Raw genomic sequence first — 56935 nt, forward strand, 5'->3', positions numbered from 1 at the left:
AGCGCGGCAAGCCGCCGGTCAGCGTGCTGCTGCTGGCCTGGCCGCCGAACCACGCCACGCCGGTGCACGACCATGCCGGTCCGTGGAGCCTGCAACTGACCCTGGTCGGCGCGCTGGAAGTGCAGTCCTACCGCCGCGACACCGACTCCGGCGAACTGGGCCTGCACGGCCGCAACTGGCTCGGCCCGGGCGACAGCGCCTGGTTCGAGGGCGACCGCGGGCTGGCGCACCGCTGCCGCAACCTGTCTCGGCACGACACGGCGCTGTCGCTGCACGTCTGCGGCGGCGAGCTGCCCGGATACTTCGCCCGGGAGCAGGCCGAGTCTGCCGGGCACCGGGTCGCGCCGCCACGACGCAGCGCCATCGCCGGTCGCCTGCCCGGCTGATCCACCCGCCACCACACGCACGGGGAGTTCCATGTTTCGACGGGTCGCCATCATCGGCGGCGGTGCCGCGGCCGCCACGCTGCTCAGCGAACTGCTGGAGCACACCTCGCCGCAGCCGCTGCAACTGGACTGGTTCACCGGCGGCGGCACGCCGGCGCGCGGGGTGGCCTACGGCACCGCTTCGGAACGCCACCTGCTGAACGTGCGCGCGGCCTCGATGAGCATGTTCGCCGGCAAGCCGCGCGGCTTCCTGGATTTCGTGCAGCGCGACGACCCCACCATCGCCGGCACCGATTTCCTGCCGCGCCGCCGCTACGGCGACTACCTGGAGGCGGAAGTGGCGCGCGCGCTGCAGCAGGGCAAGGCGCGCGGGCACCACGTCAACATCCTGCCATTCGCGGTCGACGCGCTGGTGCCCGAGTCGGGTGGCGTCACCGTGATCCACGGCGAGGAAAGCCACCCGGCCGACGCTGCCGTGCTGGCGCTGGGCGCGCTGCCGCCGCAGCCGCTGGCCGGGGTCGGCGCCGCAGCGCTCGCCAGCGGCCGTTACGTGGTCGACCCGTGGCGCCTGCTCGCCGACACCGGTGCACTGCAACCGCCGCCACGCAAGGTGGTGCTGATCGGGCTGGGGCTGACCGCGGTCGACGTGTTGCTGGAACTGTCCGCGCAATGGCCGCAAGCCGAGTTCGTCGCGATCTCCCGCCACGGCCGCTTTCCCGAGGCGCACCTGCACGCCGCCGCCGCGCCCGCCGACGACGGTGTCGCGCTGGTCGAGGCGATGCACGACGCACCGGAGATCCGCCGCTGGATGCGCCTGTTGCGCGAGGCAATCGCGCAGGAAGGCAGCGAATGGCGCGCCGTCGTCGACGGCCTGCGCCCGCACCTGCCTGGCCTGTGGGCCGAGCTGTCGCCGGAGCAGCGTGCGCGCTTCATGCGCCATGCGCGCTGGGCGTGGGAACGCGTGCGCCATCGCATGCCACCGCAGGTGTGCGAGACGATCGCCGCGCTGGAAAGCGATGGCCGGCTACAGCGCCGGTACGGTCGCGTGCAGGCGGTGGACGCTGCCGGCAATGCGCTGCAACTGAGCGTGAGCCACGCCGGCGCGACCCGTCTGCTGGATGCCGACCTGGTGATCCAGACCGTCGGCCTGGAGACCGACCTGCGCCGCTGCAACCACCGGCTGGTCAGCCAGCTGCTCACCAACGCGCACGTCATCGCCGATCCGCTCGGCCTCGGCGTGCAGGCCGACAGCGACGGCCGCCTGCGCCACGGCGAGCAGTACTGGCCGAACCTGTTCGCCATCGGCAGCCTGCTGCGCGGCACGCTGTGGGAATCCACCGCGATGCCGGAAATCCGCCAGCAGGCTCGCCACCTGGCCAACCAGCTGCTGGGCGACTGAGCGGCCCGCCGCGCCCGCGATGAACGCCAGCGCACTCACCGCCTGCATCGCCCTGCTGCACCTGCTGGGCCTGTTCGCGGCGATGCACGCGGTGATGCACGCGCGTACGCCGCAGGGTGCGATCGGCTGGACGCTCGGCCTGCTGTTGCTGCCGTACGTGACGCTGTTGCCGTACCTGTACCTCGGTTCCAGCCGCTTCCTCGGCTATCGTGCCGGACACCATGCGCCACTCGCGCACGCGCTGCCCGCGACCATGGACACCGCGCCGCCAGTCGACCCGGGCTGCGAACGCTACGCCGCGATCAGCGCGCTGCAGGGCCGGCCGTTCCGAGGCGGCCACCGACTGCGCCTGCTGATCGACGGCGATGCCGCCTTCGACGCCATGCTGGCGGCGATGGCCGCGGCCGAGCACAGCCTGCTGGTGCAGTTCTTCATCATCCACGACGATGCGCTGGGCCGGCGCCTGCAGCAGGTGCTGCTGGAACGTGCCGCGGCCGGCGTGCGCGTGTGCGTGCTGTTCGACGGCATCGGCAGCCACGCGCTGCCGCGGCGCTACGTCGAGACCCTGCGCGCGGGCGGCGTGGCGATCCACCGCTTCGCAACCCACCGCTGGCGCAACCGCTTCCAGCTGAACTTCCGCAACCACCGCAAGATCGTGGTGGTGGACGGCACGCGCGGCTTCGTCGGCGGGCTCAACGTGGGCGACGAGTACCTGGGCCTGAAACCGCCGCTGGCACCATGGCGCGATACCCAGCTGGAGCTGCGCGGGCCGGCGGTGGCCGACCTGCAGCGACTGTTCGCCGAGGACTGGCAATGGATCACCGGCGCGTCGCCGCCGCTGACACCAGCGCCACCCGCCGAGGGCGACACCAGCGCGCTGGTGGTGGCCAGCGGCCCGGCCGACCCGCAGGAAACCGGCTCGCTGTTTTTCGCCGCCGCGATCAACGCGGCGCGCCAGCGCGTGTGGCTGAGCACCCCGTACTTCGTGCCCGACCACGCGGTGCGCGCGGCGCTGCAGCTGGCGGTGCTGCGCGGCGTGGACGTGCGCGTGCTGATCCCGTCGCGGCCGGACCACCGCACCGTGTTCCTTGCCTCCACCCTGCACGCCTACACCGCGGTGCGCGCCGGCATCCGGGTATTCCGCTACCAGCCCGGCTTCCTTCACCAGAAGGCGCTGCTGATCGACCGCGACACCGCGGCGATCGGCAGCCTGAACCTGGACAGCCGCTCGTTCCGGCTCAACTTCGAAGTCGCCGCGCTGGCCGTCGACCCCGCCTTCGCCGCCGAGGTGGCGGCGATGCTGAGTGAGGACTTCAGCCGCGCCCGCGCCGTCGACGAACGCGAGTACCGCGAGGCGCCCTACCTGCGCCGGGTGGCAATGCACGTGGCACGCTTGTTCGACCCGCTGCTTTAGACGAGAGCGGAACGACGCTACCTGCGCCCGCCGAAGCGGCGGCGCCAATCACCACTGCACAACGCCCAACCCACGTAGATGCCGACGGCCACGCCGAGCAATTCGCACAACGCGCGCAGGCCGATGTGGTCCGGGTCGTGCACTTCGGCGAGCTTCACCTTGAGCAGCTGCAGCGACTGCAGCCGGCCATAGTTGAAATAGAACAGGTTCCAAAGGTCGCCGCTGGCGGTCAGCGCCGTCGCCAGCAGGAACGACCAGCCGATCTGCGGGCCCCAGCCCCAGCCGTTGCGCCGGCCCAGCCAGTGGAAAACGAAAAACAGCAGCAGCGCTGCCGTCGCGGCGATCAGGCCGGCCTGGAGCCCGCCGACGATCCCGTAACCCATCCATGACTGGTCGTACTGCATCGCGCGCCCCTGAACCGTGTTGCCACTACGGCGCACATTATGGGTCATGGCGGCGGATCACAGCGCGCACGCTAGACTTGGCGGGTCTTCGCCGCACTTCCATGCCATGAGCCAGCCTCTCTCACCCCATGCCGCGCTGATCGTGGTCGACGTGCAACCGGATTTCATGCCCGGCGGCACGCTGGCCTGCCACGAGGGTGACGCGATCGTACCGGGCATCGACGCGCTGCTGCGCTCACGCCGCTTCCGCCACGTGGCGGCGACCCAGGACTGGCACCCGCGCGGGCACGTCTCGTTCGCCAGCGCGCACCCCGGCCACGCGCCGTTCGAGCAGATCGCGCTGTACGACCAGCCGCAGACGCTGTGGCCGGAGCATTGCGTGCAAGACACGCCCGGCGCCGTGCTGCATCCAGGCATCGACTGGTCGGCGCTGGATGCGGTGATCCGCAAAGGCAGCGACCCCGCCGTGGATTCCTACAGCGGCTTCCGCGAAAACCACGGCCCGCACGGCGCGCGCCCCAGCACCGGGCTGGCCGGCTGGCTGCGCGAGCGCGGCGTGGACGAAGTGGTGGTATGCGGGCTGGCGCGCGACGTGTGCGTGCTGTGGACCGCGCAGGACGCGGTGGCGCTGGGCTTTCGCGCCAGCGTGCTGTGGGAACTCAGCCGTCCGGTCACGCCGGCCAGCGATGCGGCCACCCGTGCCGCGCTGCAGGCGCAGGACATCGGCATCGTCGGGCGCAGCGCGTTCGCCGGGTAACGTGAAGTCCCGGCTCCCTCCCCTGCGACGCAGGGGAGGGTTGGGGTGGGGTGCTCTTGATCTTTGCCGCCCGCGTGGCGCCCCTCACCTGAAGGACGCTCTGCGGTCGGCAACCTCCCGGAGGAGCCTGCGTCAGGCCTCGTTCTCGCCGCTGGCGCGCACCTGCGGCTCGCCGTCGTCGTCAATCTCCACCGTCAGCGTGATCGGCCGGCAGCACACCTGGCAGTCCTCGATGTACTGCTGGCTGGGGATCGAGGCGTCGACCAGGATTTCGATCGGTTCGCCGCAATACGGGCAGTCGATGGTGTGTGGCGTGAGCACGGGGGCGTCTCGACAGACGGGCGCACAAGTACAGCACAGCACCGGCGACGATGCGACGACGAGAACCTGCACAGGCTCTTACCCCTTGTGCGGCGACCAGGCCTGCGGCAGGCCGATCCAGAACAGCGCGTCGCGCTTGCAGCGCGAGGCCAGTTTCAACAGCTCGTTGTCCTTGCTGACCAGCCAGCGCGCACCCGACGCCTGCGCCAGTTCCAGGAATTTCTGGTCGTCCGGGTCGGCGCAGCGCGGCAGCGGCACATCGAGCGACGCGGTGGCCCGTTCGTCCGGCAGGCAGCGCACCAGTGCATCGAACGCGGCCTCGATCGCCGGCCGCGTGGCGTCGCTGACCGGCAGCTGCGGGTAGTGCAGCACGCGCAACCATTCCTCGCGGCAATCGGCACGCGTCACCGCTTCGATCGTGCCGCGCTGCATCGCCACGTGCAACGCGGCGGACTGCGCGTCGCGGAACAGGAAGATGTCCAGGCACACGTTGGTGTCCAGCACGATGCGCGGTGGCGAGGGGTCGACAGTCATCGCGCCATGATGCGTCAAGCGGGCCACGCGATACACTGCACACTTTCCGAGCGGAACCGTCGTCCATGGCCGAGCGCGAGTTCAACGATTACCTTGCCCGCTCCGGTGCCACGCTGGAAGGCTCGCGCTACGCCGCGTGGCTGGCGATCACCCCGCGCCGCCACGGCTTCCCGGTGTACTACGCGATCTGCGAAAACCGCAGCTTCCGCGACAAGGACATCGCCGAAGCTGCCGCCGCCAAGGCGCTGGCCGACATAACGGGGCTGGAAGCGGACGGCACACCGATCTTCCCCGAGGGCTACACCGGTTTCGACGACTAGGCCGCCAGCTCGCGCAAGCGTTCCACCGCCACCGGGATCGCCGCCGGCGCATCCACCGTGAGCATGCGCGGCTCGTCGGCAGCCAGGCCGTTCTCCAGTTCGTGCGCCCAGGTCACGTGGTACGGCAGGTGCACGCCCCAGCCGCCCAGGCGCAGCACCGGCTCGATGTCCGAGCGCAGCGAGTTGCCGACCATCGCGAACTGCGCCGGCTGCAGATCGAATTCGCCGAGCACGCGGCGGTAGGTGGCGGCGTTCTTTTCCGAGACGATCTCGATGCGGCGGAACAGGTCGGCCAGGCCGGACTCGACCACCTTCTTTTCCTGGTGGAACAGGTCGCCCTTGGTGATCAGCACCACCTCGTACCGCTGCGCCACCGCCTCGACCGCCTCGCGGATGCCGGGCAGCAGCTCCACCGGATGCTGCAGCACGGACTTGCCCAGCTCGACCAGGCGATGGATGTCGGCCGCCGTGATGCGGCCATCGCTGACCGCAATCGCGGTTTCCACCATCGACAGCGCCATGCCCTTGGCGCCGTAGCCGAACAGCTTGAGGTTGCGCTGTTCGGTGGCCAGCATGCTGTCATGCACGTGCTGGTCGCCCAAGTCGACGTAGCGCGCCATGATCGCGGCGAACGCCTCGCCGGCCTGGCGGTAGTAGCCCTCGCTGTGCCACAGCGTGTCATCGCCGTCGAAACCGATCAGTTGCAGCATGCTTGACTCCCTCCGGCTCGCCTTTCAGCGTGCCGCTCCAACCGCCGAGCCCGTCGCCGAGCCACCATCGCCAGTAATCGCCATCAGGCCGTAGGAAAACGGCATGCTGAAAGTCGTAGCCACTGGTCGGCCATCAATCCACTCCGGCTTCGCCTGCAGAGCCTGCATTGCCTCCCGCGCCGCCCGTTCAAAGACCGCCATCGAATGCCCGGGACCCCCAGCGAGTTTGCCTGAAACCTTGATGTCACTAACCCGCACATTCGTGACTGAACCGTCCGGCTGGGCGGTCGCCTCGATCCGCATGCTCGCCTCGGTACGTGCGCGCATCATGTCGGCCGGATATTTCAGCGCCTTCGTGAAGGCCAGGCTGGGGCCGTTGGATAAAGGGACGACACGTACGCCGTACTTGTCCGGTCCCTGCTGCAGAATTTCGAACTTGATCCGCTCGTAGGTACGCGCCGTGACCGCGACCCCGTCTTTCATTACCGGCTTGAACTGCCAATGTGCCACCGCCTGCTGGATCGAGCCGGCAAACATGGCAGGCAGATCATCCGGTGGCGTGGCCCGGGCAACATGGCCTTGCGTGTCGATATCCAGTGCCACATCGGCGCGATAGCTGCGCACCACCTGTTGCGCGGCAACCGCGTCGATGCAGAGCAGGAACAGAAGCATGCTTGCGATGGCAATTTTCACGGAGTCCCCCTGTCATGTGCCGCATCGGATCGGCGCTGGCAACCAGCAAGCACCCACCAGTCACGCTCAGCCGAAGTCGCTGCCCAGGCGCAGGTTGATGTGCAACGCGGTGGCCAGTTCGCGCATCGGCTCGTTGTCGCGGCTCAGCGTGATCCAGCCGGCGTACGAGTCGTCCTCGGTTTCCCACGTCCACAAGGTATAGCCGGATTCGGCCAGGCGATCGTAGGCGATGCCGAGCAGGCTGCCGGCATCGGCATCGTCGAAATAGTCGTCGTCGTCTGGATCGCCGGCCCAGTCGATCGACAGGTTCCAGCGCGCGCTGAGTTCGTCCAGCGCCTGCACCAGCGAGCGCAGGTCATCCTCGGCGACCATGAAGCCGGAGCGCCAGTCGATCACCCGCGCGACCAGCGCCACCGGTTCGGCGTCGCCGTCTTCGGCGAGCGCCTCGTGATATTCGCCGAACTGCTGCAGCGCGGTCTCCTCGTCGCCGGGGTTGATCAGCAGCAGCAGCTGCCACACCCGGGCTTCGACCGAGTCGTCCTCGTCGTCGACATCGCGGTCGTCGTCGAAATCGTCGTCGTCGCGCATGCTCACGCGCCCACCCGCTGCCGCACCCGGTCCATGTCGCGCACCGGGCGCACCTCGATCGCGCCGGTGCGCGCCCACGGGAAAGTCGCGGCGATGCGCAGTGCCTCGTCCATGTCGGCAGCCTCGATCAGGTTGAAGCCGCCCAGGTATTCCTTGGTCTCGGCGAACGGACCGTCGACCACGCTGCTGCGCTGGCCGCGCACGCGCAGGGTGCGCGCCGTGGCCGGGTGTTCCAGCTGCTGCGAGCCGAGCAGGCAGCCATCGGCCTGCAAGTCGTCGGCGTGATGGAGGCAGCCGCGCATCAGGTTGTCGAATTCGCCTTCCGGCAACGCCTCCAGCAAGGCGTCGTCGCAGTAGATCATCACGAGAAATTTCATGGCGTCCTCGGCGGGGAACGGTTCACGGAACCGTGGGGAAGCAGTGCGAACGTGGATAATGCCGCACATGACCACCGTGCACGATACCCCCGGCGCATTCTGCTGCCATCCGATCGCGTTCGTGCGCTCGCCGTATGCGCAGCGTATCGACGCGCCGCACCAGCCCACCGTGGTGGCCGGCACCGAGACGGGGGCGGCGGCCGAGGCGGTGATCGAGTTCGTGGCGGACTTCCCCGCGGCGGCCTGGCGCGACCTCGCCGGTTTCGAGCGGATCTGGCTGCTGTTCGCCTTCCACCGCAGCGAGGGCTGGAAGGCCGAGGTGCGCCCGCCGCGCGGCGGCGGCAAGCGCAGCGTGCTGGCGACGCGCTCGCCGCACCGACCGAATCCGATCGGGCTGTCGGCGGTGGAGCTGGTCGCGGTCGAAGACGGCGCGTTGCGCGTACGCGGGGTGGACCTGCTCGACGGCACGCCGATCCTCGACATCAAGCCGTACGTGCCGTACGCGGACGCGTTTCCCACCGCGCGCGCCGGCTGGATCGATGCGATCGACGCGACGCAGGGCCGGCACTCCGCGCCCGGGCCGCGCAAGCCGCGTTCGGCGCGGCCAGGCGGCACGGACGACGACGTCAACCCATCATGAGCAGCTACCGCAGCAGGTGCTGCCGCCGCTGACGTGGATCTGACGCGGCTCGGACACGCGAGCGGCCTCGTAACCCGCCTCGTGCAGGGCGGTGATGACCTGGCCGGAGGTCAGCTGTGCCGCCACGTCGATCTGTCCCGCGACGGGATCGCCGGTGACTTTCGCGGTGGCGTCATGGGCACGCAGGATGGCGGCGATGGCGCCGGTGTCACCGGCAAAATCCTTCACTTGGAACAGCATCGGTACGATCTCCAGGGTTGAGGGCGGCACATCCGCCGGGCGCGATGGTGACTGGCGACCCGCCCGGGCGCCCTGACCGGGATCAGGGCAATCCCGCTCGGTGAGACTCACGCTGGGCACACTGCCCCGGCCGCTGCGGACCTCCGCCGCCGGCGCCCGATGCACTGGCAGTGGATCGGTTCAACCCTTGGCCGCGTCCGGCACTCCCGCCGGCGCGGCTTTTTTTCGCCTCAGGGCTGCGCCGGCACGGGAGCCGTGACAGCTGCCGGCAGCCACGGCGACACGCGCGGGCGTTCCAGTCCGGCGAGCAGCGGCGGATCGCGCTGGTAGACGTCGGGGCGGAAGCCGACCCGGCCGTCCTCGCGCAGGTCCACTGTCCAGTACGCCAGCAGAAGTGTGACCGGCTCGCGCAGCATCACGGTCTGCGTCTTCAGCGTGTCGATCGCGCGGTCGATCCCGGCCCGGTCCCAGCGCGCCGGGTCGTCCAGCAGCAGTTCGGCCAGCTCGCGCGGGCGCTCGACCCGGATGCAGCCGGAGCTGTTCGCGCGCTGCTCGTTGGCGAACAGTTCCTGGTGCGGCGTGTCGTGCAGGTACACCGCGTAGTCGTTGGGGAAGCGGATCACCAGCCGCCCCAGCGAATTGCCCGGGCCGGCGTCCTGGCGCAGCACGATGCCGCGCGGGTGGGCCCAGTCCACGCTGGCCGGCGCCAGCTCGCGGCCCTGGCCGTCCAGCACGCGGATGCGGTTGGCGGCGAGGTAGCCCGGGTTCTTGCGCAGCTTCGGCAGGATGTCGTTCTTCAGGATGGTCGGCGGCACCGTCCAGGTCGGGTTGAGCGTGAGGTAGGTGATCTTCGACTTGAACACCGGCGTGCTGCGATAGGGCTTGCCCACCTGCACGCGCGAACGCCACACCGGTTTGCCATCCTTGTAGTAGGCCACCTGGTAGCCGGCGATGTCGACCACCACGAACCTGCCCTGCAACTCGTGCAGCAGCCAGCGCGCGCGCTCCAGGTTCACGCGCAACTGGTCGATCCGCGCCGCGACCGGCACGTTCAGCGCAGCCAGGGTGGCCTTGCCCAGATGGCCATCGGGCGCCAGGTATTGTTCTCGCTGGAACTGCTCCAGCGCGGCCTCCAGCGCCGGGTCGTACAGGTCGTCCACACCCTCGCCCACGGAATACCCGGCCAGACGCAGCCGCTGGCGCAGCGCCGGCACGCGCGGATCGCGGCTGCCCGGTTTCAGCGTGGGGCCGTCGGCCAGCGTCAGCCAGCCGCCCTGCGCCGCCACCTCGCGCAGCTTCGCCAGCGCCGTGCGTAACTGGCCGTACAACGGGTTCTGCGGCCGTGCCCGCGCGAACAGCTCGCCAAGCGTGCCTTGCGCCAGCGCGTCGTGCACCGCCTTGAGGCCCTGCGCCTGGTCGAGCTGGCGCGGGTCGTAGTTCCAGTGCGTGTCCAGCGTGGCCGGATCGACCTTGCCACGATACAGATGCAGCAGCGCGGCGAGGCAGGCATCGGTGGCCAGCAGGTCGAACTGTGCGCGCTGCTGCGGCGTGGCCCACGGATCGCTCAGCACGCTGCGCCGACGCTGCAACTCGCTCAGCGCATAGTCTTCCGGATCGAGGCCGTCGCCAGCCACGTCGCCCAGCGCGGAAAGCAGCTGGTCGAGATCGCCTGGGCGCGTCCATGCCGGTGCAAACCGGTTCTGCTCGTAGAACACCGCCACCGCGTCGCCGGGCGTCCGGGCGGCATCGGCATCGGCATGCACGCCGCGCCACTGTTCGACCCGCTCGCGAATCTGTTCGGCCACCGGGCTCAGCGGTTGCTCCAGCGCAGGCTGTTGTGCATGCACCGCCGTTCCCGACAGCAAGCCCAGCATGGCGATGCCCTGAATGACACGGAAAAATCTGGGCGGCACGAGACGATCCTGCGCAAGGGAGTCCCGCCTGTCATAGCACAGTCGCCTGCCCGTCGCGCCCGACGGGTTCTTAACAAGGGGCTGCTAGGATCGACGACCGCACCACCCGAGCCCGCCCCCGCCAAGCCGTTCCGATGAGCCGATTCCTGCGCCACGCTGCCACCCTGACATTGTTCCTCGCCGGCTGTTTCGTCGCGGCACACGCCACGGAACCGTCGCTGCAGGATGCGCTCAGCCGGCTCGCGCCGAACGCGAACCCCAAGGTGATCGGCCTGGCGCTCGCCGCCACCGAATGCGCCGCCGCGCAGGGCCAGCCGCCGTCCGACCGGCTGGCGGTGATCGACTATTCGAAACCCTCCACCGAGCCGCGGCTGTGGGTGTTCGACCTGGCCAGACGCAAGCTGCTGTACCACGAGCTGGTGGCGCACGGGCGCAACACCGGTGAGAACCTGGCGACGGCATTCTCGAACCGGCCGGAGAGCCTGCAGTCCAGCCTGGGCCTGTTCCGCACGCTGGGCACCTACGCCGGCCACAACGGTTACTCGCTGCGCATGGAAGGCCTCGAACCGGGCACCAACGACCATGCGCTGGCGCGCGCACTGGTGATCCACGGCGCGGCTTACGTCAACCCCGCACTCGCCCGCCAGCAGGGCCGCATCGGTCGCAGCTATGGCTGCCCGGCCGTGCGCACCGCGATTGCGCGGCCGCTGATCGACGCCCTCAAGGGCGGCCAGTACGTGTTCTCCTACTACCCCGATGCACGCTGGCTGAGCGCTTCGCCGTACCTCAAGTGCAGCAGCGGACGCGCCATGACCGCGAGCCTCGCCGCGCCCTGAATCCGCGCCAAGCGCATGCCCCTCACGGATTCCCGGAGGGCTCCCGCAGCAGCGCCTGCATCTTCAGATAAACACCGTTGCTCCAGCCAAAGCCGATCACGTTGGCGGTGTAGCCGGCGCTGATCTTCACGTCGGCGTTGCCGCTGACCATGTTGTATTTCTCGCGGATGGTGCCGTCGTGGGCGAGGCTGCGATCGATGGTGGCGGTGAATTCGCGCGCGATGCGGCGGGCGTCGTCGTGGAAGCCGTAGGCGTCCAGCCCGGCCGTCGCCAGCCAGTTGGTCGGCGCCCAGCCGAACGGCGCATCCCATTGCGCGCCGCTGGCGTGGTCGCTGGTCTGCAGGCCGCCCTTGCGCTCGAAGATGCCGAGCTTGCCGCGCAGCGACGCGGCCTGCGCCGGCGAGGCCGCACCGGCCCACAGCGGATAGAAGGTGGCGACGAAGTGATAGCCGGACGGCTTGCCGCGCACGAAGTCGTAGTCCATGTACATGCCCTGGTCGGCACGCCACAGGTACTTGTCGATTGCCGCACGTCGCGCGTCGGCGGCGCCGGCCCAGCGCTTGGCGTCCGCATTGTTGCCGAGCTGCACGGCGAAATCGTGCAGGTCGCGCTCGTAGCGGTACAGCAGGCTGTTCAGATCCACCGGCGCGTAGTGGTGGGTGGAGCCGCCGAACGGACCCATGCGGAAGCTGGTGTCGAAACCCGACTCGCGCATCGCGCGATCGCCGAGATAGTAGTCAGCGCTAAGGCGATAACCTTGCGACCAGGCGCCGGCGCAGACCTTCGAGGCCTCGACGTCGCAGCTGGCGGTCTTGAGCCGTACGACTTCCGCCGCGTCCGGATGTTCGGCGGCCCTGACCAGGTAGCCGGGATCCTCCGACGGGTGCGCGAGCAGCCAGTCGATCACGCCGCGCAGGTAGCGGCTGTCGCGCATCTCCAGCACCGGCGCCGCGCCGCCGTAGTCGTAGTAGCGCGCCAAGCCAGTGGCGCCGGCCCGGTGTTCCTTGCGCGTCCAGGTGGAGTAGTCGCGCACGGCGAGCGGATACGCGTGTTCCAGCCACGCTTGCGCTTCGGCCTTGCTCTTGAAACTGTCCGGGTCATCCAGCACGGCACGGATCATTAAACTCAGGAACGGCGGCTGCGAACGGGTCAGGTAATAGCTGCGGTTCGCGTTGAGCACCGCGCCGTAGTACTGCACCTCGAACAGCGCGTTGTCGACCATGTCGCGCGCCAGCGCCTCGCGGTGGTCGGCGACCAGGCCGAGCACGATGAAGTAGCTGTCCCAGCCGTACATCTCGTTGAAGAAGCCGCCTGGCACCACGTATGGATGCGGCAGGTAGAGCAGGCCCTGCCGCGGCAGCGAAGTCGGCGCGATGTCGCCAAGCTGGCCGATCGCTCGGGGCAGCACGTGCACGTCGACGTTGCAGCGCTTCTTCACCGCGGCCAGGTCCGGCGGCGATGGCAGGTCCGCGGGCAGGTACAGCACCGGCTGCGTGCCCACCTTGGGATCACGCAGGGCCGAGCAGTCGTCCATCGAACGCGTCAGCGTGGTCCATGCGTGGTCGATGTAGGCGCGGGTCTTCTGCGCATCGGGCTGGAGGGCCGCCGCAGCGGTGGCGAACATGACCCACAGTCCGCACAGCGCACACCGAAGGAATGACTTCATGATCATCAACCGATGCCGTGGGCACATGCGTGACAGCGTGTAACCATCGTCCCGCCGGCGCAACCCCGCGATTGCGCGGAGCACGTGTTCCGCACCGCCAACGGCTGCCGGCTATCCGCGCCGCAGCCGGCTCGCGATGTCGTAGGCGGCATTGATCTCCCGGGAACGCTGCTCGGCCAGTTGGCGGAGATCTTCGCCGAGCCGGGCCACCTTGTCCGGGTGGTACTGGCTGATCTGCTGCCGGTAGGCACGCTCTATGTCGTCCAGGCTGGCGGATTCGGCAACACCAAGCACCTGGTACCACGCGGGTGGCGGCGCGGGCGGCGGCGCATCGCTCCATGCCGGGCCGTAGTCGCGCCAGTGGCCGTTCGCGCGGCCCTGCCGGTCCTGTCCATCGGGCGGCCGGGGCGACGACCGGTCCTGCTCGCCGGTACCCGGCGAAAGCAGGTGACTGACCAGCCGGTAGCCGAAGAACAGTCCGGCCAGAATGACGACGACCTGGGTGAGGGTCATGGCGTGTTGTCCTCGAAGTGCGTCAGGCAGGCCTGCAACGAATCGCTGGCGGCACTGCCCGGCTCCACGAAATCCAGGCTGGTGCGAATCCGCCCGCGCAGCAGATCAAGCAGCGTTGCCTGCTGCGCAGGCGACAACATCGACGCGGCGGCGCGACGCAGGTCGGGAACGGCTTGCTGTCGCAGGCTGATCTTCCTGACGATGTTCAACGCGAACGGCGCGCACAGCAGCGCGTCGAAGGCCAGCGCCAGCACCGCCCGCGGCGAAAGGTTCAGTGCCTTCCGGCAGCGATACACCTGGGCCAGCATCGCCACGATCACCAGGTAGGTCAGCAGCAGCCAGCCCAGCAGCACCGCATGCGAACCGAACCAGAGCGCGCATGGCAAACCCGCGAAGAACAGGCCCAGCAGCAGCCACGTCCACGGCGCCAGGGTCGCCAGCGTGAACCGGACGCGCTGCCATCGCACCCGCTGCAACGGCGATGCCGTGCCGGACCAGGCCAGCCGCAGCAGCACCCGATGCGGGCAGCACGGGTTCGGCAGAAACAGGTGCCGGCCGCCAAGCTCCAGTGACGAACCACCGGAGACGACGAAACCACGCCGCCGCGCCTCCAGCACCACCTCATCGTGGAACAGCAGCAGGGCGGCGTCGTACAGGTACAGGCCAAGCACGCCGCCCATCAGCAACCACGGTTCGGTCAACGCCATCCCTCAGCGCTTCTTCACGAAGAACGACTTGAACCTGGCGCCCACGGCCGCAAGGCCAACCAGCAGGAACTTCCAGGTTGCCGCCAGGAAGCCGCCGATCACGGCGAACAAGCCTTTCTTCGCGGCAACCGCCGCGGCTCCCCCGGTGATGAGCGCCGCCAGACCATAGGCCGCGACGTGATCGCCGGGCTGGTACTCGCCATAGGTTTCGCCAGGCGAGAACTGGAAGCCCGGCACCGTCTCCTTGAAGCTGCCGATGGAGTGGCCGAGCTTGTCCGGAGCCGTGGCGACCACCACCTGCATCACGCCATAGCGGCCCAGCAGGCGGGTGTTGTAGTTCACCACCTGCTGCTGCGTGCTGACGTCCTCGGCCAGGATCGACCAGGCCAGCGACTTGAGCTGGGTGTCGTATTCGGGCTTCGCACTCCAGCCAAGTACCCGCAGCTCGTCCCAACCGTGCGAGCGCCGCTCCTTGTTGCTTTGCTCGGTGCCCTTGCGGATGGAGTCGAGGATGTCATCGGGATCGATCTGCTCGTTGTCCTTGATGTAGCCGGTATCCGCGTACGTGAAATACGCCACCCAGTCGCCTCTATCGTCCACCAGCGCGTACTCGTCCTCATCGTTCGAGGGATTCTGCATCAGCAGGTTCAACGCCTTGGTGCCCTTGTTGTCCAGGAACGCGTAACCCTTCGGCACCTGCAACGAGGCGTGCGTGCCCAGCGAAACGGTAGTCGGCCCCCGCTGCCAGGGCAGCGCCTCGATCGGGTTGGTTTGCGGGTCGGTTTGTGCGGTGACGGGCGCGCACAGGCATGCCACAAGCAGTGCCGCAAGCACTGGAAACAATCGCTTCATCCTTTTCCCCTGTTGATCCGTGAATATCCCCATGCATGGCGTGCAGCCCCCGCTGCGTCGGCGACAGCACGCTCCGTGGAGCGTGTAGCGGACTCGCCATGCCTGCGCACTTTGACGCCGGGCCGGCCATATATCAACCACCCAACTGCGAGCTCAACACACCATTCGCCTGCGCGCCTGGTCCGCCTATTCGATCAGTGAATACCGCGACTCGGCCATCACGCGCCGTCGCGCGTTTCCCGCAGGCGCAGGATGAACGCGAGCACCGGCACAGCCACCGCCGCCAGCGCCCACGGCAGCCAGGGGTGATCGCGCAGCAGCCAGATCGACGCACCCATCGACAGCACGATCAGCGCCACCGCACTGAACTTGGCCCGCCGCGGCACCGTGCGCTCACGCTCCCAGCGCACGATCGCCGGCCCCAGTCGCGGCCGCGCCAGCAACCAGCGATGCCAACGCGGCGACGCGCGCGACCAGCAGGCGGCGGTCAGCAGCAGGAACGGCACGGTCGGCAGCAGCGGCAGCACGATGCCGACCAGGGCAAGCGCCAGCGACAGTGCGCCGGTCACGATCAGCAACCAGCGCACGACGTGGGCTCGGCGTGGCTCCGGAGCGGCGGGATGGGATATGGACAAGAAGCGGGCTCGCGCAGGGGTATGAGCTTGACTCTAGCGCATACCCACATTCCGGCATCCCAGAAAAAAGCCGCCCGGATCGCTCCGGGCGGCTTGGTTTTCCACCGACGGATCCGGCTCAGTCGACCGCGGCGTCCAGCCCGCGCCGCTTCAGCAGCGGCTCGATTTTCGGCTCCTGCCCGGTGAAGTCGTGGAACAGCTGCAGCGCGTCCTTGCTGCCGCCACGCGACAGCAGGGCGGCGCGGAAGCGGTCGCCGTTGGCGCGGGTGAGGCCACCGTTCGCCTTGATCCACTCCACCGTGTTCGCGTCCAGCACCTCCGACCAGATATAGGCGTAGTAGCCGGCCGCGTAGCCACCCATGATGTGGCTGAAGTACGGCGTGCGGTAGCGCGGCGGCACCGGCGCGTAGTCGGTGCCGTTCACCTTCAGCGCGGCGGCCTCGAACGCCACCACGCCGCCGGCCTCGGGGATCTTGTCGGCGCCGAGCTGGTGCCAGCTCTGGTCGAGCATCGCCGAGCCGAGGTACTCGGTGGTGGCGAAGCCCTGGTTGAACTTGGATGTGGCCAGCACCTTGTCCAGCAGCGCCTTCGGCATCGGCGCGCCGGTCTGGTAGTGCTTGGCGTAGTTCGCCAGCACGCTGGGCCAGTCGGACCACATCTCGTTGACCTGCGAGGGGAACTCCACGAAGTCGCGCGGCACGCTGGTGCCGCTGAAGTACGGGTACTGCACGTTCGAGAACATGCCGTGCAGCGCATGGCCGAACTCGTGGAACATGGTGGTCACCTCGTCCCAGGTCAGCAGGGTCGGGCCGCTGGCCGGCTTGGTGATGTTGAGGTGGTTGGCCACCACCGGCAGGTTGCCGGTGAGCCCGGACTGCTGCACGTAGGCGTTCATCCATGCGCCACCGCGCTTGGACGGCCGCGCGTACATGTCGGCCAGGAAGATCGCCAGCTGGCTGCCGTCGGCGTTGTACACGTCGTACACCAGCACGTCGGGGTTGTAGACCGGCAGGTCGGTGCGCTGCTTGAAGCTGAGCCCGTAGAGCTGGCCGGCGGCGTAGAACACGCCGTTCTCCAGCACGTTCTTCATCTCGAAGTACGGCTTCAACTGGCTCTCGTCGAAGTCGTACTTCTCGGCGCGCACCTTCTCGGTGTAGTAGGCCCAGTCCCACGGCTGCAGCGCGAAGGTCGCCTCGCCCTTCGCCGCCTGCTCCTTGTCGATCATCGCCTGCAGCGCCGCGCCTTCGCGCTTCGCGTTGGCCACGGCCGGCGGCGCCAGCCTGGTCAGCATCGCATTGACCGCTTCGGGCGTCTTCGCCGTCTCGTCGGCCAGCACGTAGGCGGCGTAGGTGGGATAGCCGAGCATGGTCGCCTTCTCCGCGCGCAGCTTCAGCACCTGCGACACGATCGCGGTGTTGTCGTACTGGTTGCCGCGGCTGCCGCGGGCGATCGACGCCTCATGCAGGCTCTGGCGCAGCGCGCGGTTCTGCAATTGCGCTTCCGGTGGTTGCCCGGTGGTGTTGAGCAGGGCAATCACGTACTTGCCGTCCAGGCCCTTCGCCTTTGCGGCGGCCGCGGCGGCGCCGATCTGCTCGTCGCTGAGGCCGGCCAGCTCTTCCTTCGTGTCGACCGCCACGGCGGAATCGTTCACTTCGGCCAGCACGTTCTGGCTGAACGTCGTGCCCAGCTTCGCCAGCTTGCCGTTGATCTCCTTCAGGTGCGCCTTGTCGGCGTCGGACAGCTTGGCGCCGGCGCGCACGAAGTCGGTGTGGTAGCGCTCGATCAGGCGCACGCCTTCGGCGTCCAGGCCCAGGCTGTCGCGCGTGTCGTACAGCTTCTGGATGCGCGCGAACAGCTGCGGGTCCAGCGAGATCGCGTCGCGATGCGCGGCCAGCTTCGGCGCGTACTCGGCCTGCAGCGCCTTGCGCGCGTCGTTGGTGTCCACGCCGACCAGGCTGAAGAACACGGTCGAGGTGCGGGAAAGGATCTGCCCGGACTTCTCCAGCGCGACGATGGTGTTGTCGAACGTGGGCGCCTCGGCGTTGCCGGCGATCGCGTGGACTTCCCCGAGATGCTCGGCCATGCCGCGGTCGAAGGCGGGCGCGAAATCGCTGTCCCTGATCTTGTCGAACGGCGGGTAGTGCAGCGGCAGCGGGCTTTCACGGAAGAACGGATTGCCGGCGTCGGCGGCCACCGTATCGGTGTGCGCCTGCGAGGTGGCGGATTCGCTCTTGTCGCTGCCGGTATCGGTGCAGGCGGCCATGGAACCGGACAGGGCAATGGCCAGGGCCAGCGCGATGGGATGCTTCATCGGTACGGATCTCGTCGTGGGGTAAACCCCGATCCTACCCAATGCCTGCCGCTTTCATGCATGACTAAAGCCATGGTGTGCGACGCTTCGCCGCGGCCATCCACCTGTGCCGGATGGCGCGCCCGCGCGTGTGGACCTTCAGCCTGCCAGGGCAGCCGGAACCACCACCGCTGCATGATCCGCGCCGGCCAGCTGCACCGGGTGCAACGTGGCCGTCAGCATCGCGCCCATGACCAGCGCGCAAACGGCGAAACAGACGACGAACAAGCCGGCCAGAATCTGTGATTCGAATTTCATGACGTGCCTCCGCTGATGGGTGAGGTTCCCTGTGATGTACGGAGTGCAATCGCCATGCCAACCCGTTGTGGGACGCGCGAAGCCTTGTCCCGCCTGCATCCACCGGCAATGCGCACGATGCCGGCGGGTTGTCCGCGGACAGCCGCCGCGCCGTGGCCGGACAGGCGGACAATCGCAACGCCGCCGCGCGCCGGTCAGCCCGCTGCGCGCGATTCGCCGGTGGTGCGCCGCAACTTGCGGTACTCGACCACGGTGAGCGCGATGACCACCAGGTCGAACAGGGTCAGCGCCACGAAACCGAACGAAGGACCAGCCACCACCATGTGGTAGATCTGGTACGCGGCAAACGCCGCGGTCAGCCAGATCAGACCCGGGTAGGCCCACAGCCTGCCGCGCAGGATCTCCACGATCACCACCAGTTTCGCCACGCCGTGGGACAGCAGGTAGACCGCCGCGAACAGCACCGAGCCCTGGTCGAACTGTGCGGCCCAGTGCAGCACGTGCGTCGCGATGAAGTCAGTGGGATCCTGGTGCAACTCCGGCGCGACCAGCGCGCCAACCCATGCCTGCAACCGCAGCGGACCGAGCAGCAGCAGCCAGAGTCCGCCGACGACCTCGCTGATGCCGTCGAGTCCCTTCAAGCCGAGCCCGATCGCGAAGGCCTTGTCGGACAGGGTTTGAACGCGCAAGTCGATCATCGACACACTCTTCCGCGGTAGACCCGGAAACTAGTGGCCGCCGGTCCGGAGCCTGCTCCGTGGTTGGGGACCGGTGGCAACCTGCCTACGCCGACAACCATGTTCGCATGGCCTGGGTGACCGCCGCGGGCTGCTCCATCGGACTCATGTGGCCGCTGTCCTCGACCACCACCAGCTGCGCCTGCGGCATCAGCGCAACCATCGCCTCGTGCAGCGCCAGCGGCGTGAGCACGTCCAGCCGGCCGCACAACACCATGACCGGACACGTCAGGCTGCGCAACACCGCCTCGCCGTCCTCGCGCCGCATCACGTTCTGCCGGATGAACACGTCGCGGCCCTGGCGCAAAGTCATCGCGTTGATCCGCTGCGCCAGCGCCGCATCGTGCAGCCGCGCTGGCGCCACGAAGCTCGGCAGTAGTTGTTCGGTCATGCCGCGGAACTCGCCGGGCAGGCTAACCGATTTGTTGGCCGCCCGCCGCTGCGCGATGCGCTCGGGCGTATCGGCGTGGAACGAAGTGTCGAGCAGCGCCAGCCGCTCGATGCGCTGCGGCGCCTGCCGCGCGATTTCCTGGGCAACATAGCCACCGAACGAAAAGCCGGCCAGCGCAAAGCGCGGCGGCGCGGTCGCCAGCAGCTGCCGTGCCAGTCCGGCGATGCTGTCGCCATGGCCCAGGTCGGCGACCCGGCACTCGGCCACGTCGGCCAGGCCCGTCAGCTGGTCGCGCCACAGCTCTTCGTCGCACAGGAATCCGGGAAGCAGCAGCAACGGCGGCCGAGGGTCAGTCACGGTGTTGCCCGGAGATCGGAAAGGAAGCGGCATTATCGACCACATCGCACGCCGTGCCCTGCGCCGGCGCAGGCGAGGACACGCCGCACGCCTGCGCAGCCTGGTCGGCGCCGTCCGCGTACCTTTCGTGCAACGCCACCGGCGCGACCTGTCCGTTCGCGCGCCGGCGGATCCACAGGTTGATCAGCTCCACGAACACCGAGAAGGCCATCGCAGCATAGATGTAGCCCTTCGGGATGTGCTGGCCGAAACCATCCGCCACCAGCACCAGGCCGATCATGATCAGGAAGCTCAGCGCGAGCACCTTGACCGTGGGGTGGCGCTCGACGAACTCGCCGATCGGCCGCGCGAACGCCAGCATGAAGCCGATCGAGGCGAGGATCGCGGTGACCATGATCCAGCGCTCGTCGACCATGCCGACGGCGGTGATGATGGAATCGAGCGAGAACACGATGTCGAGCAGCATGATCTGCGTGACCACGCTGCCGAACGTCGCCACCGCTGCACCCAGCGTCACCTGCTCGGTGGCGCCCTCCAGCTTCTGGTGGATCTCGTGCGTGGCCTTGCCGATCAGGAACAGGCCGCCGCCGACCAGGATCAGGTCGCGCCACGAGAACGCATGCCCGAACAGCGAGAACAGCGGTGCGGTCAGCCCGACGATCCATGCGATCGCGAGCAGCAGGCCCAGGCGCGTGACGGCCGCCAGGACGATGCCGGTGCGGCGTGCCGCGTTCCGCTGCGCCGGTGGCAACTTGCCCGCCAGGATCGAGATGAAAATGATGTTGTCGATGCCGAGCACCAGTTCGAGCGCCGTCAGCGTGGCAAGGGCGATCCAGGTTTCGGGGTTGGCCAGCAGTTCCATGGGAAGTCTCTTCGCGGGATGGGGATTCGGCGCCGGTAGCAGGAGCCAGCCGGCGGACAGGACGGAGCCGTCGCGTGTCACGGTTGTGGATGGACGTCCATGGGCATGCTGCGACTCCGGCAAGGCTCGAAAGGCCACGGCTGGAAAGGCATCTGTGATGGACGCACCTTCGCCGTGGAGCGGCGAAGGTCTTGCTCGCAAACCAGCAGATGGCTTGCTGCTGCACCGGAGCCCAGGCTCGTCATGACGGCGACAGCGATTGGGAGCTACTCCCCTTCGGCGACGATGCTAGCACACGCTCACGTCGTGCAATGCGGTCCGCGCCGGCCGCACTGGCATGTCCGCAAGCACCCGTTCGACAACGGCTGCCGCGTCATTCGAGGGTGGCGGGAAATCAGCCTGCGTCGATGGCCGCCAGTGGCGTGTCGCCCGCGGCGACATCGAGCGCCTGCAGCGAGACCGTCTTGCTGCCGCCGTGCAGTGACTGCCGGCCGACTTCGCGAAAGCCCAGCCTGGCGTGGAAACGCGCGGACGCCGGATTGGGCGGCTCGATATCGAACTCGCAGGTGAGCAGCGGCACCGTCTCGCGTACCGCCAGCGCGTACAACTCGCGATAGAGCCGGCCGCCGGCACCACGCGCCTGCGCGTCGTCGGCCACCACGATGCGATCCACGTACAGGAAGCGCGGATGGCGCTGCGTGAACCAGCGGTAGTTCGGGCTGTCGTAGTCCGCCCCCTCGCGCAGCGCGAGCAGGAACGCCTCGACCCGCCCGGCCGATTCGATCACCCGATGCAGCGCCGCCTGCGCATGCAACTGCGCCAGCCGCGCGTGGTCGAGTGGACTCAGCACCGCCACGAACGCCTCGTTGAGGGCGAGGATGGCGGGGAAGTCGGCGGGGGTGGCGTCGCGGATCATCGGGGAATGGTCGAAGCGGCGTGCGGAAGCCTAGCCGTGTGCCAGCGCGTAGTCGATCGCCGCGCACACCGCCGCTGCCTGCGCGGCGTTGCATTGTTCGGGCGTGGCGCGCGGGCTGTCGGGATAGACCTCGGTGGTGGTGCGGTACGGCGCGTCGGTGATGCCGGCGCACAGGCCCAGTGGGCGGTAGTCGTATTCGATCACGCCATGCGCCACCACCGGCGAGCCGATGATGGTGCCGTCCGGATCGGCCGGCGCGATGTGGGTGACCTTGGCCACCGCGGCGATCACCGCCTGCTGGAACGCCGGCTGCGGATTGGCGCTGTCCGCGCAGAGATAGAAACCATCGGGAATGGTGCCCGGCTCGTACGGCTTGCCGTCGCGCGCGGCCAGCGCCGGGCGGAACTCGCTCTCGTCGCTGTCGGTGGTTTCGTGCAGGTCGATGTGCACCCGCACGCGCTCGCGCCACGGCGCGACCAGCCGCATCAGCGCCGCCGACTCCTGCGCCGGGCTGTGCTCGCGGAACGAGCGGTTCGGGTCGAGCGCATCCGGGTTCCAGCGGTGGATGCGCTCATAGCCCCACGGGCTCACGCACGGCACCACCAGCAGGTTGGCCCGCCCCGCGTAGTCCGCCGCATGCCGCTCGATGAATTGCAGCGCCCCGTGCACACCGCTGGTTTCGTAGCCGTGCACACCGCCGGTCACCAGCGCCACGGGGAGCTCGTCGCGCCAGCCGCGGCTCCTGATCGCGAACAGCGGGTAGCTGCCGGAGGCATAGTCCAGCCGGCCATACTCCGCCACGTCGAAGCGTGCGCGCAGGGTTTCGATCACGCCCAGCACGTCCGCTGCGTAGCTGCGCCTGACACTCTGCCGCGATTGCCAGGCCGCCACTTCCGCTTCGCCCCAGGGACGTCCGGGGGTGCCGATGGGATAGAAGGCCGGGGTAGTCATCGTGGCGCTCGCTTCGCTGTGCTATCGGGAGAAGCGGAACACTGTAGCACCGGGCTGCAACGTTGACGGCGGCGACGCCGTCCCGATCACCCGTTCGCCGCCGCGATGCACGCCATCGAAGCGGGGATGGCGACGAGCTCCAGCTCACCTGCCCGGCGCAGACACTGCCCGCGCCGGCGTCAAGGCTGCCGCTGGTCCGGCGACTCCAGGATTTCCGTCAGCGGCCTGCCCTGGACCGTGCCGAGGGAAACGTGCAGCAGATGCGCGATCGTCGGCGCAACGTCGAGATTGCGAAATGCCGGGATTTCGCCCCTGGCCCGGATACCGAAGCCTGCGGCGATGAAAATGCCCTGCATCAGCGGGTCCGAGTTGGGGTAGCCGTGGGCGCCGATTTCCCGGGTCGGCGTCACGAAGTCGCCCGTATCGCCCTCCTTGAAGGCGTAGCCGTCTGCGGCGTAGAGCAGCAGGTCGGGCGCCTGGTCGCTCTGCGCCGGCACCGGCCAGCCCTGCTTCGCCGCCTCGGCGGGAGTCAGTACCGCGCGGATGCCGGGCCGGCCTGCGAAGAGCGATTTCAATTTGCCGGTCGAGGCCTCCGTGGCGTGCTGCTGGAAGACCAGGGCGAAACCATCATCCGGCACGCAGAAACTGGGCTGAGCCGCGGAGGCACCCTGCAGCCCGGCCTGTCTGAGCAGGACATTGGGATGCACCAGCTGGCGAACGCTCTGCTGGCCGTGGTCGGAGACGATGATGAAGGTCGTGCGATCGAGCTCACCGGCGGCACGTACCGCGTCGACGACGTCCTTCACGCGATCATCCAGAAAGGCGATGGTGTTGCGCCCCGAGTCATTGCCGAAGCCCGTGTCGTGCTCGATGTTGTCCAGCGCCAGCAGATGCAGCAACAGCAGGTCGGGGTGATGCTTGCGGATGATGTCGATCGCCGCACGGGTGTAGAGGCGATCGCGCCACGCCTGGGACGAGTCGCCGAAATGCACGAGCTGATCACGGGTGACGACGCCCTGCCGCACGAGCTCCTGCTCGATGGCGCCGTCGGGATCGGGGTGTTCGGCGAACTGCCAGTCGATGTTCCGCGCGCCTTCGATGGCGACCCAGTCCACCTGCGCCGTCGTGAGGCCCGCCCGATGCACGGCGTCGTAAACGGTGGGCACGGCGACCAGCCGGGACTTCGGTGCCCCCATGTCGATCCGGGGCGGCGTGGCGGTGCGCTGGTTGACGATGAGCCCGTTGACCAGCACGTGATGCCGGCTCGCGTCGACCCCGGTGACCATGGCGGTGTGGTTTGGCCAGGTGACGGTGGGGTTGATCGGCTGCATGGAAACCGCATAGGCGCCACGCTGCATCAAGGCATGGAGCGTCGGCGCGGGCAGCCGCGGCTCATGCAGGCTGGCCGCGCCGAAGGCGTCCAGGCTGATGACCACGACCTTCGGGCCCGGCGTGGCCGGCGCCGCCTGGACGCAAGGCGACAGCGAGGCGCTGCCCGCAAGGAGCATCGCCGCGGCGACGACGCTTCTAAGCAAACCGGAGGCTGGGCACATCATGCGATCCCGTCGATGGAGAAAAGGCGTCTGTCGGAACACTGGCATCAGTCAACCACCTTGCGCTCGCCGCCCGTCGCGCTGGTGGCCGCGGCGGCAGGCGCCTTTCCGGCCGGCGCTGAATCTGCCGGCATGGAATCTGCCGGCGCTGAATTCATCGGCGCCGAATCCGCCGGCGCCGGGCCCGTCGCATCCGCCGGCCGGCTGGACTGGCCCGGATGCCATTCGAAAGTCGCCACGCTCTGCGGCGGCAACGTGTACTCGAAGTGGGTCTGACCCTGCGCGACCGAGACGCGGCGCGCCTCCGCATTGCTGTTGACCATCACCAGCACCACCGATCCGCCGGAGGCGTTCTGGAACGCCACGTTGTCGAGGCCCTTGTCGGTATCGCTGGATCTCACCCGCACGGCACCGGGCAGGACGAAGCGACTGAAGTGGGCGAATGCATAGTACTCATCGTTGCGGCTCACCGCGCCGGTGCGCGAGTCGATCGTGACCACGCCCTTGCAGGCATCGCACCCGCCGAAATGCGGACCGTGTTGCTCGTCCAGTGCAAGGTTCCAGTACACGATACCGCGCGCCCACTGCCGCAGCCCTACCAGCAGCAGGTCGCGCGTGAACCACAGCAGCTCGCCGTTCTTGCTGGACTCCCAGTCGCCGCCAGAACACTCGGTGATGTAGGTGTCCTTCTTCGGAAACGCGCGATGCACCTGGCCCTGCGCATACGGGCTGCCGCTGTAGCAGTGCCAGGCGATGCCGTCGACATAGCGCGCAGCAGCGGGGTCGGCCAGCACGTCCAGCGGCTGGTCCGGCTGGTCCCAGTTGTGGTCCCAGCCCAAAATGAGCGTCTTCGGCTTGCGCGTCGCCAGCGCCGGGCCGAGATACTGCGCGATGATGCGCACCCGCGCGGCCGCGGGCAATTCCATGCCCGGGTAGGTCAGCGGCACGAAGGCCGGCTCATTCTGCAGGGTCAGCGCGAAGATGGGGATGCCGTAGCCGCGATAGGCGTCGACGTACTTGACCAGGTAGTCCGCGTAGGCGCTTTCGAATTGCTCCAGCAGGCCGCCGCCGACCAGGTTCGCGCTGGTCTTCATCCACGCCGGCGCGCTCCACGGCGAGGCGATGATGCGCAGCTGCGGGTTGATCGCCAGCACCTCGCGCACGGTCGGTATCACCTCCGACAGGTTTGCGGCGACATTGAAGTGCAGCAGCTGCGGATCGGTGTCGCCGGCGGGCAGGTCGTCCAGGGTGTACGGCTGCAGCGAGAAATCCGAGGCGCCGATGGTCAGCCGTGTCATGTTGAAGTTGAGCCCGGGCGGCGGGCCGAACAACTCGCGCAGCAATGCAGCGCGCTGCGGCGCATCCAGCCGGTTCTGCAGCAGCCACGCCGAGGCGTCGGTCAGCGCCGCGCCGAAGCCGACGATGGACTGGTACTTGTGGTCGATGTCGACGACCACGTCGGCGGGCGACGAGCCGCCGGCGCCCGCCTCGATATCGGGCTGCCGCGCCAGGCGCAGCCGGCGATCCGCCGTGCTCAGCCACAGCCTGACCGCGGACTCCGGCGGTGGCGGCGCCAGGATGACACCGCCTTCCACCGCGAAGTGCACGCGCGGCGGCGCCAACGCCCACAGGGCCAGCACGGTGATCAACGCGAGGGACGCAACAGCCAGCCAGCCGGGAACGCCTTTGCGCTCATCCATGGTGCACGCCAATCCCATCGTCCACATTGCGGTTCACTGGCGACAACCTCACGATCACGAAGCCCCTGGCGTGCGCATCACAGATCGGCAAAGAGTGCAGCGAAACCGGGGTTCGCGTCGACCCGCACGAAGCGCGGCCCCGGTCTGCACGGCGCACCTCCCGCAGGCGCGCCAGCCAAGCTGCCCGGCAAGGCCGGACCGGGGAGTCATCCTGACACCGTTGCATCCTTCCTGCCGCCGGCCGGGCGGCCATGCTGCCGGAAAGAAGAACCCGATCGCACTTTCGCGCGTCAAAGCCGTCGCCGCCGCGGCTTCGGCCCGACATGCGGGCGGCGCCGCGGCGCCTATCGCTTCGCCAGCCGGTACGCCACCGTCTGCAGCGCGCTCACCCCTTCGGCGGCGAAGCCCGGCTGCTGCGCCAGGATATCGCGCCGCTCCAGCGTCGCCACCGTCCAGTCGCGGCCATACAGCTCGCGCACTTCGGCTTCCGGCACCGGGAACGGCGGCCCCTGCTTCTCGTGCGGCGGATACTCCAGCGTGACCAGCAGGCCACGGCAGCCGGCCGGCAGCCGCGCGTGCAGCTCGCGCACGTAGCGATGGCGCAAGTCCGGCGGCAGGGCGATCAGCGCGGCGCGGTCGTAAACCGCCGCGCAATCGGCAAGCGCCGCGGCATCCAGCTCGAACACGTCGCCGCAGATCAGCTCGATCGCACCGGCCACATGGTGGACGCCGTAGCGCGAGGCGTGCACCTGTGGCGTCAGGCCGTGCTCGTCGAAGAACTGCGCCACCGCCAGCGGCGACAACTCCACCCCCAGCACGCGATGCCCCTGCTCCGCCAGCCACCGCAGGTCCAGCGACTTGCCGGCCAGCGGCACGAACACCCGGCTGCCCGGCGCCAGCGCCAGCGTCGGCCAATGCCGCAGCAGCAGCGGCGTCGGAGCTTGCTGGTGAAAACCGGTACGGCCTTCGCGCCAGCGCTGTAACCAGAACTCGGACTCCATGGGGTCTCCTGTCGACAAATGGATGGCCAGGCTGGCATCGTGCAAGCCGGCCAGCGAAGAAGCAAAAAATTCACGCCTGCCCGGGCCAGCCCGCGCGGAGCGGCAAGCGCCCGCGGTGGCGGCCAGGCGGCGGCCTAAAGATGGTCCGCGCCCCGACGCAGCCAGTTATCGATCAGGGATTTCTCGTAGCGCAACGAATCCTGGTCGGCCGGGGAGCTGCTGCTGAGGAAGGCGGCGTTGCGCAGCTTGCGCTGGCCCTGGCGCAGCACCTTGCCGTCGGCGCCGTACAAGGTGAAGTTGAGGTCGATGCGCGGCGGATAGACGTCCCTGATGATGCGCACGTCGTTGAAGTCGGGGCCGCGCCAGGGCTCGTAGGCGCCGGCCCGGACCACGTCGGTCACCTCGATCTCCAGCCGCTGGCCCGGTGCCAGGATGCGCGAGGCGCGCTGGACGATATGCGCCTTGAGCGGCGCCAGGTAAGCGTCGGGATTGACCAGGTGCACCCCGCGGCTGCGCATCGCCTCAGTGAAGTGCTGCGGGTCCTTGTAGCGCACGCTCACGTTGTCCGTCGTGGTCGCGGCCTGCGCGGCCATGGCCGCGAGGACAAGGCCGGCAAGGCACAGCAGGCGCAGCAGGCGCAGCAGGCGCAGCAGGCGCAGCAGCAGGGAAGATTTCATGACGGCTCTCCCGGAACGGGTCGAACGGCCGCAGCGGGCGGGTGGTGCAGCCGTGGCGCAGCGGGCATCAGTATACGTCCGGGCAAACGCGGGGCGGCGAACGCTGTTTCGAGCCATTACCCGCCCGGCTTCCGCGGTCGCAGGGCGACGCCGGCGGGAAAGAGGGATTGGACCCCAAACCGCCGTGCTACTCAAAACCGGGGGAACGTCGGGTCGCTCACGACCACGGTGCCTGCGGCGGCGTACCCGGAAGTCGCGAAGTCATGCATGAGACTCATCTGCACTCCTGAACGCGGTGATCCAGTCGGGGCTACGCCATCCTACTGACATGGCTCACCCTTTTCGAGGAATGCGATGCCTCCACGCGATCTGTCCGCCGCGATGAGCCGCACTTTCCGGTAGTCGGGGAATTCCGCGACACCTCATATGCCCGCAGACCCCGGATCCCGTGCAAGAACGGGGACACAAGAATGGGGCCAAGTCCACTTCCGAGATCCCGAAATTGTCCCTGACACCTTTTTGCTCCTAGGCGAAAGTACACAAGCCACGCGCTAGGCGTGTTGCCATGACGTCACCGTTCTTCAGGTGGCGTAAGGTGATTAACGTGCTCGACCGTTTGCACACCGCCTACCTCGACCCACCAGGAGAATCGCCATGAATGCACGCGTTTTCCGCCCCTGCCTGCGCCCGCTTTGCCTCGCGCTGATCGCGCTCAGCCTGACCGCAGTCGCCTTGCCCTCCGCTGCCACAGCCCTGGATCCCGCCACGATCGGCAAGGCCGCCGGGGTCGACGCCAAGGCGCAGCCCGATGGTGCCGTCAAGATCGGCTGGAGTCGCTCGGACGTGCCGGTCACCGTCGACGGCATGCGTCTGTCGCCGGCCGCTGGGCTCGGCTCCTGGGCATCCTTCACCGCGATGGGCGATCAGGCCATGGTCATGGGGGACACCGTCGTCTTCCAGGACGAGGTCGATGCCGCCATGGACGCCGCGTTCGCACACGGCCTGAGCGTCACCGGGTTGCACAACCATTTCTTCTACGACCAGCCGAAGGTGTACTTCATGCACCTCGGTGGCGAGGGTTCATCGACGCAGCTGGCCGCTGGCGTCAAAGCGGTGTGGGATGCGGTGAAGGCGGTACGCGCAACCCATCCTCAGCCCGCGCAAGGGTTCGGCGGCGCCACGCCGTCGCCGGGCAAATTGAGTGCGGCATCGATCGCCACGATCATTGGGCACCCTGCGCCGGTCACCGATGGCGTGGCCAAGGTCACCGTCGCACGAGAGGGGCAGATGCACAGCCAGGCCATTGGCGCATCCATGGGGTTGACCTCCTGGGTCGCGTTCAGCGGTAGCGATGAGCTGGCGTCCATCGATGGCGATTTCATCATGCGAGCCGACGAGGTGCGCCCGGTGCTGCAGGCGCTGCGCAAGGCCGGCATCCACATCGTGGCCCTGCACAATCACATGATGGGTGAGAACCCGAACTACTACTTCACCCATTTCTGGGGCAAGGGCAAGGTCGCCAACCTTGCGCACGGGTTCCGCGCGGCGCTCGATGCCCAGGCCGCCAGCGCGAAGCACTGACATCACGCCAGGGGAGCACCATGCGGAGTGCGTCGCCCCAGCCTGCGATCGTGGCCGCCCTGATGGTGGCCATCCCGGCAACGTGGGCGTACACGCAGAACACCCTCGTCAGATCGACCGAAACCGGGGCGGTGCAAGTTAAGCAGAAGATCGAAGCACGACGGATTCAGGAACCTAACGATTTAACTTCCTTCGTCCCGGTTTCGCGATTACCCCTCCGTACGGTCTCCGCGGAAATTGTCCCTGACACCTTTTCCATGACACCTTTTCCAGACACCTTTTCCAGGTTCGTGGCGACTTCGACGATTGACGACTAGGCGCGCATAGTTCCAATCTGGAAAAAAGAGGAGCCAGTCATGCGATGCTGGAAATGCGAAAAGATCGTTCCGAATGACGACGTATGTTTGGGGTGCGGAGCTAGTGCAAGCGATGCTCCACCACGAAGACCAGTAATTACGTCAGAGCAAGATGACTGGGAGGCAGTATTAGGGCCCAAGAAAGAGCTCCGATACGTAGAACCTGAAGACGAAGAGGTCCCTGGTGATGCCGACGAAATGCCTATTATTGCGGAACGCCTGGCGCTCACTTGTCCGCAGTGCCGTTCACCGCAGCTGACGGCAAATAAACGGGGAGTCAGTCTGAAAAATGCCGTCATTGGTGGCGCGGTTTTAGGACCTGCAGGCCTTCTTGGCGGCCTCGTTGGCTCAAGCAGAGTAAATATAACGTGCCTTCAGTGTGGCCATAGCTGGGCAGCCGGGCAAAGACGCTAACCTGTGTATTTATGCCAAGTGTCGCCACCACGCCACCCACTACAGTGGCGTTTTTCGTGGAGTCACGCTATGAACTCCGCGGTGACCCGAACCCCAGAAACACAAATCCCGGCGCGGGGCCGGGATCGTATAAAGCCTTGAAACAGTCGGCGGAGAGTGTGAGATTGGAACCCACGGTACGCTTACGCGCATGTTTGATTTCGAGTCAGGCACCCCTCACCCGCACTTCGAATACCCGCAATTCAAACAAGTCTGGCAGTTGTCCATCAGCACCAGCGCCTTGGTATTGCACTTGTCGCACATCATCGAGCCGGGCGGAAAGGTCAGCGTCTCGGCGCCAGTCGACTCGGCAATCACACCTACATCAGTGTTTTTTTTTGAACCCAGCGCCTCGTAGGCGGCACGCTTGTCGGCGATCAGCTGCCGCGTCGCCGCATCCATCTCCGGATCGTGGATCAGCCCGATGTTCTTCATGTGTTGCTCGATCACGCCGCCGATCTCGGCGACGATGCTGGACATGTACACACCGCCAGCCTTGAAGTAGCCGCCGCGCGGGTCGAACACGGCTTTCAGCTCTTCGACCACGAAGGTGACGTCGCCGCCCTTGCGGAACACGGCGGAGAGGATGCGGGTGAGCGCCACGATCCACTGGAAGTGGTCCATGTTCTTCGAGTTGATGAAGATCTCGAACGGGCGGCGCTGTTCGTACTTGGTGCCGGCGTTGAGCACGATGTCGTTGATGGTGACGTACAACGCGTGCTCGAACAGCGGCGACTTGATCTTGAAGGTGGAGCCGACCAGGGTCTCGGGGCGTTCCACGCTTTCGTGCATCTGGATCACTTCGGCCGTCGGCGCCTCTTTCGGCGCAGCGGCGGTGACCGGGGTGGCGGCAACCTTGTCTTCGGGTTTGACCACGTTGTAGCCGGTGATCTTCTTTTCGATCTTGATCGCCATGGTGTTCGCTTCTTTATCGAGTGTTGGTGCCGGGGTAGACACGGCGTGATGCGAAAAACATGCGGCCCGGCGCGTGGCCGGGCCGCATGCGGTGTTGCTTACTTCCGTTTTGCGGCGGCCTTCCTGGCGGCAGGCTTGCGCGCTGCCGACTTGCCGGCCACCTTCTTGCTGGCAGTGGACCTCTTGGCCGTCTTGGCGACGGCTTTCTTGCTGGCGGACTTCTTCGCTGCCGCCTTTTTCGGTGCGGCCTTCTTGCCGGCCGTCTTCTTGCTGCTGACCTTCCTTGCGACCTTGGTGGTTTTCTTCTTCGCCACCTTGGCGACTTTCTTCGCGGCCTTCTTCACCGCCTTCTTCGCGGCGCCGGCCTTTTTCGCGACTTTCTTGACGGCCTTTTTCACGGCCTTCTTCGCGGCGGTCTTCTTCACCGCTGCTTTCTTCGCCACCTTCTTCACCGCCTTCTTCACGGCTTTCTTGGCGGCAGCCTTTTTCGGCGCGGCCTTTTTCGCCGCAGCCTTCTTCGGCGCTGCCTTCTTCTTGGCCGCAGCCTTCTTCGGTGCAGCCTTCTTCTTGGCCGCGGCCTTCTTCGGCGCAGCCTTCTTGGCAACAGCTTTCTTCGGGGCGGCCTTCTTCTTCGCTGCCGGCTTCTTCCTTGCCGGCGCGGGTGCGGCAACCGGCGCAGCCGGCGGCACGTCCGGCAGTACCGGCAGGACGACGGCAGGCGCCTCGGCGGTGGCCGGCGCGGCGTTGTTGTTCATTTCAACTTCGTTTTCGATGGACATGCTGGTGTTCCCCTCCCGATGGACCGCTTGAGTAGTCGCACGCCGGAGCGTGCAACGGTTCAGAACTTGCCGTAGTAGCCTTCCTTCAAGGCATCGAAGAGGTTGGCGGCGGAGTGCATCTCGCCGTCGTATTCCACCTGCTCATTGCCTTTCAGTTCGACAACGCTACCGTCTTCCAGCTCGAAGCGGTAGAGGGTGCTTTCAAGGTCCGCTTCCTTGACCAGCACACCCTGGAACGCGGCGGGGTTGAAACGGAAGGTGGTGCATCCCTTCAGGCCCTGCTTGTAGGCGTAGAAGTAGATGTCCTTGAAGTCCTCGTAGGGGTAATCGGTGGGCACGTTCGCGGTCTTGGAGATCGACGAGTCGATCCACTTCTGCGAGGCGGCCTGGATGTCCACGTGCTGCTTCGGACTGATGTCGTCGGCGGCCACAAAGTAGTCCGGCAGCTTGTTGGCGGCCTCGTCGGTGAACGCCTTGGCATCGGCATTGATCAAGGCGCGGTAAGCGAGCAGCTCGAAGCTGAGCACTTCGACCTTTTCCTTGGACTTCTTGCCCTCGCGGATCACGTTGCGCGAATAGCTGTGGGCGAAGCTGGGCTCGATGCCGTTGCTGGCGTTGTTGGCCAGGCTCAGGCTGATCGTGCCGGTGGGTGCGATCGAGCTGTGGTGGGTGAAGCGTGCGCCGGTCTCGGCCAGCTCGGCCACCAGATTCGGCGCCACCGTGGCGATGCGCTGCATGTAGCGGCTGTACCTGGCGTGCAGCACGCGGCCAGGAATGCTGTCGCCGACCTTGTAGCCATCACTGACCATTTCCGGGCGCTTGCGCAGCATGTCGCCGGTGACGGTGTAGTCGCGCAGCAGGATCGGCGCGGCGCCCTTTTCCTTGGCCAGGTCCAGTGCGACTTCCCAGCCGGCCACCGCCATCTCGCGCGAGACATCCTCGGTGAAGCTCACCGCGTCGGCCGAGCCGTAGCGCATCTTCAGCATGGTCACGGTGGAACCCAGGCCGAGGAAGCCCATGCCGTGGCGGCGCTTGCCCATGATCTCGTTGCGCTGCTGTTCCAGCGGCAGGCCGTTGATCTCGACCACGTTGTCGAGCATGCGGGTGAACACCTTGACCACCTCGCGGTACTCGTCCCAGTCGAAGCGCGCCTTCGGGCCGAACGGATCGCGCACGAAGGTGGTCAGGTTGATCGAGCCGAGCAGGCACGAGCCGTACGGCGGCAGGGGCTGTTCGCCGCAGGGGTTGGTGGCGCGGATGTGCTCGCACCACCAGTTGTTGTTCATCTCGTTGACCTTGTCGATCAGGATGAAACCGGGCTCGGCGTAGTCGTACGTCGAGACCATGATCATGTCCCACAGGTGCCGCGCGCGGATGTGGCCGTAGATCTTGCAGGCGACCAGGCCGTCTTCGCGGTCGACGTAGTTTTCGTGGGTGGGCCACTCGCGCCAGACCACCTGGGCCGGATCGTTGACGTCGATCTCGTCCTTTTCCTTGACGTGCACCGGGAACACCAGCGGCCAGTCCTGGTCGTGCTCGACCGCGTCCATGAAGCCGTCGGTGATCAGCAGGCTCAGGTTGAACTGGCGCAGCCGGCCGTCCTCGCGCTTGGCGCGGATGAATTCCTTGGCGTCCGGATGGCTGATGTCGAACGTGCCCATCTGCGCGCCGCGGCGGCCGCCGGCGCTGGACACGGTGAAGCACATCTTGTCGTAGATATCCATGAACGACAGCGGGCCGCTGGTGTACGCGCCGGCGCCGGACACGTACGCGCCGCGCGGGCGCAGCGTGGAGAACTCGTAGCCGATGCCGCAGCCGGCCTTCAGGGTGAGGCCGGCCTCGTGCACCTTCTCCAGGATGTCGTCCATCGAATCGCGAATGGTGCCGGAGACGGTGCAGTTGATGGTGGAGGTGGCCGGCTTGTGCGCCAGCGCGCCGGCGTTGGAGGTGATGCGACCGGCGGGGATCGCACCGCGGCGCAGCGCCCACAGGAAACGCTCGTACCAGTGGCCGCGCAGCTCGTCGCTGGCCTCGACGTCGGACAACGCACGCGCCACGCGCTGGTAGGTCTCGTCGATGGTGGCGTCCACCGGCTCGCCGGACTTCGCCTTCAGACGGTATTTCTTGTCCCAGATGTCGTACGACGCCGGTTGCAGCGGGATTTCCACGGCGGCGTCACGGTTGGTGGCTGGGTTCATGCTCGAACCTGGGTTCGCGCTGGGGGCTGAATTTGTGGCTGGCGCACGCACTGTGCTCATCGGCTTCCTGACCTCTCGCTGCGACCTTGCGGCCGGCGTTGTTTTTTATTCGATACGGCAATGTTGTTCACGACTGTGTCGATGGCACTTGATGGGCCGTCGAGGATTGCCCTCAGCCCATGCACCATCTGATTCCCGACGACAACGACTCCCCCTCAAGAGTACGACGGTCGACACCAGTACTTGTCTCGACACTGGTTTGTGAACACAAGATGTTGTGGTCGATATCAGGTAGGCAAGTTAACCCCCACATCGCTGGTTGTAAAGTCCCATGACGGCATTCGGCCGAATGGAACCGTGACGCCGCGCGCCGGTCGAACCAACGCCGCTTTCACCGCCTGAGGAGGATTCCATGTTGCAGCTGCCTTCGCGCCTTGTGCCCCGGCTGACCAGCCTGCTGGCGGTGGTGGTCGTCGCCTTCGGCAGCGTACCGAGCGGCGGCCGTGCAGCCACCTTGCCGGCCTCGGTCGGCGGGCAGCCGCTGCCGTCGCTGGCGCCGATGCTGACGCGGGTGACGCCGGCGGTGGTGAACATCTCCACCACCACGCGGGTGCCGGTGCGCGATGCGTATTTCGACGACCCGATGGTGCGCCAGTTCTTCGGCCTGCCGGCGACGCCGCGCGAGCGGGTCGAGCAGAGCCTGGGCTCGGGCGTGATCGTGGACGCGGCGAAGGGCTACGTGCTGACCAACAACCACGTGGTCGGCGGCGCCGACGACATCAGCGTGACGTTGCAGGACGGGCGCACGTTCAAGGGCAAGCTGATCGGCACCGACCCGGCCACCGACGTGGCGGTGGTGCAGATCCCGGCACAGGACCTCAAGGCGCTGCCGCTGGCCGATTCCTCCGCGCTGCAGGTGGGCGACTACGTGGTGGCAGTGGGCGACCCGTTCGGGCTGGGCCAGACGGTCACCGCCGGCATCGTCTCGGCGCTGGGCCGCTCGGGGCTGGGCCAGAACTCATCGGGTTCGGGCGGCTATCAGAACTTCATCCAGACCGACGCCTCGATCAACCCCGGCAACTCCGGCGGCGCGCTGGTCAACCTGCGCGGCGAACTGGTCGGCATCAACACCATGATCTTCTCGCCCTCCGGCGGCAACGTGGGCATCGGCTTCGCCATTCCCAGCAACCTCACCAGCGAAGTGATGGCGCAGCTGCTGGCGCACGGCAAGGTGCAGCGTGGCAGCCTGGGCGCGCAGACCCAGGCGATCACCCCGCGCATCGCCCAGTTGCTGAGCCTGAAGGACAGCAACGGCGTGGTGGTCACCGGCGTGGCCGACGGCTCGGCCGCCGCGCACGCCGGCCTGCAGCCGGGCGACGTGCTGACCACGCTGAACGGCAAGCCGCTGCGCAGCGTGCAGGAACTGAACAACGCCGAGGGCCTGCTGCCGCTGGGCAGCACGCTGCGGCTGGGCGTGCTGCGCGAGGGCAAGCTGCGCGAGGTCAGCGCCACGCTCACCGCGGAGAAGCTGGCCAGCGTCGACGGCGGCCAGCTCGACCCGCGCCTGGCCGGCGTGCGTTTCAGCGAACTCAGCCAGAACCAGCGCAACCAGGGCTGGTATGGCGCGGCAGTCAGCGCGGTGCAGCCGGGCAGCCGCGCCGCACGCGCCGGACTGAGCACCGACGACGTGGTGATCGGCGTGGGCAACCAGCGCATCACCAGCCTGCACATGCTGCGTGGACTGGCCGGCGTGAAGCCGCGCCAGCTGGTGCTGGTGGTCGCCGACGACGACGGCACGCGCTACGTGGTGGTCAACTGATCCGCCCGCGCAAACCAGTCAGGCGAAAGCGTGGCCGGGATCGCCCCCTGGCCGTGTCCCGGCGCACAGCTTGAGCGTCTGCTTTCGCGCAAACCCATGAAAGTGCTTGATGTTCTGCATTCAGGCCGATGAAATATCCTCATCGCTTCATCTTGCGTGCGCCTGCGAGGCACCATACTTGCGCGTTCCCATCCACACCCAACTCATGCCGGGGCTCCCCATCACCATGTCCGTCCGTCTTGCCCGCCTGTTGTCCGTCGCCCTGATCGGGGCCTGCCTTGCCACTCCCGCGTTCGCCCGCAGCAAACCCAAGGCGCACGCCAGCGCCCCCGCCAAGAGCAGCCTGATCTGGCGCGGCGATGTCGCCACCGCGAACGGCGTGGTCAATGAAGTGGCGAAGGCATGGGAGAAGAGCGGCCACGGCCGGATCGAGTTGCAGCCGTTCAACACCGCCTCGGGCATCGACGCGGTCGCCAGCGGCACCGCCGACCTGGCCGGCAGCGCACGCCCCAGCGACAACAGCGCGCAGAACGCGAACCTCACCTTCACCCCTGTGGCCTGGGACGGGCTGGTGATCATCACCCAGTCGTCCAACCCGGTCCGCAACCTCACCCTGAAGCAGGTGCACGACATCTACTACGGCCGCATCCACAACTGGAGCGAGGTCGGCGGCAACAACGCGCCGATCGACGTCTACGCGGTGGCCAGCCCCGGCGACGGCGTGGAATACAGCCTGCGCAGCCTGCTGTTCGGCCGCGGCAACCAGCCGGTGGCGGCGCCGCGGCTGTACGTCAACACGCGCAAGCTGGAAGAAGGCATCGCGCTGAACCCGAACGGCCTGGGCGTGGCGATGCTCTCCGGCATCAGCGGCAACCCGCAGCTCAAGGCAATCCCGATCAACGGCAAGTCGGCCACCGCCGCCAACATCGCCGATGGCAGCTACCCGCTGTTCACCCCGCTGTACCTGGTGACCAACCCGCGCAGCCCGAAGGCCGCCCAGGCGCAGGCCTTCATCGACTTCCTGCAGACCGAGCCGGCCAAGGCCGCCATGCGCAGGCACGCGGCGCTGCCGTACCAGGACGGCAGCGCACTGGCGTCGATGGACGACGCGCGCCGCAGCCGCATCCTCGCTGAAGTCGGCGCGCGCCCGGTGCGGGGCACGCCGGTGTCGGCACCGGGCGCCACCTACGCGGCACGCGCCGCGATCGCGCCGACCTCGCCCGACACGCTGGCGGCGCGGCAGGCGCTGGAGCAACGTCGCGCCGACGCCAGGGATACTGCCCGCCTGAGCAAGGTCCAGGGCAGCGTGAGCGACGTCACCACCACCGACGTGGCCCATGCGGACGGCAGCGCCATCACGGTTGGCCGGAACACCGGCAAGGACTTCGGCAAGGTCCGCGCGGACGCCAGCCAGGCTGCGACCAGCTACAAGGTGGCCAAGGGCGACACGCTGTCGACGATCGCCAAGCGGCATTCGGTCGAGGTGGCCCAGCTGCGCGAGTGGAACCACCTGAAGAACGACCAGATCAAGCTGGGCCAGGTGCTGCACATCCGCAACCGCTGAGTCATGCGTGCGGGCGTGCCGATCCTCGCGCTGACGCTGGATCTCGACGACACCTTGTGGCCGGTGCTGCCGGCGCTCGAACGCGCCGACCAGGCGGTGGACGCCTGGCTGCGGCAACACCACCCCGACGTCGCCCGCGCGTGGCCGATCGCGGCCATGCGCGAACTGCGCCTGCAGGTGGCCGCCGAGCGGCTGGACCTGGCGCACGACTTCACCCGCCAGCGCCAGCTCACCCTGCAGCAGGCTTTCGCCGCCTGCGGCGTCGACGATGCGCCGATCGCGGCGCTGTGGGAAATCTACTTCGCCGCACGCAACCGCGTGGAGCTGTATCCGGACAGCCTGCCCGCGCTGGAACGGATCACCGCGCGCTGGCCGCTGGCCAGCCTGACCAACGGCAACGCCGACCTGCAGCGCATCGGCATCCACGCGCACTTCGCCCACCACGTCTGCGCGCGCGACAGCGGCGTGGCGAAGCCCGACCCGCGCATCTTCCTGACCGCCGCCGCACGGCTGGGCGTGGCGCCCGGGCAGATCCTGCACGTCGGCGACGATCCGGCGATGGACATGGCCGGCGCCCGCGACGCCGGCCTGCGCACCGCCTGGATCAACCGCGACGGCCTGCCCTGGCCGGCCGAACTGGGCCCGCCGCCCGAGCTGGACCTGCGCGACATGACCGCGCTGGCCGACTGGCTCGACGCGCATGGCGCCCGCTGACCAAAGGACCATAGGCAAGCTGCGCGCGATGCGCGCATCATTGGCGGCTCATCGCCCATGACGCGGCACACCGTGCCGCCGCAAGCCCGAAGGATCCCGCATGTCCGCCCTGATCGAACGCCAGTCCGGCAACCGCCGCAGCATCGCCATCGAGACCACCGATGCCGCGCACTACGCCGCGACCCGTCGCCGGCTCACCGCGGCGCAGCGGCGCTGGCTGGCCGACAGCGGCTTCGAGGCAGCGTCGGGCACGTACGCGTTGCTGTCCGATGCCACGGGCAAACTGGTGCGCGTGCTGGCTGGCGTCGATCCGCGCGAGCCGCTGGCGGCGCTGGCCGCGCTGCCGTGCAACCTGCCCGCGGCGACCTACCATCTCGCCGATGAAGGCGTGCTCGCCGATCCGGCCCAGGCCGCGCTGGGCTGGGCGCTGGGCGCCTACCAGTTCAACCGCTACCGCCAGCCGAAGCGCGCGCCGGCCCGGCTCGTCGTGCCGGCCGCCCAGCTGCAGCAACTGGCGCCGCTGGTCGAAGCCACCGCGCTGGTGCGCGACCTGGTCAACACGCCGACCGAGGACATGGGCCCGGCGCAACTGGCCGACGCGATCAAGCAGCTCGGCAAGACGCACAAAGCGAAGGTACGCGACTGGGTCGGCGACGAATTGCTCGAAGCGAATTTCCCGACCATCCACGCGGTCGGCCGCGCCAGCCATCGCGCGCCGCGGCTGGTCGAATTGAGCTGGGGCAAGCCAAGCGATCCCAAGCTCGTGGTGATCGGCAAGGGCGTGTGCTTCGACACCGGCGGGCTCGACCTGAAATCGTCCGACGGCATGCGCTGGATGAAGAAGGACATGGGCGGCGCCGCGCACGCGATCGCGCTGGCCGGACTGGTGATGCAGGCGCGGCTGCCGGTGCGCCTCACCCTGCTGATCCCTGCGGTGGAAAATGCCGTGGCCGGCAATGCGCTGCGCCCGGGCGAGGTGGTGGTCACCCGCGCCGGCCATGCGGTGGAGATTGACAACACCGACGCCGAGGGCCGCCTGGTGCTGTGTGACGCGCTGGCTTACGGCGCCGAGCAGCAGCCGGACCTGATCCTCGACTTCGCCACCCTCACCGGCGCCGCCCGCGTGGCGCTGGGTCCGGACCTGCCCGCGCTGTTCGCCAACGATGAGGCCGCGGCCGCCGGCGTGCTGGCCGCCGGCCGCGCGGTCGACGATCCGCTGTGGCAGCTGCCGCTGTGGCGGCCGTACCGCCGGATGCTCGATTCGTACCTGGCCGACTTCGCCAACGCCGGCCCGTCGCGCCATGCCGGCGCGATCACCGCGGCGCTGTACCTGGAACGCTTCGTGCCGGACGGCACGCCGTGGCTGCACCTGGACACCTACGCCTGGAACGACGCCGACCGCCCCGGCCGCCCGCGCGGCGGCGAGGCGATGGGGCTGCGCGCGACGTTCGCGTTCCTGCAGCAGCGTTACGCTGGCTGAGCCGGCAGCATGACCTTTGGCGTTGTCGCGCCAGGGTGAAAGACTGCACCCTGCGAAATCCCTCTCCGCCGGAAGCGTCCCCATGCCTCTTCGCCCGCGCCTGCTCACCGCCTGCATGGCACTCGGCCTTGCCGCCTGCACCGGCGTTCCCGTCGCCAAAACCGCGACCGCCACCCAGCCGGCACTCACTGCGCAGACGCTGAACTCGGGCGGCGTGATGCCGGCCGAGCAGGCGCGCGTGCACTTCGACCACGCCGAGCTGCATTTCGCGGTCGACCCGGCCACGCAGAGCATCGACGCCAGCGCGACGCTGAGCTTCACCGCGAAGTCCGCCACCGACACGCTGCTGCTGGACCTGGACCGCAACCTGCCGATCAGCGCGATCGAGCTGGGCGGCCGGCCGCTCGCCGTCAGCGCGTGGAGCAACCCGGACGGCCGCCTGCGCATCCAGCTGCCCGCGCCGCTCGCCGCCGGCGGCAAGGTGCGCGTGACGATCCGCTACGGCGGCAAGCCGCACGTGGCGAAGAAGGCGCCGTGGGACGGCGGCTTCGTGTGGAGCCACACCGCCGACGGCCAGCCTTGGGTGGCCAGCGCGGTCGAGGGTGAGGGCTGCGACCTGTTCTGGCCGTGCATCGACCAGCCGCAGGGCGAGCCCGACCTGGTCGATACCTGGATCACCGTGCCGAAGACGCTGGCCGCGCCCGGCAACGGCATGCTGGTCGGCATTACCGACGCGGGCGACAGGCACACGTACCACTGGCGCGCCAGGCACCCGAATACCTACGCGATCTCGATCAACATCGGCCCGTTCGACGAACTCAAGGCGGACTACAAAAGCCGCTACGGCAACACCATCCCGATGCAATTCTGGTACCTGCGCGGGCACGAGGCGCAGGCCAAGGCGCTGTTCGCCGGGTTCCCGCGCATGCTGGATTTCTTCGAGCAGCAGATCGGCCCGTACCCGTTCGGCGACGAGAAGATGGGCGTGGTGGAGACCCCGCACCTGGGCATGGAGCACCAGACCCTCAACGCCTACGGCAACCGCTACCGCCTGAATGGCTACGGCTACGACAGCCTGCTGCAGCACGAATTCGCCCACGAGTGGTTCGGCAACCAGCTGACCAACGCCGACTGGGACGACATGTGGCTGCACGAGAGCTTCGGCACCTACATGCAGCCGCTGTACAGCCAGTACCTCAACGGCGACATGGACTATTTCAGTTGGCTGCACGAGCTGCGCCTGAAGCTGCGCAACCGCCACCCGATCGTCTCCGGCAACAGCCGCACCGAGGAGCAGGTCTACGACGAACAGGCCGGCCCGGGCCAGGACATCTACAACAAGGGCGCGCTGATGCTGCACACGCTGCGCCAGCTGATCGGCGACCGCGACTTCTTCGACAGCATCCGCCGGCTGGTGTATGGCCGCCCCGACCCGCAACCGGGCAACTTCAAGCCGCGCTACGCCAGTACCAACGACTACGTGGCGATCGTCGACCAGGTCACCGGACGCAAGCTCGACTGGTTCTTCAACGTCTACCTGCGCGACGCCGCGCTGCCGCGGCTGGACGAGCAGCACGTGGGCGACACGCTGAAGCTGCGCTGGGTCACCGAACGCGGCAAACCGTTCCCGATGCCGGTCGAGGTGCAGGTGGGCGACGCCGTGCACACCCTGCCGATGAGCGACGGCAGCGGCCAGCTGCAGGTGCCGGCCGGCAGCCTGCTGATCGTCGACCCGCGCTCGAAGCTGCTGCGCGAGATGCCGCACGTCGAGGCCTACCAGCAATGGCTGAAACAGCAGCGAGCGGCGTCGCGCGCGGCGAAATAATCCGACCGCAAGGCCACGCGTCCCTATAATCGGCGCACGTCCCGCTACGGATCCTGCCGATGCAGCCGCCCCTTGCCGTTTCCGCCGCGTGCCGCGAGCAGGCGCTGGCCGCCTGGCAGCGCGGCGATGCGGCGACCGCCGAGCAGGCCTTCCGACGGCTGCTGGAAGTCCTGCCGGACGACGCCGAAGCGCTGCAGTTCGTGGCCACCTGCGAACTGGGTCGGGGCGATGTCGAGCGTGCAATCGCCCTGCTGACCGCGGCGCATCGAGCGCAGCCAGAGGACGCCGCCGTGCTGCACCGCCTCGGCGAGGTGCAGATGCTGGCCGGCGCACACCAGGCCGCCGCCGACAGCCTGCACCAGGGCCTGCAGCTCGCACCCGGCATGTTCGTGGCGCGCCTGCGCCTGGGCGTGGCGCTCGAACAGCTGGGGCGCCGGCACGAGGCCATGCTGGCCTACCTCGGCGCATTCGACGCCGCGCAGGCGCAGGGCCGCTGGCTCAGCGACGACACCACCGCGCCGGGTCTGCGCGAGGCTGTGAAGCATGCCGCGCGCTTCGTCGCCGCCGGCCGACGCGAACTGTTCGACGCGGTCATCGAGCCGCTGCGCCAACGCTACGGCCGCTCCGAGCTGGCCCGCGTCGACCAGTGCCTGGCGATCTACCTGCACGAGCGGGCGGCAGACCTGCCGGACCCGCGCCAGCGCCCCACCTTCCTGTATTTCCCCGGCATTCCCAGCCGCACGTTCTATCCGCGCGAGCGCTTTCCGGAGCACGCACGACTGGAGGTGGCCGCCGGGACGATCGGCGAGGAGCTGCGCGACGTGCTCGCCCAGGACGATCTGGTGCCGTTCCTGGGCACCAATGCCAGCGGGGAACTGCTCGATTCGTCCGGCACGCAGGGGCCGGCCTGGGATGCGTTCTTCTTCTACCGGCACGGCCTGCGCCACGACCTGCACTGCGCCCGCTGCCCGCGCACCAGCGCGATGCTGGACTCGCTGCCGCTGGTGCGGGTGCGCGAGCACGCGCCGGAGACGCTGTTTTCGGTGCTGCGTCCGGGCACGCACATCCTGCCGCACCGCGGTGTCACCAACACGCGCCTGGTCACCCACCTGCCGCTGATCGTGCCGCCGGACTGCGCCCTGCGCGTGGGCGGCGAAACCCACGTGTGGGAGCAAGGCCGCTGCGTCACCTTCGACGACACCTTCGAGCACGAAGCGTGGAACCGCAGCACGCAGACTCGCGTGGTGCTGATCCTGGACAGCTGGAACCCCGACCTCAGCGAGGCCGAACGGGCGGCGGTGACCGACCTGGTCGCCGCCATTGGCGACTTCAACCGCGAAAGCGGGACGACGCCTGCCGCGCCACCCCAGTCCTGAGCGCTCGCGGATTGACCGCCGACTGCACAGACGGTAGTGGTGCGCCGGGCCATTACTGGGAGTAGTCTCTTGCCGGCTGGGCGCCGCGGGCGGTTGTCGTGGCGTGTTCCAGTGTGTACCGGGAGAGGCACGGCAGGTTCGAAGGCTGGGAACGCAGCACATAACAACATCCAACGGGGAGACCACATGAAATACGGCATGAATCACTTGTCACTGGCGGTGCGACTGGCCTTGACCGCGGGCGTCTTTGCCACCGCGGGCGTGGCCCAGGCGCAGGCACCGCAGGCGGACAACCCGACCTCGACGGACCAGGCCACGCCGCCGTCCAAGAGCAAGGCCAAGAATCTGGAAGCGGTGGTGGTGACCGGCTCGCTGATCCGCCGCGTGGACGTGGAGACGGCCAGCCCGGTGGTGACGCTGGACCGCGCGGCCATCACCAACTCCGGCAAGCCCGTGCTGGGTGACGTGCTGCAGCAGATGCCGAGCATTTCGGGCAACGCGACCAACCCGCAGAACAACAGCAACGGCGGCGGCGTCGCCAGCCCGCTGCTGGAAGCCGGCGACGGCGCCTCGCGCGTCTCGCTGCGCGGCCTGGGCATCAGCCGCACGCTGGTGCTGGTCAACGGCCAGCGCATGTCCAACCCGGACATCAACCTGATCCCGCCGGACATGATCGAGAAGGTCGACGTGCTGGCTGAAGGCGCCTCCACGGTGTACGGCTCCGACGCGATCGGCGGCGTGGTCAACTTCATCCTGCGCAAGGATTTCAAGGGCGCCCAGTTCAGCCTGAACGACGGCATCTCCAGCCACGGCGACGCCCAGCGCCGCGGGTTCAACCTCACCGGCGGCATGACCGGCGAGCATTACAGCCTTGCCGCCGGCCTCGACTACAACAAGTACGACGCCACGCTCGCTGCCAGGCGCAAGTTCTCCAAGCAGCAGCTGTACCTGTCCAGCGGCTCGGTCATCCCGGCCGGTTCCAGCTCGATCCCGACCGGCCGCATCCAGGTGCCCGGGTCGATCGCCGCCCAGTACGGCTGCACGCTCAATTCCAGCGGCTACGCGCAGGTGACCCTGGCCACGGGCAACGGCTCCTCGCTGGGCGACTACCGCTGCCGGCTCGGCTCGGATACCTTCAACTACGCCGCGCTGAACTACATCCAGACCGCGCAGAAGCGCACCAACGGCTTCGTGCTCGGCAGCTACGACTTCACCGACAACCTGACCGGCTTCGTCAATGCGTTCTACAACCACACGGTATCCAGCGGCCAGGACGCGCCCTCGCCGGTCGGCACCGGCGACGGCCTGATCATCTCCTCCAGCAACCCGATCAATCCGTTCGGCATCACCTTCAGCCAGAACCCGGTTCCGGGCGACCCGAACAGCGGCTACAACTTCCAGACCCGCCTCACCGGCGCCGGCACCCGCGTGCACAGCTACACCACCGACACCTCGCAGATCAACGCGGGCCTGCGCGGCAATTTCGGCCAGGAAAGCAGCTGGAACTGGGATGCGTCGATCAACTACAGCCACACCAAGCGTGACCAGCGCGACTCCAACGAGGTGGACATCCCGGCGCTGCAGGCGGCGGTCGACGGCGGCGCCAACATCTTCGACCAGGCGAATGCCGGCAACGTGCTGAGTGCCGGCGTGAAGACGCCGATCTACATCTACACCCAGTCCACCAAGCAGGCCCAGTTCGACGCCAACGGCGAGCTGTGGGACCTGCCCGCCGGCGCGGTGCAGCTGTCCGCCGGCGCCCTGTACCGCAAGCAGTTCATGAACTACACGGTGAGCGACTTCGCCGTGCTCGACCCGACCACCACCACCTGCCAGATCCTGCAGGAAGCCTGCGGCTCGCCGGGCCGCGGCAGCTTCAACGTCAAGGAGGTCTACGCCGAGACGCTGATCCCGCTGCTTGCCGACCAGCCATGGGCCCACTCGCTGAACCTCGACCTCGGCGTGCGCTCGTCCAACTACAGCACCACCGGCACCACCACCAACGGCAAGATCGCGATCGAGTGGCGTCCCATTGCCGACCTGCTGGTACGCGGCACCATTTCGCAGGTGTTCCGCGCGCCCAACCTCAATGAACTCTACGATGGCCGCACCCTGGTCCAGCCCAACCTGAACGATCCCTGCGTCGGACTCACCGCGGCCGAACTGGCGGCGCATCCGGCAGCCTGCCAGTTCGTTCCGGTGAACTGGGCCGGCAACTCGCCGGCACAGGTCAACACGTTCTACTCCGGCGCCGCCACCGTCGGCGCGACGCTGAAGCCGGAAAAGGGCAAGTCCATCAACCTCGGCCTGGTCTACGATCCGGACTGGCTGCCGGGCGTGTCCACCAGCCTCGACTTCTGGCACATCTATCTGTCCGACACACTGACGGCGATCCAGGCCGATACCGTGGTCAACTCCTGCTACAACAATGCCAGCAGCCCGTACTGCTCGTTCATCCATCGCGAGGACAGCACCAGCCGGCAGCCCGGCCAGGTGTTCCTGATCAACACGCCGGTGGTCAACCTGGGCAACCTGAGCACCACCGGCATCGACTACACGCTGCGCTACAAGATCCCGCATTTCAACCTGGGCAGCGTGGACCCGGGCAACTTCCGTGCCGGCCTCAGCACCAGCTACACCTCGACGTACAACGTCAACGCCACACCCGGCGAGCCGGGCGCCCAGACGGTCAACTACGCCGGCACCCTCAGCCCGCAGTTCGGCAACATCTCGCGCTGGCGCGGTACGGTCACGCTCAACTGGGAGAAGGGCAACTGGAACGCCCAGTGGCAGTCGCGCTACATCAACAAGCTGACCGCGCTCAACGCCGATGCCGCCATCTCCGGGGTGAACATTCCGGTGGCTTCGGTGATCTACCACTCGATCCAGCTGGGCTACGCGGTGCCGTCGATCCACACCCGCTTCGACGTCGGCGTGGACAACATCATGGACAAGGCGCCGCCGCTGGTCTACCAGAACGGTGCGAACTACAACGTGGACACCGCCACCTACGACGTGCTCGGCCGCTACTACTGGGCGCGGGCGACGATCAAGTTCTGATCGCCTGAGCAAACCGGCAGCAAACGGGAGGGCCGCGAACATTCGCGGCCCTCTTGCATAATGGGTCACGCAAGACCATCCACGGAGTAGGCATGCCCACCGCGAGCACGGACCTGGCCGGCGTCATGGCTGGCGCCTGGAACGCCGGCGAGCCGGAGCGGGTGATCGCCCTGGCCGGGCAGGCCACGCCGTCGCAGCAAAACGAGGAAGGCGTGCTGCTGCTGCTCGGCCTGGCGCAGCAGGCCACCGCGCGCCTGGCGCAGGCCGCTGCCACGTTCCGGCGGCTGGCGCAGCGGCGGCCGGACGTCTCGGCGTACTGGAACAACCTGGCCGTGGTCAGCCGCCAGGCGGGCGACCTGGCCGGCGCCGAGCAGGCCCTGCGCACCGCACTGGCGCTGGCGCCCGATGATGCCGAAGTGCACTACAACCTGGGCCTGCTGTATACGCAGCAGCAGCGCTGGGTGGATGCCCGGCAGGCCCTGCTGGACGCGGTGGAACTGAGCCCGGCATTCATCGAGGCCCGGCTGCAGGCGGCCTACGCCTGCCATGTCTGTGGTGACAACACCCAGCAGGAAGCCATGCTGCACGGCGCCGGCGACTGGCCCGCGCAACCGGCCGAACAGGCCCTGCTGCTGTCCGCCATGTTGTCGGCACAGGGCCAGCCGGACGCGGCGCTGGCTGCGCTGGCGCTGGCAACATTGCCCGCCGGACCGGCAGCCACGGTCATGCGCCTGCGCATCGCCGCGCAGCGCGTGCTGCTGCACGAAAGGAACAACCGCCTCGACGCGGCACGCGACGAGCTGCGGCAACTGCCGCTGGACGCGCTCGAAGCCCTGCCGGCGGACGCCCAGCAAGCGCGCGCCGACGGCTGGCGCGCGCACGCCGCGCTGGCGATGCGCGCGGGGGCCCCGGCCGAGGCCGCGGCGCTGTACCAGCGTGCGCTCGACGGCGCCGTCGACGCCGAAGCCCGCGCCAACGCCGCCTTCGGCCTGGCCGCCGCCTGCGACCGGCAAGGACGCCATGCCGAGGCATGGCAGGCCTTGCAGCAGGCACATGCCGTGCAGCTCGAAACTGCCCGCCACGTGGTGCCCGAACTGCTGGCGACCGACAGCCAGCCGCTGCAGCTCGGCGGCGAGGCAGCCGGCCAGTGCGCTCCGCTCGACTGGCCACCGCTGTGCTCACCCGACAGCCGGCACAGCCCGGTCTTCGTGGTCGGCTTCCCCCGTTCCGGCACCACCTTGCTGGAACAGATGCTCGACGCCCATCCGGATTTCCAGTCCATGGACGAGCGCGCCTACATCCATGAGCTGATCGAAGGCATGGAGCTGACGGGCCAGCGCTACCCGGCGGACCTGGCCACGCTGAGCCAGCAGGACGCCGACCAGCTGCGCAGCCTCTATTGGCGCCGGGTCGCCGGGGTGCTGCCGGAACTCGGCGAACGCCGCCTGGTGGACAAGAATCCACTCAACATGCTGTGCCTGCCGATGATCATGCGGCTGTTCCCGCACGCGCGCATCATCCTGTGCCTGCGCCACCCCTGCGATGTGCTGCTCAGCTGCAGCATGCAGCCGTTCCGCTCGCCGGCCTTCATGGTGCTGTGTTCGTCGCTGCAACGCCTGGCACAGGGCTACGTGCACGCCTTCGAGCAGTGGTCGCACGACGTCGAGGTGTTTGCGCCGCAGGTGCTGGAGTGGCGCTACGAATCGGTGGTCGGCCGGTTCGACGAACAGGTCGCGCGCCTGGGGCAGTTCCTCGAAACCGCCGACGCGTCGCCGATGGCACGCTTCGCCGAACACGCACGGCACAAGCGTTTCATCAGCACGCCCAGCTACGCGCAGGTTACCGAAGGCATCCACCGCAAGGCGGTCGGCCGCTGGCAGAACTACCGCGAGCAGTTCGAACCGGTGCTGCCCGTGCTGCAGCCGTGGATCGATCGCCTCGGCTACACCGTGTAGCCTGCCCGCAGAACAAAAAAGGCAGCGCCATGCGCTGCCTTTTTTGTTCTGCGGGAACCGGTTGCTCAGTGCGTGCCGCTGCTCGTTGCCGACACCGGCGTTGAAGTGCCGGCGACGGTGTTGGGCGAGAACTTGCCGCCGTAGGGCAGCACCTCGCTGGCCAGCTTCGGATCGGCCTTGATCATGCCGATCGCGTCGAACAGGATGTGCGCGGTCTCGTTGAGCTGCACGTCCTTGGCCTTCTTCGCGTCCTTCTCCTGCTTCAGCTCGCTCTTCAGGCTGCGCTCGTTTGCGTTGAGGCCGTCGTCGAGGCTGCTCGCCTCGTCGGCGAGCGAGGCGTCGGTGCCGTCGATGGCCTTGTGCCGCGCGCGGAAATCGGCCTGGATCGCCTCCATCTGCTTGCGCTCGACTTCGCGCGTGGCGAAGTTCAGCGAGACCGAGGTCTTCGCGCGCATGGTGCGGTACTGCGCCAGTTCGTCCAGCATCAGCTTCCACGCCGGCGAATGCGCCACGCGCTCGGTGTGCAGCTGCTGCAGCTGCGGCAGGTAGGCGTTGAGGTTCGCCACCACCTGGTAGTTGGCCGGCGCGATCTGGGTCCACTTCAGCGCGTTTTCGTAGGTCGACTCGCCGAAGTCCTTGTCATCGCCGTTCTTCGGGAACTCGATGTCCGGCGTCACGCCCTTGAGCTGGGTGGAGCCGCCGTTGATGCGGAAGAATTCCTGGATGGTCATCTTCAGCTCGCCCAGCTGCGGCTTCTCGCTGTCGCTCTGCGAGAAGCGGTCGAGGTCGACCAGGTTCTGCACGGTGCCCTTGCCGAAGGTCGGCTCGCCGATCACCAGGCCGCGGTGGTAGTCCTGGATCGCGGCCGAGAAAATCTCCGACGCCGACGCCGTGCCGCGGTTGACCAGCACCGCCAGCGGCCCGCTCCAGGCCATGCCGGGGTCGTCGTCGCCCTGCACCTCGACCTGGCCCTTGGAGTCGCGCACCTGCACCACCGGGCCCTTGTCGATGAACAGGCCGGTCAGCGAATTGGCCTCGGCCAGCGAGCCGCCACCGTTGTTGCGCAGGTCCACCACCACGCCCTGCACGCCCTCGTGCTTCAGTTCGCCGAGCAGTTTGGCGACGTCGCGGGTGGCGCTCTTGAAGTTCTTGTCGCCGGCGCTGCGCGCGCCGAAGTCGGAGTAGAACGCGGGCAGGTCGATCACGCCGATCTTGCGGGTGACGCCGCCGTCCTTGATCTCCACGATCTTCTTCTTCGCCGCCTGCTCCTCGATGCTGACCTTCTTGCGCACCAGGCTGATGACCTCGTGCTTGCCGTCCAGGCCGACATCGGCGGGCAGGATCTCCAGCCGCACCACCGTATCCTTCTGGCCACGGATCAGGTTGACCACGTCGTCCAGGCGCCAGCCGATCACGTCGACGATCGGGCCGTTGTCGCCCTGGCCGACGCCGACGATGCGATCGCCGACCTGGACCTTGCCGGACTTGGCGGCCGGACCGGCCGGCACCAGCTCGCGCACCTGGGTGTAGTCGTCACGCGGCTGCAGCACCGCGCCGATGCCTTCCAGCGACAGCTTCATCGAGATGTCGAAGTTCTCCGCCGCGCGCGGGCCGAGGTAGTCGGTGTGCGGGTCGGTGGTCTCGGCGTAGGCGGTCATGAAGGTCTGGAACGCGTCCTGACCGTCAAGCTGCCTGATGCGCTCGATGTAGGCGGCGTAGCGCTTGTCCAGCGTCTTGCGGATCTCGGCGTCGTCCTTGCCGGCCAGCTTCAGGCGCAGCCAGTCGTTCATCGTGCGCTTGCGCCAGAGCTGGTCCAGCTCGGCCTGGTCCTTCGGCCAGTCGGCGTGCTCGCGATCGAACGTGTAGCTCTCGTCGGCGGAGAAGTCGAAACCCTGCTTGAGCAGGTTGCGCGCGTAGGTCATGCGCTCGACCGCGCGCTGCACGTACAGGTTGAACACCGAGAACGGCGCGGACAGGTCCTGGTTCCAGATGGCGTCGTCGAGCTGGGTCTTCAGCGGCGCGAACTTCGCCATGTCGGCCTGGGTGAAGAACACCTTCTCGCTGTCCAGCAGCTTGAAATACGCCTTGTAGATACGCGCCGACATGGCGTCGTCGAGCGGCTGCGCGTCGTAGTGGAAACGGGTCAGGAAGCGCGCCGACAACTGCGCGGCCTGCGCTTCCTCGGGCGTGAAGGTGAGCGGCCAGGTAGCCGCCTTGCGGGCCTTGCCGGCGCCGAGGTCGGCGGCCGACTGCGCAAGCGCGCCCGTCGCGGTGAGGGCAAGCAACAGGAACAGCGCGGGACGGAATTTCATGGAGGCTCTCAGGCTGACTCGGTGACACCGGCTGCATGGGCCTGCAGGTCGGCGTGGTAGGACGAACGTACCAGCGGGCCGGAGGCGACGTGATGGAAACCCATCGCCTCACCGGCTTCGCGCAGCATGTCGAATTCTTCGGGCGTCCAGTAGCGCACCACCGGGTGATGGTGCGGCGTGGGCTGCAGGTACTGGCCGATGGTGATCATCTCGACGTCATGGGCGCGTAGATCGCGCATCGTCTCCAGCACCTGCTCCATCGTCTCGCCCAGGCCCAGCATGATGCCGGACTTGGTCGGTACCTGCGGGTGCTGCGCCTTGAAGCGCCTGAGCAGGTCCAGCGACCACTGGTAGTCAGCGCCCGGACGCACTTCGCGGTACAGGTGCGGCACGGTTTCTAGGTTGTGATTGAACACGTCCGGCGGGAATTCCTTGAGCACTTCCAGCGCTCGTTCCATGCGCCCCTTGCCGCGGAAATCCGGGGTGAGGATCTCGATGCGGATGCTCGGGCTGGCGTGGCGCGTGGCGCGGATGCAGGCGGCGAAGTGCTCGGCGCCGCCGTCGCGCAGGTCGTCGCGGTCGACCGAGGTGATCACCACGTATTTCAGCCGCATGTCGGCAATGGTTTCGGCCAGCCGCGCCGGCTCCAGCGGATCGGGCGCCACCGGGCGGCCATGCGCCACATCGCAGAACGAGCAGCGGCGGGTGCACACCTCGCCGAGGATCATGAAGGTGGCGGTGCCCTTGCTGAAGCATTCGTGGATGTTCGGGCAGGAAGCTTCCTCGCACACGGTGACCAGCGAGTTCTCGCGCAGGCGCGCCTTCAGCTGCTGCACGGCGTTGCCCTGCGGCAGGCGCACGCGGATCCAGCTGGGCTTGCGCAGGGTCGGCACGCTGGTGTCGAAACCGGCGCGGTTCAGCGCGATCTTGTCGTTGCCGACCTGCTTTTCGCCCGCAGGCGCGCCACTGACGACGGCGATCGGGATGACCTTGGGGGAAGAGGTGGAGATTTCGCTCATGTAGACAGCTCAGACCGCTGCGCGGGCGGGGAGTTCGGGCAGGATGGGGGTAGCGGGCTCGGCGACAAAGCCGAACTGGCGGCAGAACTCCTGCACCAGCACGTCTTCGACCGCGGCCAGCTGCGACGGACCGCCCAAGTCTAGCAGCTGCGTGACCGCCAAACCCTTGTAACCGCAGGGGTTGATGCGGTGGAACGGCTCCAGGTCCATGGCCACGTTGAAGGCCAGCCCGTGGAAGCTGCAGCCGCGGCGCACGCGCAGGCCGAGCGCGGCGACCTTGGCCTCGCCCACATAGACGCCGGGCGCGCCTTCGCGCCGCACGGCCGTCACGTTCCAGTGCGCCAGCGTGTCGATCAGCGACTGCTCGATCCGGTGCACCAGCTCGCGCACGCCGACGCCGGCCCGGCGCAGGTCGATCAACGGGTAACCGACGATCTGGCCCGGCCCGTGGTAGGTCACCTGGCCGCCGCGATCCACCGGAATCACCGGGATATCGCCCGGCGCCAGCACGTGCTCCATCTTGCCGGCCTGGCCCAGGGTGAACACCGGGTCGTGCTCCAGCAGCCACAGCTCGTCGGGCGTGTCCGCCGTGCGGTTGTCGGTGAACGCACTCATCGCCTGCCAGGTGGCCGCGTACGGCTGACGACCGAGGCGGCGGATTTTCAATGGCCGGGAATCGGAAATGGGGGATGGGGAATCGGATTTCACGGTCGGCGAAGTGATCGGAAAAGGGGCAATGGATGGTCTTTGTCGACGGCAGGAATCCGGCGAGAGGTGCTCATGCCGGTCGTCGATGCCCGGGCTACCACGAACACCAGCTTTCCCGATTGCCTATTCCCGATTTTCACAACGTATACCGGATACCCGGATCGGCACGCAGCGCATGGTGTGCGGCTTCGTACTGCTCGCGGCTGTCGCAGCGGAAGCTGACCGTGACCGAGACGAAGTTGCCGGCACCGGAGTGGCGGTGCCGCACGCTCTCGTGCAGCACGTGCAGGCCGGCGCGCTCCAGCAGTTGCGGCACGTGGGTCGGCAGGTTCGCGCTGGCGTTGCCGACCGCGGTGATCTCGAACTCGCCAGGAAACTGGAAGCCCTTGCCGTCCTGCTTCGCCTGGCCGAAGTCGATCTCGTGCATTACTTCGCATCCGCGCTCTTGGCCGGCGCACTCGCATCGGCCTTCTTGTCGCTGTGGAACCACAGCAGGATGCTGTCCCACAGGCGCGAGAAGAAGCCGCCCTGTGGCGCATCCTGCAGTGCGATCAGCGGCACGCTCTGCACCAGCTGGCCATCCAGCGTGATGCGCAAGGTGCCGATCTGCTGGCCCTTGCTGAACGGCGCGATCAGCGTGGCAGGGATGTCCATGGTGGCCTTGAGCTGGTCGTACTGGCCGCGCTTGACGGTGACCAGCACATTGTCGGCGACGCCCAGCGGCAACTGGTTCGCCGCGCCCTTCCACAGTCGCGGCGTGGCCAGCGGCTTGCTGGCGTCGTACAGCTTGTGCGTCTCGTAGAAGCGGAAGCCGTAGTTGAGCAGGGCCATTGCCGAATCGGCGCGCGCCTTCTCGCTGCTGGCGCCCATCACGATCGCGATCATGCGCGCCTCACCCTGCTTCGCCGACGCGGCGAGGCAGTAGCCGGCCGCCGCGGTGTGGCCGGTCTTGATGCCGTCCACGCTGGGGTCGCGCCACAGCAGGGTGTTGCGGTTGTGCTGCTTGATGCCGTTCCACTCGAACTCCTTGATCGCGGAGATCGCGTAGTCGTCGGGGAAATCATGGATCAGCGCGCGCGACAGGATCGCGATGTCGTGCGCGGTGGTGTAGTGGTTCGCGATCGGGTAACCGGAGGCGTTCTCGAAATTCGAGTTGGCCATGCCCAGCTGCTTGGCATACGCGTTCATCAGCCCGGCAAACGCCTGCTCGGAGCCGGCGGTGTGCTCGGCCAGCGCAATCGCGGCGTCGTTGCCGGACTGGATGATCATGCCGTACAGCAGGTCCTTCAGCGGCACCTGGCTGTTCAGCTTGAGGAAGCTGGTGGAACCGTCGGTGCCGGCGCCACCACCGCGCCAGGCGTTCTCGCTGATGGTCACCGGGTCGGTCATGTGCACCTTGCCGTTGGCCACCTCGGCCGAGACCACGTAGTCGGTCATCACCTTGGTGATCGAGGCCGGCTCCACGCGCTGGTCCGGTTCCTTGCTGGCGAGGATCTGGCCGGTGGCGTAATCCATCAGCACCCAGCTCTTGCCGTCGACATCCGGCGGCGGCGGCACCGGTGCGTCCGGCACCACCGGACGCGGTACCGGCGACGGGCGCGGCGGCGTCTGGGCAACGGCAACACCGACCAGCAGGACGGTGGCGAACGGGATCAGGATGCGGCGGAAAAAATTCATCGTGGTGTTCAGTCCGGTTTCTGGATGCCGGCGTGATGTGTGCCGACTGGATGGAAAAGAGTGGTGCAAATCCTGCTCAGTCTACCGCGACCTGAGGCCGCGGCAGACCCATGCCCTCGATCCGGGCCGTGACCTGGTCGGCGCGATCCACGCTGGCCAGCGGCCCGACCCGCACGCGGCGCACCCGCTGGCCGTTGATCATGGCCTCGCTCACCTGCACCGCACCGAGGTTGGCCCGGCGCAGGCGCTGGGCCAGCCGGTCGGCGTTGTCCGCGTCGGCGAACGCGCCCACCTGCAGGTAGATACCCGGGTGTCCGCCTGTGACCACGGCCGGCGGCGGCAGTTCCTGCAGCGGCTGGCCGGGGTCGATCCCGCGCACCTCGACCAGGCCGGTGCCCTTGGGCCAGATGCCGATCTTCACCGCGGCGGCGTAGGACAGATCGATCAGCCGGTTGTCGTGGAATGGGCCGCGGTCGTTGACCCGCACGATCACGCTCCTGCCGGTCTCCAGGTTGGTGACGCGCGCGTAGCTGGGCAGCGGCAGTGTGGTGCTGGCCGCGCTGAACGCGTACATGTCGTAGGTCTCCAGGCTGGAGGTCTTGTAGCCGTGAAACTTGTTGCCGTAGAACGAGGCGATGCCGCGCTCGTCGTAGCCGCGCGCACTGGGCAGCACGCGATAGGTCTGCCCGCGCACGGTATAGGGCGACTTGTTGCCGTACAGCGAGCGCGGCTCCGCCTTCGGCACCGGCTCGACCAGCTTGCTGACGTCGAGCGGCGGCGGCACGCTGTCCTCGCCGTCGCGATAGCGGCTGCCCTGCGGCTTGCTGAGGTCATCGCGAAAACCATCGCGACTGCCGGTCGGCGGCTGGCTCCACGCACGATCCTGATGGCTGCCGCCATGCGTGGGTCTCGTGCGGTGGCTGCCGCAAGCGGCCAGCAACAGGGCCGCCAGCACCAGCAACGCAACGCCTGCCGCCCTCATCGCGCGACGTCCGCCGAGTCCACGCCAGCGGCGATCGCCTGCGCCAGCTGGTCGACCGCCATGGCATACAGCGGGCTGCGGTTGTAGCGGGTGATCACGTAGAAGTTCCGGAAGGTGAACCAGTACTCCGGTCCGTTCGGCCCTTCCAGCGTCTGCAGGCTGCTGGGCTCGGCCGGCGACAGCGGCTGCAGCGGCGCATAGCCCCACGCCTCCAGTTGCTCCAGCGGCCACTGCGGCCTGGCATCCTTCACCGCGATCGGCTTCGCCGCGCCGTCCGGTTGCGCCCGTGCCGCCACCGGGCCGCCGGCGACCCAGCCATGCTGCACGAAGTAGTTCGCCACGCTGGCGAAGATGTCCGGCAGCGAGTTCGACAGGTCGATGCGGCCGTCGTGGTCGGCGTCCACCGCGAAGTCGCGGATGCTGGTGGGCATGAACTGGCCCCAGCCCTGCGCACCGGCGTAGGAGCCGGTGAGCGTGTCGATCGGCCCGGCCAGGTGGTTGTCCGGCATCTCCAGCAATTCCTTCAGCTGCTCGCGGAAGAACGTCGCCCGCGGCGGGTAGTACAGGCCCAGCGTGACCAGGGCGTCGAGCACCTTGTACTTGCCGGTGTTGCGGCCATAGCTGGTCTCCACGCCGACGATCGCCACGATGTACTGCGGCGCCACACCGTACTGCTTGCCGATCTGCTCCAGCAGCGCGCGATGTTCGCGATAGAACGCGATGCCGTCATTGATACGCTGGTCGGTGAGGAAGATCGGCCGGTAATCCTTCCACGGCTTCGCCTCGGCCGGGCGGCTGATCGCATCGAGAATGCCCTGCTGCATCCTCGCCCCGTCGAGCAGCGCGTTCAGCGCCTGCGGGCTCTTGCCGGTTTCCTGCGCCACCTCGCGCACCAGCTCGGCCTGGCCGGGGTGCGTCGTCGCCATGGCCGGGGTCGCGGCGCCCATCCACAGCAGGCCGAGGATGGCGAGGAAACGGGCCGGGTGCGGCACAGGCGCGGCGGTCATGTCGTGGCTTCGCTCACAGAATAACGATATCGCCGAAAGCCTAGCACGCACGCGGGCGCAACTTCGGGCACGACGCTGGAGCGGTGCTGGCCGCGTTCAGAGGTGCATCTTGCGGTTGGCGTGGATCGACATCAGCACGCCGAAGCCGGTCAGCAGCGATACCGCCGAGGTGCCGCCGTAGCTGATCAGCGGCAACGGCACGCCGACCACCGGCAGCATGCCGGCCACCATGCCGCCGTTGACGAACACGTAGACGAAGAAGCTCATGCCGATCGCGCCGGCGAGCAGGCGCGAGTAGGTGTCGCGCGCCTCCATCGCGATCCACAGGCAGCGGCCGATGATGAACGCGTACAGCGCGACCAGCGCGATCACCCCGACCAGCCCGAACTCCTCGGAGAACACCGCGAAGATGAAATCGGTGGTGTGCTCGGGCAGGAAATCCAGCCGTGATTGCGTGCTGTGCAGCCAGCCCTTGCCGAAGATGCCGCCGGAGCCCACCGCGATCTGCGACTGGATGATGTGCCAGCCGTTGCCGAGCGGATCGGACTCGGGGTTGAGCAGGGTCAGCACGCGGTCGCGCTGGTACTGGTGCAGGAAATGCCAGCCGACCGGAATCATCCCGGCGACCGCGCCGACCAACAGGCCGATGCGCCACCACGCCATGCCGGACAGGAACAACGCGAACGCGCCAGCCGCGGTCACCAGCACGGCGGTGCCCAGGTCCGGTTGCTCGGCGATCAGCCCGGCAGGAACCGCGATCAGCAAGCCGACCACCGCGATGTCCTTCCAGCCCGGCGGCAACTGACGCGGGTGCAGGTACCAGGCCACCATCATCGGCATCGTGAGCTTGAGCAGTTCGGACGGCTGGAAGCGCATGACGCCCAGGTCCAGCCAGCGGGTCGAACCGCGCCCCTCGCCCAGCACCGCCACCACCACCAGCAGCGCAGTGCTGCCGGCGTACAGCCATGGCGTCCAGTCGCGCAGCACCGGCGGCGGAATGCGCGACACCAGCAGCAGCAGCGCCGCGCCCAGCACGAAGCGGCCGGCCTGGCCGCCGACCAGCACCAGGCTGCCGTCGCCGGCGCTGTACAGCGTGACCAAGCCGGTCAGCGCCAGCACGAACAGGCCGAGCGCCAGCGGCAGATCGATCCGCGGCCGGCTGAGGATGCGGCGCAGGAAGCGGCGCGCTCGCGCCTGTAGTGCCCCGGTCATGGCGTGCCTCCACTGGTCGTCGCCTGCGCCGGCAGATCCTCCACCGGCTCGTCGTTCTCCGTACCGGCATCGGGTGGAGCGCCTGCCGCCGGTGCGGCCTGCGGCGCCAGCGGTGCGGCGGATACCGGCAGGCGCTTCGCGTCGGCGATCACGCCGCCGTGCCCGGCCAGCCAGGTATCGAGGATCGTGCGCACGATCGGCCCGGCCGCCTCCGCGCCCCAGGCGCCGGATTCGAGGATTGCCGCCACCGCGATCTGCGGGTTGTCGGCCGGCGCGTAGGCGACG

At 68.0% G+C, this 56935-nt stretch carries 53 protein-coding genes (2 of these 53 cut by a window edge); 17 read left to right on the top strand and 36 right to left on the bottom strand.

What is annotated here, in order from left to right; all coding sequences use genetic code 11:
- The 3 genes in view from IMW82_RS08885 to cls are tightly spaced (at most 31 nt apart) and all read left to right on the top strand, a layout consistent with a single transcriptional unit that may run on beyond the window.
- On the top strand, positions 1–386 hold the 3' portion of the coding sequence (locus tag IMW82_RS08885) for a cysteine dioxygenase (protein ID WP_108470356.1). It extends 181 nt beyond the left edge of the window; only the last 386 of its 567 coding nucleotides appear in the window; its start codon lies beyond the left edge, outside the window; its stop codon occupies positions 384–386.
- A 31-nt stretch (positions 387–417) separates the two neighbouring features.
- Entirely contained in the window at positions 418–1785 is a 1368-nt protein-coding gene (locus IMW82_RS08890; RefSeq protein ID WP_108470355.1) for an FAD/NAD(P)-binding protein, read from the top strand.
- 19 nt (positions 1786–1804) lie between these two features.
- Positions 1805–3199 (top strand): cardiolipin synthase, encoded by a 1395-nt coding sequence (gene cls / locus IMW82_RS08895; RefSeq protein WP_211004336.1) that lies wholly within the window; start codon positions 1805–1807, stop codon positions 3197–3199.
- Positions 3200–3216: 17 nt separating this feature from the next.
- Here cls and IMW82_RS08900 read toward each other — a convergent pair whose 3' ends face one another.
- Complete coding sequence (locus IMW82_RS08900) at positions 3217–3651, bottom strand: hypothetical protein (RefSeq protein WP_234411243.1); 435 nt, start codon at positions 3649–3651, stop codon at positions 3217–3219.
- 58 nt (positions 3652–3709) lie between these two features.
- Here IMW82_RS08900 and IMW82_RS08905 point away from each other — a divergent pair, with 58 nt between their 5' ends.
- Positions 3710–4360, top strand: a complete 651-nt coding sequence (locus IMW82_RS08905) for a nicotinamidase (protein WP_211004337.1) — start codon at positions 3710–3712, stop codon at positions 4358–4360.
- Between the two features lie 132 nt (positions 4361–4492).
- Here IMW82_RS08905 and IMW82_RS08910 read toward each other — a convergent pair whose 3' ends face one another.
- Together IMW82_RS08910 and IMW82_RS08915 are read right to left on the bottom strand one after the other, a co-directional pair.
- Positions 4493–4681 (bottom strand): CPXCG motif-containing cysteine-rich protein, encoded by a 189-nt coding sequence (locus IMW82_RS08910; protein WP_108470351.1) that lies wholly within the window; start codon positions 4679–4681, stop codon positions 4493–4495.
- A 78-nt stretch (positions 4682–4759) separates the two neighbouring features.
- On the bottom strand, positions 4760–5215 hold the full coding sequence (locus tag IMW82_RS08915; RefSeq protein ID WP_108470350.1) for a putative toxin-antitoxin system toxin component, PIN family: 456 nt from the start codon (positions 5213–5215) through the stop codon (positions 4760–4762).
- 65 nt (positions 5216–5280) lie between these two features.
- Here IMW82_RS08915 and IMW82_RS08920 point away from each other — a divergent pair, with 65 nt between their 5' ends.
- Positions 5281–5535 (top strand): hypothetical protein, encoded by a 255-nt coding sequence (locus tag IMW82_RS08920; protein ID WP_108470349.1) that lies wholly within the window; start codon positions 5281–5283, stop codon positions 5533–5535.
- Here the strand turns inward: IMW82_RS08920 and IMW82_RS08925 are convergent.
- From IMW82_RS08925 to IMW82_RS08940, 4 genes are all read right to left on the bottom strand, one after another.
- The gene (locus IMW82_RS08925; protein WP_108470348.1) at positions 5532–6245 is read right to left on the bottom strand and encodes an HAD family hydrolase; all 714 of its coding nucleotides are present in this window, start codon (positions 6243–6245) and stop codon (positions 5532–5534) included. The genes IMW82_RS08920 and IMW82_RS08925 overlap by 4 nt on opposite strands.
- A 24-nt stretch (positions 6246–6269) precedes the next feature.
- Positions 6270–6938: a TonB family protein gene (locus IMW82_RS17920; protein ID WP_159082142.1), complete on the bottom strand. Its 669-nt coding sequence runs from the start codon at positions 6936–6938 to the stop codon at positions 6270–6272.
- A gap of 66 nt (positions 6939–7004) precedes the next feature.
- Complete coding sequence (locus IMW82_RS08935; protein ID WP_211004445.1) at positions 7005–7526, bottom strand: hypothetical protein; 522 nt, start codon at positions 7524–7526, stop codon at positions 7005–7007.
- Positions 7527–7528: 2 nt separating this feature from the next.
- On the bottom strand, positions 7529–7903 hold the full coding sequence (locus tag IMW82_RS08940; RefSeq protein ID WP_211004338.1) for a YciI family protein: 375 nt from the start codon (positions 7901–7903) through the stop codon (positions 7529–7531).
- A gap of 67 nt (positions 7904–7970) precedes the next feature.
- Here IMW82_RS08940 and tsaA point away from each other — a divergent pair, with 67 nt between their 5' ends.
- The gene (gene tsaA, locus IMW82_RS08945; RefSeq protein ID WP_108470505.1) at positions 7971–8543 is read left to right on the top strand and encodes a tRNA (N6-threonylcarbamoyladenosine(37)-N6)-methyltransferase TrmO; all 573 of its coding nucleotides are present in this window, start codon (positions 7971–7973) and stop codon (positions 8541–8543) included.
- Here tsaA and IMW82_RS08950 read toward each other — a convergent pair.
- Together IMW82_RS08950 and IMW82_RS08955 are read right to left on the bottom strand one after the other, a co-directional pair.
- Positions 8538–8783: a hypothetical protein gene (locus IMW82_RS08950; protein ID WP_108470344.1), complete on the bottom strand. Its 246-nt coding sequence runs from the start codon at positions 8781–8783 to the stop codon at positions 8538–8540. The genes tsaA and IMW82_RS08950 overlap by 6 nt on opposite strands.
- 230 nt (positions 8784–9013) lie before the next feature.
- Complete coding sequence (locus IMW82_RS08955; protein ID WP_211004446.1) at positions 9014–10657, bottom strand: L,D-transpeptidase family protein; 1644 nt, start codon at positions 10655–10657, stop codon at positions 9014–9016.
- A 173-nt stretch (positions 10658–10830) separates the two neighbouring features.
- Between IMW82_RS08955 and IMW82_RS08960 the strand changes: the two genes are divergently transcribed.
- Positions 10831–11532 (top strand): murein L,D-transpeptidase catalytic domain family protein, encoded by a 702-nt coding sequence (locus IMW82_RS08960; protein ID WP_108470342.1) that lies wholly within the window; start codon positions 10831–10833, stop codon positions 11530–11532.
- Between the two features lie 22 nt (positions 11533–11554).
- On the opposite strand, the gene IMW82_RS08965 is transcribed toward IMW82_RS08960, so the two are convergent.
- The 16 genes from IMW82_RS08965 to IMW82_RS09040 form a co-directional block, all read right to left on the bottom strand.
- Positions 11555–13225, bottom strand: a complete 1671-nt coding sequence (locus IMW82_RS08965) for a trehalase family glycosidase (RefSeq protein ID WP_108470341.1) — start codon at positions 13223–13225, stop codon at positions 11555–11557.
- An 84-nt stretch (positions 13226–13309) separates the two neighbouring features.
- Positions 13310–13711, bottom strand: a complete 402-nt coding sequence (locus tag IMW82_RS08970) for a J domain-containing protein (RefSeq protein ID WP_108470340.1) — start codon at positions 13709–13711, stop codon at positions 13310–13312.
- Entirely contained in the window at positions 13708–14418 is a 711-nt protein-coding gene (locus IMW82_RS08975) for a hypothetical protein (RefSeq protein WP_108470339.1), read from the bottom strand. The genes IMW82_RS08970 and IMW82_RS08975 overlap by 4 nt, the downstream gene beginning before the upstream one ends.
- A gap of 3 nt (positions 14419–14421) precedes the next feature.
- Positions 14422–15252 (bottom strand): DUF2167 domain-containing protein, encoded by an 831-nt coding sequence (locus tag IMW82_RS08980; protein WP_345777127.1) that lies wholly within the window; start codon positions 15250–15252, stop codon positions 14422–14424.
- Between the two features lie 236 nt (positions 15253–15488).
- The gene (locus IMW82_RS08985) at positions 15489–15857 is read right to left on the bottom strand and encodes a YbaN family protein (RefSeq protein ID WP_108470337.1); all 369 of its coding nucleotides are present in this window, start codon (positions 15855–15857) and stop codon (positions 15489–15491) included.
- Positions 15858–16023: 166 nt separating this feature from the next.
- Positions 16024–18216: a M3 family metallopeptidase gene (locus IMW82_RS08990; protein ID WP_211004340.1), complete on the bottom strand. Its 2193-nt coding sequence runs from the start codon at positions 18214–18216 to the stop codon at positions 16024–16026.
- A 138-nt stretch (positions 18217–18354) separates the two neighbouring features.
- Positions 18355–18513 (bottom strand): hypothetical protein, encoded by a 159-nt coding sequence (locus IMW82_RS08995; protein ID WP_159082140.1) that lies wholly within the window; start codon positions 18511–18513, stop codon positions 18355–18357.
- A gap of 194 nt (positions 18514–18707) precedes the next feature.
- On the bottom strand, positions 18708–19211 hold the full coding sequence (locus IMW82_RS09000) for a DUF2127 domain-containing protein (RefSeq protein ID WP_108470335.1): 504 nt from the start codon (positions 19209–19211) through the stop codon (positions 18708–18710).
- Between the two features lie 85 nt (positions 19212–19296).
- Positions 19297–19998: an alpha/beta hydrolase gene (locus IMW82_RS09005; protein WP_199909788.1), complete on the bottom strand. Its 702-nt coding sequence runs from the start codon at positions 19996–19998 to the stop codon at positions 19297–19299.
- Complete coding sequence (locus IMW82_RS09010) at positions 19991–20860, bottom strand: TerC family protein (protein ID WP_234411242.1); 870 nt, start codon at positions 20858–20860, stop codon at positions 19991–19993. Before IMW82_RS09010 ends, IMW82_RS09005 begins: the two co-directional genes overlap by 8 nt.
- Before the next feature lie 394 nt (positions 20861–21254).
- Positions 21255–21776 carry a GNAT family N-acetyltransferase gene (locus IMW82_RS09015; protein WP_108470333.1) on the bottom strand — a complete coding sequence of 174 codons (522 nt, stop codon included), beginning with the start codon at positions 21774–21776 and terminating at the stop codon, positions 21255–21257.
- Between the two features lie 30 nt (positions 21777–21806).
- The gene (locus tag IMW82_RS09020) at positions 21807–22727 is read right to left on the bottom strand and encodes a M14 family metallocarboxypeptidase (RefSeq protein ID WP_108470332.1); all 921 of its coding nucleotides are present in this window, start codon (positions 22725–22727) and stop codon (positions 21807–21809) included.
- A gap of 179 nt (positions 22728–22906) precedes the next feature.
- Positions 22907–24283 (bottom strand): ectonucleotide pyrophosphatase/phosphodiesterase, encoded by a 1377-nt coding sequence (locus IMW82_RS09025; RefSeq protein WP_199909787.1) that lies wholly within the window; start codon positions 24281–24283, stop codon positions 22907–22909.
- A 44-nt stretch (positions 24284–24327) separates the two neighbouring features.
- Positions 24328–25980, bottom strand: coding sequence for a glycoside hydrolase family 30 beta sandwich domain-containing protein (locus tag IMW82_RS09030; protein WP_108470330.1), 1653 nt, complete (start codon positions 25978–25980; stop codon positions 24328–24330).
- 344 nt (positions 25981–26324) lie between these two features.
- Positions 26325–26981, bottom strand: a complete 657-nt coding sequence (locus IMW82_RS09035) for a thiopurine S-methyltransferase (protein WP_108470329.1) — start codon at positions 26979–26981, stop codon at positions 26325–26327.
- Positions 26982–27115: 134 nt separating this feature from the next.
- Positions 27116–27631 (bottom strand): DUF3016 domain-containing protein, encoded by a 516-nt coding sequence (locus IMW82_RS09040; protein ID WP_108470504.1) that lies wholly within the window; start codon positions 27629–27631, stop codon positions 27116–27118.
- A gap of 681 nt (positions 27632–28312) precedes the next feature.
- Here IMW82_RS09040 and IMW82_RS09050 point away from each other — a divergent pair.
- On the top strand, positions 28313–29239 hold the full coding sequence (locus IMW82_RS09050; RefSeq protein ID WP_108470328.1) for an LppY/LpqO family protein: 927 nt from the start codon (positions 28313–28315) through the stop codon (positions 29237–29239).
- Positions 29240–30225: 986 nt separating this feature from the next.
- Here the strand turns inward: IMW82_RS09050 and IMW82_RS09055 are convergent.
- Entirely contained in the window at positions 30226–30963 is a 738-nt protein-coding gene (locus IMW82_RS09055) for an NrdJb (protein ID WP_108470326.1), read from the bottom strand.
- 45 nt (positions 30964–31008) lie between these two features.
- On the opposite strand from IMW82_RS09055, the gene IMW82_RS09060 reads away from it, so the two are divergent.
- Complete coding sequence (locus IMW82_RS09060; protein ID WP_199909786.1) at positions 31009–31773, top strand: hypothetical protein; 765 nt, start codon at positions 31009–31011, stop codon at positions 31771–31773.
- Positions 31774–31801: 28 nt separating this feature from the next.
- On the opposite strand, the gene IMW82_RS09065 is transcribed toward IMW82_RS09060, so the two are convergent.
- Positions 31802–33940, bottom strand: a complete 2139-nt coding sequence (locus IMW82_RS09065) for an adenosylcobalamin-dependent ribonucleoside-diphosphate reductase (RefSeq protein ID WP_108470324.1) — start codon at positions 33938–33940, stop codon at positions 31802–31804.
- A 412-nt stretch (positions 33941–34352) separates the two neighbouring features.
- Here IMW82_RS09065 and IMW82_RS09070 point away from each other — a divergent pair, with 412 nt between their 5' ends.
- The 8 genes from IMW82_RS09070 (at position 34353) to IMW82_RS09105 (ending at position 47733) form a co-directional block, all read left to right on the top strand.
- Positions 34353–35759, top strand: coding sequence for a Do family serine endopeptidase (locus tag IMW82_RS09070; protein ID WP_108470323.1), 1407 nt, complete (start codon positions 34353–34355; stop codon positions 35757–35759).
- Between the two features lie 226 nt (positions 35760–35985).
- Positions 35986–37323: a substrate-binding domain-containing protein gene (locus tag IMW82_RS09075; protein ID WP_108470322.1), complete on the top strand. Its 1338-nt coding sequence runs from the start codon at positions 35986–35988 to the stop codon at positions 37321–37323.
- Between the two features lie 15 nt (positions 37324–37338).
- Positions 37339–38037 (top strand): HAD family hydrolase, encoded by a 699-nt coding sequence (locus tag IMW82_RS09080; RefSeq protein ID WP_108470502.1) that lies wholly within the window; start codon positions 37339–37341, stop codon positions 38035–38037.
- Positions 38038–38137: 100 nt separating this feature from the next.
- Positions 38138–39517: a leucyl aminopeptidase family protein gene (locus tag IMW82_RS09085; protein ID WP_108470321.1), complete on the top strand. Its 1380-nt coding sequence runs from the start codon at positions 38138–38140 to the stop codon at positions 39515–39517.
- A gap of 82 nt (positions 39518–39599) precedes the next feature.
- Positions 39600–41342: a M1 family metallopeptidase gene (locus IMW82_RS09090; protein ID WP_211004341.1), complete on the top strand. Its 1743-nt coding sequence runs from the start codon at positions 39600–39602 to the stop codon at positions 41340–41342.
- Positions 41343–41401: 59 nt separating this feature from the next.
- A complete protein-coding gene (locus IMW82_RS09095) occupies positions 41402–42718 on the top strand; it encodes an aspartyl/asparaginyl beta-hydroxylase domain-containing protein (protein ID WP_211004342.1) in 1317 nt (438 codons plus the stop codon).
- A gap of 198 nt (positions 42719–42916) precedes the next feature.
- Complete coding sequence (locus IMW82_RS09100) at positions 42917–45778, top strand: TonB-dependent receptor (protein WP_211004343.1); 2862 nt, start codon at positions 42917–42919, stop codon at positions 45776–45778.
- A 92-nt stretch (positions 45779–45870) separates the two neighbouring features.
- The gene (locus IMW82_RS09105) at positions 45871–47733 is read left to right on the top strand and encodes a sulfotransferase family protein (RefSeq protein ID WP_211004344.1); all 1863 of its coding nucleotides are present in this window, start codon (positions 45871–45873) and stop codon (positions 47731–47733) included.
- Positions 47734–47798: 65 nt separating this feature from the next.
- Here IMW82_RS09105 and IMW82_RS09110 read toward each other — a convergent pair whose 3' ends face one another.
- From IMW82_RS09110 to mrdA, 9 genes are all read right to left on the bottom strand, one after another.
- Entirely contained in the window at positions 47799–50045 is a 2247-nt protein-coding gene (locus tag IMW82_RS09110) for a carboxy terminal-processing peptidase (protein ID WP_108470317.1), read from the bottom strand.
- Between the two features lie 8 nt (positions 50046–50053).
- Positions 50054–51064 carry a lipoyl synthase gene (gene lipA / locus IMW82_RS09115; RefSeq protein ID WP_211004345.1) on the bottom strand — a complete coding sequence of 337 codons (1011 nt, stop codon included), beginning with the start codon at positions 51062–51064 and terminating at the stop codon, positions 50054–50056.
- A gap of 9 nt (positions 51065–51073) precedes the next feature.
- A complete protein-coding gene (gene lipB / locus IMW82_RS09120) occupies positions 51074–51772 on the bottom strand; it encodes a lipoyl(octanoyl) transferase LipB (protein WP_211004346.1) in 699 nt (232 codons plus the stop codon).
- 136 nt (positions 51773–51908) lie between these two features.
- A complete protein-coding gene (locus tag IMW82_RS09125) occupies positions 51909–52199 on the bottom strand; it encodes a DUF493 family protein (RefSeq protein ID WP_108470314.1) in 291 nt (96 codons plus the stop codon).
- Positions 52199–53449 (bottom strand): D-alanyl-D-alanine carboxypeptidase family protein, encoded by a 1251-nt coding sequence (locus IMW82_RS09130; protein WP_108470313.1) that lies wholly within the window; start codon positions 53447–53449, stop codon positions 52199–52201. The genes IMW82_RS09125 and IMW82_RS09130 overlap by 1 nt, the downstream gene beginning before the upstream one ends.
- Positions 53450–53525: 76 nt before the next feature.
- The gene (locus IMW82_RS09135) at positions 53526–54431 is read right to left on the bottom strand and encodes a septal ring lytic transglycosylase RlpA family protein (RefSeq protein ID WP_108470312.1); all 906 of its coding nucleotides are present in this window, start codon (positions 54429–54431) and stop codon (positions 53526–53528) included.
- The gene (gene mltB / locus IMW82_RS09140; RefSeq protein ID WP_108470311.1) at positions 54428–55438 is read right to left on the bottom strand and encodes a lytic murein transglycosylase B; all 1011 of its coding nucleotides are present in this window, start codon (positions 55436–55438) and stop codon (positions 54428–54430) included. The genes IMW82_RS09135 and mltB overlap by 4 nt, the downstream gene beginning before the upstream one ends.
- A 96-nt stretch (positions 55439–55534) precedes the next feature.
- On the bottom strand, positions 55535–56650 hold the full coding sequence (gene rodA / locus IMW82_RS09145; protein ID WP_108470310.1) for a rod shape-determining protein RodA: 1116 nt from the start codon (positions 56648–56650) through the stop codon (positions 55535–55537).
- A protein-coding gene (gene mrdA, locus IMW82_RS09150; RefSeq protein ID WP_108470309.1) for a penicillin-binding protein 2 crosses the window boundary here: on the bottom strand, positions 56647–56935 show its 3' end. Its footprint extends 1718 nt past the window's final position; only the last 289 of its 2007 coding nucleotides appear in the window; the start codon falls outside the window, past its right edge — the gene reads right to left on this strand; it ends in the stop codon at positions 56647–56649. Before mrdA ends, rodA begins: the two co-directional genes overlap by 4 nt.

The organism is Rhodanobacter sp. B2A1Ga4, from assembly GCF_018101315.1.
Classification (GTDB): Bacteria; Pseudomonadota; Gammaproteobacteria; order Xanthomonadales; family Rhodanobacteraceae; genus Rhodanobacter; species Rhodanobacter thiooxydans_A.

Coding starts and splice junctions, on each gene's coding strand:
- IMW82_RS08890 (WP_108470355.1), top strand. CDS start 418: ATGTTTCGACGGGTCGCCATCATCGGCGGCGGTGCCGCGGCCGCCACG.
- cls (WP_211004336.1), top strand. CDS start 1,805: ATGAACGCCAGCGCACTCACCGCCTGCATCGCCCTGCTGCACCTGCTG.
- IMW82_RS08900 (WP_234411243.1), bottom strand. CDS start 3,651: ATGACCCATAATGTGCGCCGTAGTGGCAACACGGTTCAGGGGCGCGCG.
- IMW82_RS08905 (WP_211004337.1), top strand. CDS start 3,710: ATGAGCCAGCCTCTCTCACCCCATGCCGCGCTGATCGTGGTCGACGTG.
- IMW82_RS08915 (WP_108470350.1), bottom strand. CDS start 5,215: ATGACTGTCGACCCCTCGCCACCGCGCATCGTGCTGGACACCAACGTG.
- IMW82_RS08920 (WP_108470349.1), top strand. CDS start 5,281: ATGGCCGAGCGCGAGTTCAACGATTACCTTGCCCGCTCCGGTGCCACG.
- IMW82_RS08925 (WP_108470348.1), bottom strand. CDS start 6,245: ATGCTGCAACTGATCGGTTTCGACGGCGATGACACGCTGTGGCACAGC.
- IMW82_RS08935 (WP_211004445.1), bottom strand. CDS start 7,526: ATGCGCGACGACGACGATTTCGACGACGACCGCGATGTCGACGACGAG.
- IMW82_RS08940 (WP_211004338.1), bottom strand. CDS start 7,903: ATGAAATTTCTCGTGATGATCTACTGCGACGACGCCTTGCTGGAGGCG.
- tsaA (WP_108470505.1), top strand. CDS start 7,971: ATGACCACCGTGCACGATACCCCCGGCGCATTCTGCTGCCATCCGATC.
- IMW82_RS08950 (WP_108470344.1), bottom strand. CDS start 8,783: ATGCTGTTCCAAGTGAAGGATTTTGCCGGTGACACCGGCGCCATCGCC.
- IMW82_RS08955 (WP_211004446.1), bottom strand. CDS start 10,657: ATGCTGGGCTTGCTGTCGGGAACGGCGGTGCATGCACAACAGCCTGCG.
- IMW82_RS08960 (WP_108470342.1), top strand. CDS start 10,831: ATGAGCCGATTCCTGCGCCACGCTGCCACCCTGACATTGTTCCTCGCC.
- IMW82_RS08965 (WP_108470341.1), bottom strand. CDS start 13,225: ATGTGCCCACGGCATCGGTTGATGATCATGAAGTCATTCCTTCGGTGT.
- IMW82_RS08970 (WP_108470340.1), bottom strand. CDS start 13,711: ATGACCCTCACCCAGGTCGTCGTCATTCTGGCCGGACTGTTCTTCGGC.
- IMW82_RS08975 (WP_108470339.1), bottom strand. CDS start 14,418: ATGGCGTTGACCGAACCGTGGTTGCTGATGGGCGGCGTGCTTGGCCTG.
- IMW82_RS08990 (WP_211004340.1), bottom strand. CDS start 18,216: ATGAAGCATCCCATCGCGCTGGCCCTGGCCATTGCCCTGTCCGGTTCC.
- IMW82_RS08995 (WP_159082140.1), bottom strand. CDS start 18,513: ATGAAATTCGAATCACAGATTCTGGCCGGCTTGTTCGTCGTCTGTTTC.
- IMW82_RS09000 (WP_108470335.1), bottom strand. CDS start 19,211: ATGATCGACTTGCGCGTTCAAACCCTGTCCGACAAGGCCTTCGCGATC.
- IMW82_RS09010 (WP_234411242.1), bottom strand. CDS start 20,860: ATGGAACTGCTGGCCAACCCCGAAACCTGGATCGCCCTTGCCACGCTG.
- IMW82_RS09015 (WP_108470333.1), bottom strand. CDS start 21,776: ATGATCCGCGACGCCACCCCCGCCGACTTCCCCGCCATCCTCGCCCTC.
- IMW82_RS09020 (WP_108470332.1), bottom strand. CDS start 22,727: ATGACTACCCCGGCCTTCTATCCCATCGGCACCCCCGGACGTCCCTGG.
- IMW82_RS09025 (WP_199909787.1), bottom strand. CDS start 24,283: ATGATGTGCCCAGCCTCCGGTTTGCTTAGAAGCGTCGTCGCCGCGGCG.
- IMW82_RS09030 (WP_108470330.1), bottom strand. CDS start 25,980: ATGGATGAGCGCAAAGGCGTTCCCGGCTGGCTGGCTGTTGCGTCCCTC.
- IMW82_RS09035 (WP_108470329.1), bottom strand. CDS start 26,981: ATGGAGTCCGAGTTCTGGTTACAGCGCTGGCGCGAAGGCCGTACCGGT.
- IMW82_RS09050 (WP_108470328.1), top strand. CDS start 28,313: ATGAATGCACGCGTTTTCCGCCCCTGCCTGCGCCCGCTTTGCCTCGCG.
- IMW82_RS09055 (WP_108470326.1), bottom strand. CDS start 30,963: ATGGCGATCAAGATCGAAAAGAAGATCACCGGCTACAACGTGGTCAAA.
- IMW82_RS09065 (WP_108470324.1), bottom strand. CDS start 33,940: ATGAACCCAGCCACCAACCGTGACGCCGCCGTGGAAATCCCGCTGCAA.
- IMW82_RS09070 (WP_108470323.1), top strand. CDS start 34,353: ATGTTGCAGCTGCCTTCGCGCCTTGTGCCCCGGCTGACCAGCCTGCTG.
- IMW82_RS09075 (WP_108470322.1), top strand. CDS start 35,986: ATGTCCGTCCGTCTTGCCCGCCTGTTGTCCGTCGCCCTGATCGGGGCC.
- IMW82_RS09085 (WP_108470321.1), top strand. CDS start 38,138: ATGTCCGCCCTGATCGAACGCCAGTCCGGCAACCGCCGCAGCATCGCC.
- IMW82_RS09090 (WP_211004341.1), top strand. CDS start 39,600: ATGCCTCTTCGCCCGCGCCTGCTCACCGCCTGCATGGCACTCGGCCTT.
- IMW82_RS09095 (WP_211004342.1), top strand. CDS start 41,402: ATGCAGCCGCCCCTTGCCGTTTCCGCCGCGTGCCGCGAGCAGGCGCTG.
- IMW82_RS09100 (WP_211004343.1), top strand. CDS start 42,917: ATGAATCACTTGTCACTGGCGGTGCGACTGGCCTTGACCGCGGGCGTC.
- IMW82_RS09105 (WP_211004344.1), top strand. CDS start 45,871: ATGCCCACCGCGAGCACGGACCTGGCCGGCGTCATGGCTGGCGCCTGG.
- IMW82_RS09110 (WP_108470317.1), bottom strand. CDS start 50,045: ATGAAATTCCGTCCCGCGCTGTTCCTGTTGCTTGCCCTCACCGCGACG.
- lipA (WP_211004345.1), bottom strand. CDS start 51,064: ATGAGCGAAATCTCCACCTCTTCCCCCAAGGTCATCCCGATCGCCGTC.
- IMW82_RS09125 (WP_108470314.1), bottom strand. CDS start 52,199: ATGCACGAGATCGACTTCGGCCAGGCGAAGCAGGACGGCAAGGGCTTC.
- IMW82_RS09130 (WP_108470313.1), bottom strand. CDS start 53,449: ATGAATTTTTTCCGCCGCATCCTGATCCCGTTCGCCACCGTCCTGCTG.
- IMW82_RS09135 (WP_108470312.1), bottom strand. CDS start 54,431: ATGAGGGCGGCAGGCGTTGCGTTGCTGGTGCTGGCGGCCCTGTTGCTG.
- mltB (WP_108470311.1), bottom strand. CDS start 55,438: ATGACCGCCGCGCCTGTGCCGCACCCGGCCCGTTTCCTCGCCATCCTC.
- rodA (WP_108470310.1), bottom strand. CDS start 56,650: ATGACCGGGGCACTACAGGCGCGAGCGCGCCGCTTCCTGCGCCGCATC.